The 57,671-nt window shown below is 44.7% G+C and carries 54 protein-coding genes and 2 other annotated features (1 of these 56 running past the window's edge); of the genes, 5 read left to right on the top strand and 49 right to left on the bottom strand.

All coding sequences use genetic code 11. The features are described 5' to 3' along the window. The 37 genes from FD47_RS01820 to ezrA all read right to left on the bottom strand — a co-directional run. On the bottom strand, positions 1–137 hold the beginning of the coding sequence (locus FD47_RS01820; protein WP_054732542.1) for a cell division protein ZapA. The gene continues 145 nt to the left of window position 1, outside the view; the window shows 137 of its 282 coding nt (coding positions 1–137); the start codon lies at positions 135–137; the stop codon falls past the left edge of the window. Between the two features lie 100 nt (positions 138–237). Beyond that, positions 238–573 carry a DUF1292 domain-containing protein gene (locus FD47_RS01815; protein ID WP_056979980.1) on the bottom strand — a complete coding sequence of 112 codons (336 nt, stop codon included), beginning with the start codon at positions 571–573 and terminating at the stop codon, positions 238–240. A gap of 3 nt (positions 574–576) precedes the next feature. Beyond that, complete coding sequence (gene ruvX / locus FD47_RS01810; RefSeq protein ID WP_054732539.1) at positions 577–1,011, bottom strand: Holliday junction resolvase RuvX; 435 nt, start codon at positions 1,009–1,011, stop codon at positions 577–579. Next, positions 1,008–1,289 (bottom strand): IreB family regulatory phosphoprotein, encoded by a 282-nt coding sequence (locus tag FD47_RS01805; protein WP_008214881.1) that lies wholly within the window; start codon positions 1,287–1,289, stop codon positions 1,008–1,010. The genes ruvX and FD47_RS01805 overlap by 4 nt, the downstream gene beginning before the upstream one ends. Positions 1,290–1,397: 108 nt before the next feature. Beyond that, on the bottom strand, positions 1,398–4,040 hold the full coding sequence (gene alaS / locus FD47_RS01800) for an alanine--tRNA ligase (RefSeq protein WP_056979979.1): 2,643 nt from the start codon (positions 4,038–4,040) through the stop codon (positions 1,398–1,400). 267 nt (positions 4,041–4,307) lie between these two features. Then, positions 4,308–5,669, bottom strand: coding sequence for a DEAD/DEAH box helicase (locus FD47_RS01795; RefSeq protein WP_054732535.1), 1,362 nt, complete (start codon positions 5,667–5,669; stop codon positions 4,308–4,310). 8 nt (positions 5,670–5,677) lie between these two features. Beyond that, on the bottom strand, positions 5,678–6,625 hold the full coding sequence (locus FD47_RS01790; RefSeq protein ID WP_054732531.1) for a DHH family phosphoesterase: 948 nt from the start codon (positions 6,623–6,625) through the stop codon (positions 5,678–5,680). A gap of 78 nt (positions 6,626–6,703) precedes the next feature. Then, entirely contained in the window at positions 6,704–7,804 is a 1,101-nt protein-coding gene (gene dinB, locus FD47_RS01785) for a DNA polymerase IV (protein WP_054732528.1), read from the bottom strand. 97 nt (positions 7,805–7,901) lie between these two features. Next, a complete protein-coding gene (gene yajC / locus FD47_RS01780) occupies positions 7,902–8,294 on the bottom strand; it encodes a preprotein translocase subunit YajC (protein ID WP_008214898.1) in 393 nt (130 codons plus the stop codon). Between the two features lie 88 nt (positions 8,295–8,382). Beyond that, positions 8,383–9,525, bottom strand: a complete 1,143-nt coding sequence (gene tgt / locus FD47_RS01775) for a tRNA guanosine(34) transglycosylase Tgt (protein ID WP_008214900.1) — start codon at positions 9,523–9,525, stop codon at positions 8,383–8,385. 17 nt (positions 9,526–9,542) lie between these two features. Then, on the bottom strand, positions 9,543–10,601 hold the full coding sequence (gene queA / locus FD47_RS01770; RefSeq protein WP_056979978.1) for a tRNA preQ1(34) S-adenosylmethionine ribosyltransferase-isomerase QueA: 1,059 nt from the start codon (positions 10,599–10,601) through the stop codon (positions 9,543–9,545). Then, the gene (gene ruvB, locus FD47_RS01765) at positions 10,598–11,617 is read right to left on the bottom strand and encodes a Holliday junction branch migration DNA helicase RuvB (RefSeq protein ID WP_054732525.1); all 1,020 of its coding nucleotides are present in this window, start codon (positions 11,615–11,617) and stop codon (positions 10,598–10,600) included. The genes queA and ruvB overlap by 4 nt, the downstream gene beginning before the upstream one ends. Before the next feature lie 11 nt (positions 11,618–11,628). Beyond that, entirely contained in the window at positions 11,629–12,228 is a 600-nt protein-coding gene (gene ruvA, locus FD47_RS01760; RefSeq protein WP_054732522.1) for a Holliday junction branch migration protein RuvA, read from the bottom strand. An 81-nt stretch (positions 12,229–12,309) separates the two neighbouring features. Continuing rightward, positions 12,310–14,262: a DNA mismatch repair endonuclease MutL gene (gene mutL / locus FD47_RS01755; protein ID WP_054732520.1), complete on the bottom strand. Its 1,953-nt coding sequence runs from the start codon at positions 14,260–14,262 to the stop codon at positions 12,310–12,312. Further along, positions 14,263–16,884: a DNA mismatch repair protein MutS gene (gene mutS, locus FD47_RS01750; RefSeq protein ID WP_056979977.1), complete on the bottom strand. Its 2,622-nt coding sequence runs from the start codon at positions 16,882–16,884 to the stop codon at positions 14,263–14,265. It lies immediately after the preceding gene. A gap of 63 nt (positions 16,885–16,947) precedes the next feature. After that, positions 16,948–17,748 (bottom strand): TIGR00282 family metallophosphoesterase, encoded by an 801-nt coding sequence (locus FD47_RS01745; protein ID WP_056979976.1) that lies wholly within the window; start codon positions 17,746–17,748, stop codon positions 16,948–16,950. An 87-nt stretch (positions 17,749–17,835) separates the two neighbouring features. Next, on the bottom strand, positions 17,836–19,419 hold the full coding sequence (gene rny / locus FD47_RS01740) for a ribonuclease Y (RefSeq protein ID WP_008214914.1): 1,584 nt from the start codon (positions 19,417–19,419) through the stop codon (positions 17,836–17,838). 295 nt (positions 19,420–19,714) lie between these two features. Then, positions 19,715–20,842, bottom strand: a complete 1,128-nt coding sequence (gene recA, locus FD47_RS01735; RefSeq protein WP_008214916.1) for a recombinase RecA — start codon at positions 20,840–20,842, stop codon at positions 19,715–19,717. 95 nt (positions 20,843–20,937) lie between these two features. Continuing rightward, positions 20,938–21,417, bottom strand: a complete 480-nt coding sequence (locus FD47_RS01730) for a nicotinamide-nucleotide amidohydrolase family protein (protein ID WP_054732517.1) — start codon at positions 21,415–21,417, stop codon at positions 20,938–20,940. A gap of 191 nt (positions 21,418–21,608) precedes the next feature. After that, positions 21,609–22,190 carry a CDP-diacylglycerol--glycerol-3-phosphate 3-phosphatidyltransferase gene (gene pgsA, locus FD47_RS01725; protein ID WP_008214918.1) on the bottom strand — a complete coding sequence of 194 codons (582 nt, stop codon included), beginning with the start codon at positions 22,188–22,190 and terminating at the stop codon, positions 21,609–21,611. Positions 22,191–22,211: 21 nt separating this feature from the next. After that, the gene (locus FD47_RS01720) at positions 22,212–23,276 is read right to left on the bottom strand and encodes a helix-turn-helix domain-containing protein (protein ID WP_054732514.1); all 1,065 of its coding nucleotides are present in this window, start codon (positions 23,274–23,276) and stop codon (positions 22,212–22,214) included. An 83-nt stretch (positions 23,277–23,359) separates the two neighbouring features. Further along, positions 23,360–24,640 carry an EF-P 5-aminopentanol modification-associated protein YfmH gene (yfmH, locus tag FD47_RS01715; RefSeq protein ID WP_056979975.1) on the bottom strand — a complete coding sequence of 427 codons (1,281 nt, stop codon included), beginning with the start codon at positions 24,638–24,640 and terminating at the stop codon, positions 23,360–23,362. Then, positions 24,627–25,907, bottom strand: coding sequence for an EF-P 5-aminopentanol modification-associated protein YfmF (gene yfmF / locus FD47_RS01710; RefSeq protein ID WP_054732510.1), 1,281 nt, complete (start codon positions 25,905–25,907; stop codon positions 24,627–24,629). Before yfmF ends, yfmH begins: the two co-directional genes overlap by 14 nt. A 152-nt stretch (positions 25,908–26,059) precedes the next feature. Beyond that, positions 26,060–26,911 carry an amino acid ABC transporter substrate-binding protein gene (locus tag FD47_RS01705; RefSeq protein ID WP_054732508.1) on the bottom strand — a complete coding sequence of 284 codons (852 nt, stop codon included), beginning with the start codon at positions 26,909–26,911 and terminating at the stop codon, positions 26,060–26,062. Between the two features lie 14 nt (positions 26,912–26,925). Further along, positions 26,926–27,561: an amino acid ABC transporter ATP-binding protein gene (locus tag FD47_RS01700; RefSeq protein ID WP_008214923.1), complete on the bottom strand. Its 636-nt coding sequence runs from the start codon at positions 27,559–27,561 to the stop codon at positions 26,926–26,928. A gap of 12 nt (positions 27,562–27,573) precedes the next feature. Beyond that, positions 27,574–28,218: an amino acid ABC transporter permease gene (locus FD47_RS01695; RefSeq protein ID WP_040538041.1), complete on the bottom strand. Its 645-nt coding sequence runs from the start codon at positions 28,216–28,218 to the stop codon at positions 27,574–27,576. A gap of 170 nt (positions 28,219–28,388) precedes the next feature. Continuing rightward, positions 28,389–28,619 (bottom strand) — a binding site (T-box leader). A gap of 57 nt (positions 28,620–28,676) precedes the next feature. Beyond that, a complete protein-coding gene (gene minD, locus FD47_RS01690; protein WP_054732505.1) occupies positions 28,677–29,483 on the bottom strand; it encodes a septum site-determining protein MinD in 807 nt (268 codons plus the stop codon). After that, positions 29,476–30,159: a septum site-determining protein MinC gene (locus FD47_RS01685; RefSeq protein WP_054732502.1), complete on the bottom strand. Its 684-nt coding sequence runs from the start codon at positions 30,157–30,159 to the stop codon at positions 29,476–29,478. The genes minD and FD47_RS01685 overlap by 8 nt, the downstream gene beginning before the upstream one ends. Before the next feature lie 16 nt (positions 30,160–30,175). Then, positions 30,176–30,700, bottom strand: coding sequence for a rod shape-determining protein MreD (gene mreD, locus FD47_RS01680; RefSeq protein ID WP_056979974.1), 525 nt, complete (start codon positions 30,698–30,700; stop codon positions 30,176–30,178). A 15-nt stretch (positions 30,701–30,715) separates the two neighbouring features. Continuing rightward, entirely contained in the window at positions 30,716–31,585 is an 870-nt protein-coding gene (mreC, locus tag FD47_RS01675; RefSeq protein ID WP_008214932.1) for a rod shape-determining protein MreC, read from the bottom strand. A gap of 72 nt (positions 31,586–31,657) precedes the next feature. Continuing rightward, a complete protein-coding gene (locus FD47_RS01670; RefSeq protein WP_275453004.1) occupies positions 31,658–32,665 on the bottom strand; it encodes a rod shape-determining protein in 1,008 nt (335 codons plus the stop codon). Between the two features lie 145 nt (positions 32,666–32,810). Next, positions 32,811–34,151, bottom strand: coding sequence for a bifunctional folylpolyglutamate synthase/dihydrofolate synthase (locus FD47_RS01665; RefSeq protein WP_056979973.1), 1,341 nt, complete (start codon positions 34,149–34,151; stop codon positions 32,811–32,813). A gap of 77 nt (positions 34,152–34,228) precedes the next feature. Further along, positions 34,229–36,913, bottom strand: a complete 2,685-nt coding sequence (locus FD47_RS01660; protein ID WP_056979972.1) for a valine--tRNA ligase — start codon at positions 36,911–36,913, stop codon at positions 34,229–34,231. A gap of 55 nt (positions 36,914–36,968) precedes the next feature. Next, positions 36,969–37,180, bottom strand: a binding site (T-box leader). Between the two features lie 27 nt (positions 37,181–37,207). Further along, on the bottom strand, positions 37,208–37,717 hold the full coding sequence (gene tpx, locus FD47_RS01655) for a thiol peroxidase (protein ID WP_008214937.1): 510 nt from the start codon (positions 37,715–37,717) through the stop codon (positions 37,208–37,210). Between the two features lie 84 nt (positions 37,718–37,801). Continuing rightward, positions 37,802–39,019, bottom strand: a complete 1,218-nt coding sequence (gene thiI / locus FD47_RS01650) for a tRNA uracil 4-sulfurtransferase ThiI (protein ID WP_054732499.1) — start codon at positions 39,017–39,019, stop codon at positions 37,802–37,804. 8 nt (positions 39,020–39,027) lie between these two features. Then, entirely contained in the window at positions 39,028–40,173 is a 1,146-nt protein-coding gene (locus FD47_RS01645; protein ID WP_054732496.1) for a cysteine desulfurase family protein, read from the bottom strand. Positions 40,174–40,368: 195 nt separating this feature from the next. Further along, positions 40,369–42,108 (bottom strand): septation ring formation regulator EzrA, encoded by a 1,740-nt coding sequence (gene ezrA, locus FD47_RS01640; protein ID WP_056979971.1) that lies wholly within the window; start codon positions 42,106–42,108, stop codon positions 40,369–40,371. Between the two features lie 177 nt (positions 42,109–42,285). Here ezrA and FD47_RS01635 point away from each other — a divergent pair, with 177 nt between their 5' ends. From FD47_RS01635 to FD47_RS01615, 5 genes are all read left to right on the top strand, one after another. Beyond that, a complete protein-coding gene (locus FD47_RS01635; RefSeq protein WP_054732493.1) occupies positions 42,286–42,744 on the top strand; it encodes a GAF domain-containing protein in 459 nt (152 codons plus the stop codon). A gap of 199 nt (positions 42,745–42,943) precedes the next feature. Continuing rightward, positions 42,944–43,555, top strand: coding sequence for a 30S ribosomal protein S4 (gene rpsD / locus FD47_RS01630; protein WP_008214942.1), 612 nt, complete (start codon positions 42,944–42,946; stop codon positions 43,553–43,555). 201 nt (positions 43,556–43,756) lie between these two features. After that, complete coding sequence (locus tag FD47_RS01625; RefSeq protein ID WP_056979970.1) at positions 43,757–45,031, top strand: replication-associated recombination protein A; 1,275 nt, start codon at positions 43,757–43,759, stop codon at positions 45,029–45,031. Positions 45,032–45,039: 8 nt separating this feature from the next. After that, a complete protein-coding gene (locus tag FD47_RS01620; RefSeq protein ID WP_008214944.1) occupies positions 45,040–45,345 on the top strand; it encodes a hypothetical protein in 306 nt (101 codons plus the stop codon). A 71-nt stretch (positions 45,346–45,416) separates the two neighbouring features. Beyond that, positions 45,417–45,899 (top strand): universal stress protein, encoded by a 483-nt coding sequence (locus FD47_RS01615; protein ID WP_008214945.1) that lies wholly within the window; start codon positions 45,417–45,419, stop codon positions 45,897–45,899. 118 nt (positions 45,900–46,017) lie between these two features. Here FD47_RS01615 and FD47_RS01610 read toward each other — a convergent pair whose 3' ends face one another. From FD47_RS01610 to FD47_RS01555, 12 genes are all read right to left on the bottom strand, one after another. Further along, a complete protein-coding gene (locus FD47_RS01610; protein ID WP_056979969.1) occupies positions 46,018–46,926 on the bottom strand; it encodes a helix-turn-helix transcriptional regulator in 909 nt (302 codons plus the stop codon). A gap of 113 nt (positions 46,927–47,039) precedes the next feature. Continuing rightward, a complete protein-coding gene (locus FD47_RS01605) occupies positions 47,040–47,582 on the bottom strand; it encodes a DNA-3-methyladenine glycosylase I (RefSeq protein WP_082402577.1) in 543 nt (180 codons plus the stop codon). Positions 47,583–47,613: 31 nt separating this feature from the next. Continuing rightward, on the bottom strand, positions 47,614–49,044 hold the full coding sequence (locus tag FD47_RS01600) for a glycerophosphodiester phosphodiesterase family protein (protein ID WP_162260754.1): 1,431 nt from the start codon (positions 49,042–49,044) through the stop codon (positions 47,614–47,616). Between the two features lie 151 nt (positions 49,045–49,195). After that, the gene (locus FD47_RS01595; RefSeq protein WP_056979967.1) at positions 49,196–50,326 is read right to left on the bottom strand and encodes a D-alanine--D-alanine ligase family protein; all 1,131 of its coding nucleotides are present in this window, start codon (positions 50,324–50,326) and stop codon (positions 49,196–49,198) included. Between the two features lie 169 nt (positions 50,327–50,495). Then, positions 50,496–51,269 (bottom strand): hypothetical protein, encoded by a 774-nt coding sequence (locus tag FD47_RS01590; RefSeq protein WP_054732480.1) that lies wholly within the window; start codon positions 51,267–51,269, stop codon positions 50,496–50,498. Next, positions 51,259–52,137, bottom strand: a complete 879-nt coding sequence (locus FD47_RS01585) for an ATP-binding cassette domain-containing protein (RefSeq protein ID WP_056979966.1) — start codon at positions 52,135–52,137, stop codon at positions 51,259–51,261. The genes FD47_RS01590 and FD47_RS01585 overlap by 11 nt, the downstream gene beginning before the upstream one ends. Continuing rightward, positions 52,134–52,502, bottom strand: coding sequence for a GntR family transcriptional regulator (locus tag FD47_RS01580; RefSeq protein WP_008214963.1), 369 nt, complete (start codon positions 52,500–52,502; stop codon positions 52,134–52,136). Before FD47_RS01580 ends, FD47_RS01585 begins: the two co-directional genes overlap by 4 nt. A gap of 26 nt (positions 52,503–52,528) precedes the next feature. Next, entirely contained in the window at positions 52,529–54,349 is a 1,821-nt protein-coding gene (locus FD47_RS01575) for an FtsX-like permease family protein (RefSeq protein WP_235806043.1), read from the bottom strand. A 25-nt stretch (positions 54,350–54,374) separates the two neighbouring features. Continuing rightward, a complete protein-coding gene (locus FD47_RS01570) occupies positions 54,375–55,127 on the bottom strand; it encodes an ABC transporter ATP-binding protein (protein ID WP_008214966.1) in 753 nt (250 codons plus the stop codon). 206 nt (positions 55,128–55,333) lie between these two features. Beyond that, complete coding sequence (locus FD47_RS01565) at positions 55,334–56,203, bottom strand: SPFH domain-containing protein (protein WP_008214967.1); 870 nt, start codon at positions 56,201–56,203, stop codon at positions 55,334–55,336. 77 nt (positions 56,204–56,280) lie between these two features. Then, entirely contained in the window at positions 56,281–57,111 is an 831-nt protein-coding gene (locus tag FD47_RS01560) for a MetQ/NlpA family ABC transporter substrate-binding protein (RefSeq protein WP_054732477.1), read from the bottom strand. A 19-nt stretch (positions 57,112–57,130) separates the two neighbouring features. Continuing rightward, positions 57,131–57,671 (bottom strand): methionine ABC transporter permease (locus FD47_RS01555; RefSeq protein ID WP_056979965.1); only part of this gene is annotated, 541 nt, incomplete at its 5' end.

Raw genomic sequence — 57,671 nt, 5'->3', positions numbered from 1 at the left:
GCCTTCTTTAATTGGGCCAATTGCGTATTTAAAAGGTCTGAAACGGCCTGCAGACGCTCATCAGTCCCCTTTCCGATTAAAACGTATGTCTTACCGGCAATTGTCGTCTTAAATCTTCTCTTATCATCGTTTGTCATTAAATCACATCCCAAAAATCATTCAATCAAAAAGGACTGAGTCAAAACCTGAAGCTTTGCACTCAATCCCTTCATAAATTATCCATTAGCCAAAACGAGATTATTTCTGATCATCGTCTTGAGCCTGATCGTTTTGATCGCCATCTTTACCCAAGAACGTATTCAAAACGGACTCGATCATATCCCATTCCTTATCAGTTTGAATTGGTTGCAATTCGCCGCCTTGAGGATCACTAGGATCATCACCTGCCGGAAGGGCATAGGCTTGGATTTCAACCTCATCATCATCTTTTTTACCAGCTGGATAAATTAAAATATATGACCGATCAAAGTCCTCGGACTTAAATGTAAAAAAAACGTCATACAAAGTTTCGTCGCCGTTTTCGTCGACTAATGTAATTGTTTGTTGTGTTGGATCTTCTGCCATATTTTGCATACCTCATATTCTAGTTAGTTTTCCCTTGCGGTCTAAATAATTCTGCAATATTAGACCTGCAGCTAATTTATCAATGACTTTCTTACGCTTGCGTCTCGAAATATCGGCTTCCTCAGTCAACATTCGCTGAGCTTCAACGGTGGTTAGTCGTTCATCTTCAAAATCCACAGGAAGATCAAATTGCTTTTCAAGCCGCTGCCCATATTGCTGGGATGCTTCTGCCCGCGGGCCAAGAGAATTGTTCATATTCTTTGGCAGCCCGACAACAAAGCCGTCAACCTGGTACTTATCCACCAGTTCGGCAACCCGATCAAGACCAAACTCCTGATCATCTTCATTGATTCGAATAATCTCGACTCCTTGTGAAGTCCAGCCAATCGCATCACTGACCGCAACCCCCACAGTTTTAGAGCCGACATCTAATCCCATTAATCTCATTTTTCACCTTTTTTTGAGTCATTCGGATGATTATCAAGATAGAACCGAACCAGTTCTTCAATAATTTCATCACGCTCATGTCTTCTAATCAAATTGCGGGCATCTAGATTACGTGGAATGTAAGCCGGATCACCGGATATTAAATAGCCAACAATTTGATTATATGGATTATAACCCTTTTCTTCCAATGCTTTGTACACCGTCAATAAAGTATCCCGCACATCTTTAGGCTGGTCTTCATTGAAATTGAAAAACATGGTTTTATCTAACGAACTCATACAATTCACCTCTATGACTTCAGGTCATTTGTACTAATTTTAACTGATTATCGTTGAAACTACAATCAACACAGCCAATGTAACCGACATGTAATGGCGATGTAATAATTACTTATTTCCTAACCACGCAACCGCGGCCTTCATAGCGGAATCTAAACCAGCTGGATCTTTACCGCCAGCTTGGGCCATGTTTGGTCGGCCGCCACCGCCACCTTTGATATTACCGGCAATTGATTTGATCAAATCGCCAGCTTTGATGCCATTCTTCACCTGATCATCAGTGACTGCCACGATCAGGTTTGCCTTCTGACCGCTACCGGTACCGAGAACCAAAACATCTGACAATTTTTTGGCCCGCCACGTGTCAGCAAGCTGACGAAGCTGTTGCATTCCGGCTTCCTTGATAATACCCGTAATGATCGTGTATTGTCCAACAGTCTGCTTGGCATTAAAGACATCTTCGGCTTGCTTACCGGCAAGTTTGGCTTCCAGAGACGACTGCTTGGTCTCAAGAGTCTTAATGTCATCTTGAAGCTGGCTGACCCGGGTTGGAACATCCTTAAGCTGGGTCACTTTCAGGCTCCGCGAGATTTGCTTTAATTCATTAGATTGATTATTTAAGAGTCTAAATGCTTCTTTTGAGGTTACGGCCTCAATTCGCCGAACCCCGGCACCAACCCCAGATTCAGAAACAATCTTAAACAGACCAATATCCCGAGTGTTGGCAACATGGGTCCCACCACAAAATTCAACGGAGAAGTCCCCAATGGAAACCACCCGAACTTTGTCGCCGTATTTCTCACTAAACAGGGCAATGGCCCCCATTTTCTTACCAGTCTTTGGATCAGTCACAACCGTTTTAACATCAATTTCATTAAAGATTTGTTTGTTTACTAAATCTTCAACCTTTTGTAAATCTTCGTCAGTCACTTGACCAAAATGATTGAAATCAAATCGCAAATAGTTTGGCTCAACTAATGAACCTGCTTGTTGGGTATGACCGCCCAAAATATTTCTCAAGGACTGGTCAAGCAAATGAGTGGCCGTATGATTTTTTTCAACCCGACTGTGAAATAAGCGATCCACAATTAAATGATACTGTTGGCCCTTAATCAAAGGTTCTTGGGTTTTAACGGTGTGAAGGTTTTGACCATTTGGAGCATGCTGCACGTCGATGACGTCAGCAACCTTCTCATCGTTATCGTCCAAAATGACGCCCCGATCGGCAACCTGGCCACCCATTTCAGCATAGAACGGTGTTTTATCAAAGATGAGTTCAACGGTGTCTGATTTTGATTCATCAACCAATTTTTCATCGTCAACAATGTCAATCAGTTTGGCATCTTTTACGTCCAACGTATCATAACCCACGTAGTCGCTGGCATCCTTAACCTTCACAAGTAAGTCCCGTTGCACACCCATTGATTTGGCACTGCTGCGGGCGTTTCGAGCCCGGTCTTTTTGCTTCTGCATTTCAACTTCAAAGCCTTGCTTGTCGACGGTTAATCCAGCTTCGGCAGCTTCTTCCCCCGTTAACTCGAATGGAAACCCATAGGTATCATAAAGCTTGAAAGCGGTCGGCCCATCAATTTGGTTGCTGTGATTCGTTTTTGCATCAGCGATCACGTTATTTAGCAATTTCAATCCATCGGTTAATGTTTCGTTGAACCGATCCTCTTCTGAGTGGATCACCTTTTCAATGTAATCCCGCTGGGCCAAAACTTCGGGATAATGCGATTTCAATGTCTCCCCAACTACGGGCGCCAATTTGTAAAGGAATGCTGATTTAATTCCAAGTCGTTGACCATTAACGATAGCCCGACGAATCAAACGACGAATAACATAGCCCCGGCCAACATTTGACGGCAAAGCGCCATCACCAATTGCCACGGTAATTGCCCGGGCGTGGTCAGCGATAATTCTGAACGCCACATCGGTTTGTTTATCGACGCCGTATTTTTTGTTGTCCGAAAATTCTTCGGTCTTGCGAATCATGGGTAAAAACAGGTCGGTTTCAAAGTTCGTTCGGGCGTGTTGAAAAATTGAAACGACCCGTTCCAGTCCCATCCCCGTATCAATGTTCTTCCGAGGGAGGGGTTCATAAGTATCTTCAGGGGTATGGTTGAATTGAGAAAAAACAATGTTCCAAACTTCAAGCCAGCGATCATTTTCACCACCAGGATAGTTTTCGGGATCGTCAGGTGCTAATTCGTCAAAGTCTGCCCCACGATCGTAAAAGATTTCAGAATCCGGACCTGAAGGCCCCTGACCAATATCCCAGAAATTATCCTCAATCTCAATGATATGATCAGGTGCCACGCCAACTTTTTCCCAATATTTTTTCGCATCGGTGTCCTTAGGGTAAACCGTCATATAAAGCTTATCCTTATCCCAACCAAACCATTTTGGGGATGTTAATAATTCAAAGGCCCAGGTAATGGCCTCTTTTTTGAAGTAATCGCCAACCGAAAAGTTTCCCAGCATTTCAAATAAGGTATGGTGCCGCGGGGTTTTACCGACATTTTCAATATCATTTGTGCGAATACTCTTCTGCGAGCTGGTCATTCTTGGATTCTTGGGCACAACGGAGCCATCGAAATACTTCTTCATCGTGGCAACCCCAGAGTTGATCCACAGCAACGTGGGATCATCCACTGGAATCAATGATGCGCTTGGTTCAATTGTGTGGCCCTTTTCATGGAAAAAGTCCAAAAACATCTGTCTGATTTGACCACTACTTAAATTCTTCATATCGTAATCTTCTCCTTCGACCAAAATAAAGCACCGTTGCTAACAGAGACGCCGATTGGCGCGGTACCACTCTGATTGCAACGATGCTAAATCGTAACCACTTTATCCTGATTCATCAGGTTTGTGTTTAATTGTGTGTTAAGAGAGCATCAGGTAAACTAAATCGTTTTTCACATCAACCAAAACGTTTCTGAAAAGTAGCAGGACCTGACATATTCTTAAACCATTCAAAGTATACTTTTTTGTGAAAATGATGTCAATCGAATTTTACTTGTAACGATTCGAGCTTTGCTTCCGCTGTTTGCGTTTGGCCCGTGATTGCTCCCGTTGTGAAACACGACGATCCATTTCTTCCTTGCGGGCAATTGACATCTTAATTTGCCGTTTATAGCCGGGCTTAACGTGCTTCTTTTTCTTCTTAATCAACCCGATCATGGTTGGGTCAAGCTTTTCACGTTTTTTATGATGGGTCGCCCGCCGATTACGATCATACGTATCAATAATTTCATGATTTTTGTAAGCTTTGGGTTTAAAATGAATCCCCATCTTTTCGAGTTCTTCAACCTCTTGTTCTTCGTCCGGCGAGTACAGCGTAATCGAAGTCCCCGGCATCCCGTTCCGGCCGGTTCGCCCCACCCGGTGAATGAAGAATTCCAAATCCTCTGTCGGAATATCGTCATTAATCACGTGGGAAACACCCTCGATATCAATTCCTCGTGCAGCCAAATCGGTCGCAACCACAAACTGAAAGTCGAGATTCTTAATTCGCTTCATAATTTGTTTCCGCTCACGAGGCTTGATGCCACCATGAACCATGGCAACCTTCAGTCCCTGTCCGCGTAAATAGTCGGTCAGTTCTTCGACTCGCTTTCGCGTGTTGGCGAAAATCAACACAAGGTAAGGTTCACCAACCGTTAAAAGCCGGTAGATCAATTGATTTTTGTCCTGACCCTTGGTTGAAATCAGCCAGTTATCAATCGTTGGGCTGATAATTGAAGACACCGGAATTTCTTCGATTACCGGATTATCCATATACTTTTTTAAGAACACCGTGATTTTCTGTGGAATAGTGGCTGAAAAGACCATCATCTGAACGTCTTTTCCAAAACTGGCAGCGATGTGATCAACGACGTCCAAAAAGCCCATGTCCAGGGTCATATCCGCTTCATCAATCACTAATTGTGAAGCAGTATGCACATCTAGACCGCCATTTTTAATTAGATCCCAAATCCGCCCAGGAGTGCCGACAATGAGTTGGGGCTGCTCCTTTTTCAAACGGTCCTCTTGGCGTTTCTTATCAGTTCCGCCAACGTAACTGCCAATTGTTATTTGATCTGGGCTAAATTTGGCAATTTGTTTTGCGGCATCCAGAATTTGATAGGCCAGTTCTCGACTGGGAGTTGTGATGACCGCTTGAACTGATTCGTTGCTGGGGTCCAATTGATTAAAAATCGGTAACAGAAAGGCATGGGTCTTTCCGCTGCCGGTTGCTGACTGCCCAACAACATCCCGATGCCGCATGATCACTGGAATCAGTTTTTCCTGGACAGCAGTCGGTTCCGTAAACTTCAACGCGTCAAGCGCTTGTAAAATAAAGGGTTTTAACCCAAAATCTGAAAATTGTGTCATAAAATCTCCTATTTGCTATTCTTCACCAGGTTATCCAAATCATGGATAAACGTTTTAATTTGATCCTCATTATCCACGACGGCGCCACTGGCCAGTGGATGACCGCCACCACCATATTGTTTGGCCAATTCGTTAATTGCCGGCCCCTTGGAGCGCAACCGAATCCGATAGTCGCCTTCCTTTTGCTCAACAAAGATTGCCCAGGAAACGACTTCCTTGATGCGTCCGGGAAGCGGCACAATCGACGCTGTGCTTTCATCGCCGAGTTTAAATGGTTCAAGAACCTTATTAGACAATACCAAATACGCTGCGCCGCTGTCCAGAATTTGAAGATTCTCATACGCGTAAGCGGATAACCTCGCCAAAGGCAGGTCAATTTCGTCCTCTTTTTGGTTCACATCACTGGGTGAAAAGTTGAAGTCTGCAAGTTTTGCCGCAACTTCAAAGGTGTGCGCGGACGTGGATGGATACATAAATCGGCCCGTATCACCAACAATCCCGGCATAGAGTACGCGGGCCCCATCGTCAGGAAGCGTCAATTCACAACGAAACATATCAAAGAAATCAAAAATCAGCTCCGAAGTGCTTGATGCTTCAGGCATGACCCACATCAAGTCGCCAAACTGATCATCGTTTGGGTGGTGGTCAATTTTAATGAGCGCCTTGCCCTTCGTGTAACGATCATCATCGACTCGTGGTTGATTGGCCGTGTCGACAACAATCACTAACGCGTCTTTATACTGATCGTCACTAATATCGTCAGCAGTCCCTAGCCACTTGAAACTGTCAAAATTCTTTCCAGCGCATAAAATTGTCTTTCCAGGAAAGGACGCCTTCAAAATCGATGCCAGGCCCATCTGCGAGCCAATGGCATCGGGATCCGGCCGCTTGTGGCGATGGATGATGATGGTGTTATATTGCTTGATTTTCGTTAATATTTCGGTTTGAATCGACATGTCTTATTACCCCACTATTCTTTGTTGAACACTTCAGTATACACTAACTACTTAAAGTAATAAACAACAGCTTTTAAATCACCGCTTGGGATCGGCAAATAAATTGAGAACGATATTTTCATAATTCAAATCTGCCAAATTAGTTAATGTGATCCCAAGTAACCGGACCCCAGCGCCAATATCCGGCATTTCCGTTAGTAGTTCACTTGCGAGTTCATAGTAGTCAGAAGGGTTGTTGTGGATGTAATTATCCAAACTAATCCGTTTGGTGAAAGTCGAAAAATCGCGATAACGAATCTTTAGGACCAGCGTTTTGCCATGCTTTTTCTTTTGCTGCATTTCCGCAGCCACCATTTCGGCAATATGCTTTAACTGGTCATCAACCTGGGACTGATTCTCCAGCTCCGGGCCAAAAGTTCTTTCTTTACCAACGGATTTTCGAACCCGAGCATATTCAACCGGTCGCTTATCAATTCCCCGCGCTCGTTCATATAGGACATATCCAAATTTGCCAAAATGCTTAATAAGATCCATCTGGGACCATTGAATTAAATCTGCCCCGTCATTAATTCCGAGGTCATGCATCTTTGGGACGGTTTTTTTACCAACGCCCCGAAATTTCTCAATGGGCAGCCGTTTTAAAAACTCAATCGCATCCTTAGGTTCAATCACGGTTAACCCAAACGGCTTGGCGTAATCGGAAGCTTCCTTGGCAAGAAATTTGTTATACGAAACGCCGACAGAACACGTTAATTTAGTTTGCTTTAAGATCTCCGCTTGGATCATTCGCCCCACCTGAATTGAATCGGAAATATGCCGCTTATTGTCGGTGATGTCAAGGTAGGCCTCATCTAAAGCAACCGATTCCACTTTATCGGTATACTCATGAAAGATGTCGTGGATTTTTTGGGAAACTGCCCGATAAAGTTCAAACCCAGAAAACCGAAAAACCGCCTTGGGACAGAGTTCAAGCGCCTTTGAAGAACTCATTGCTGAGTGGACCCCATATTTTCTGGCAACATAGTTAGCCGTTGATACCACCCCACGACCACCAGTCTTGCGGGGATCCTTCGCAACAATGAGGGGCTTCGTTTTCAGTGAGGGATCTTCTCGTTCTTCAATGGAGGCATAAAAAGCATCCATATCAATATGAATAATATGTCGATCATCTTTTGCCATCTATCTCATCTCACTTATGGGCCTTCAAACGTATGTTCTTTTTTACTCGAAAAAAATGGTTGGCGCAAAACATTGTTCTGTCCCCAACCCATTTTTGTTACTTGTCTTCGGACTTTGAATCACTATCTGAATTATCAGACTTTTGAGTCGTCTGATCTGAATCAGCATCGGCCGGCTTATCGGTTTTTGCATCATCAGCTGGTTGTTCATTAGTCGCATTGTTGTTGGTAGCTGTTGCTGCAGCGGTAACTGCAGGTTGCTTTACCTGAGCAATGGCACTCAAATCAAAGACCAAGTAAATCCCATCACAATCAAGCGTAACGGTTTTATCGGCTTCGTTAATTTCGTCAACAACGCCGTGCAGCCGACCGATCGTAACGACCTGATCGCCTTGCTTAACTTTTGAAAGTTGTTCCTGCCGCTTTTGCTGTTGCTTTCTTTGAGGACGAATCATCAAGAAATACATCAACGCAAACAAAACAACAATCATTAAGATCGAGTAAACAGAACTGTTCAATATTTTTCACCCACACTTTCCATAGGAATACTTTACCAAATAACTTGTAAACCGTCCATAGTTAAAAGTTTTTCGGATTTGGTTTGTTGTACCCATACTGTTCAAATACCTCTTGCCGAAGATCTAAAAGATTATCGTCAAGGATGGCCTGCTGAACGCGTTTCATCAGATGAATCAGGTAGTACAGATTATGATAACTTGCCAACCTCATTCCAAAGGTTTCGTCCGCGCGAATTAAGTGGTGAATATATGCCCGTGAATAATTTCGACAAGCATAGCAGTCGCACTGGTCGTCCAGCGGGCCAAAATCCCTCGCGTAGGCCGCGTTTTTAACGACAAGTCTTCCATGGGATGTCATCACCGTCCCATTGCGGGCAATTCGAGTCGGCAGCACACAATCAAACATATCAATGCCGCGAATCACCCCATCAATTAGAGAATCGGTCACCCCGACCCCCATTAAATACCGGGGTTTATTCTCGGGCAATAGTGGCGCTGTGGTCTCCAAGATCCGATTCATTTCGGCCTTGGATTCTCCCACTGAGAGACCCCCAATTGAATAGCCGGGAAAATCCAAACTCACTAGATCCTTGGCCGATTGCTTTCTTAAATCCTCAAAGCCAGCCCCCTGAACAATCCCGAACAATCCTTGAGAATCCGGATTACGATGCGCTTTAAGACCGCGTTCTGCCCAGCGGCTGGTCCGCTCAACAGATTTTTTAACATAATCATAGGATTCAAAAAATGGTGGGCATTCATCAAGACTCATCATAATATCCGGACCAAGGTCGTTTTCAATCTGCATCGCCTTTTCGGGTGATAAAAACATCCGATCACCGTTAATTTCGTTTTTAAAGGTGACCCCTTGTTCGGTAATGTCACGATTTTTAGCCAGTGAAAATACTTGAAAGCCACCGGAATCCGTTAAAATTGGATGGTCCCAATTCATGAATTTATGAAGGCCACCGGCTTGCTTGATAATATCCTCACCCGGTCGAAGCCAAAGGTGGTAGGTGTTGGCTAAAATGATGCCGGCACCCATATCTTCGAGCTCCTCGGGTGCGAGCGTCTTAACGGTTGCCTGAGTCCCAACCGGCATAAATACGGGCGTCCGAAACGTTCCGTGGGGCGTGGTGATTTCACCAAGCCTGGCGCCGGTGTGCTTTTCTTTTTTAATCAAGCGATAAGTGATCGCTGGTTGCATAAATATCCTCCTAGAAACTAGTGAATGTACATGGCATCCCCGAAACTAAAGAATCGGTATTTTTCATCAATTGCGTGCTGATAAGCATTCAAGATGTTATCCCGACCGGTGAACGACGCAACCAACATGACCAAAGTTGACTTGGGAAGGTGAAAGTTCGTAATAAATGAATCAACCACTTTCCATTGGTATCCGGGTTTAATAAAGATGTCGGTCCACCCAGAATCCGGATGAATCTCGCCATTAAACTTCGATCCAACCGTCTCCAAAGTGCGAATGGACGTCGTTCCGGTTGCCACAATTTTGCCACCATTTTTTCGAACGGCATTCAGAGTGGCAGCAGCGTCATCAGATAACCGGTAAAATTCACTATGCATTTTGTGATCATCAATATTGTCTTCTTCAACCGGTCTAAAGGTGCCCAGGCCAACGTGAAGGGTTAAGTATACCAGATGAACACCCTTATCAGCTACTTTTTGCAAGAGTTCCTTTGTCCAATGAAGTCCGGCAGTCGGTGCAGCTGCCGATCCCATTTCTTTGGCATAAACGGTTTGGTAACGGTTAGGATCATCTAACTTTTCCTTGATGTATGGCGGTAACGGGGTTTCGCCCAGCTTCTCAAGGATTTCGATGAAGATTCCCTCGTATTGAAATTCAATTTCCCGGCCGCCATGATCCAACTCCTTGGTAACAACGGCCTTTAACTGACCATCGCCAAAATCGATTCTGGTGCCTACTTTGGCGTGCTTAGCCGGCTTCATGAGCGTCTCCCACCGATCACCCTCAATGTTATGCAATAACAGGACTTCCAAGTGACCGCCAGTGTCTTCTTTTACCCCGTAAATTCGGGCAGGCATGACCTTGGAATCGTTCATTACAAGTGCATCGCCAGGATTCAGATAATCAATGATGTTATAGAAGTGGCGGTCCTGCATCTCGCCGGTCTCTTTATCGAGCACCAAAAGGCGGGACTCATCCCGATCTTTAATCGGGGTTTGTGCAATCAGTTCATGAGGCAGATCATAGTCAAAATCTTCAAGTGTGTAATTTGTTTTCAACGTTAAGTTTCCTTTCATACGAGGTTGCTGGGGCTGCTAGGGTAATGCAGATGCGCATAGCCCTTGGGGGTTACTTTACGGCCCCGGGCAGTCCGCTTGATGAGCCCGATTTGAAGGAGGTACGGCTCATACATTTCGGCAATTGTGTCAGTTTCCTCACCAATATTAGCTGCTAAAGTTTTTAATCCCACCGGACCTCCGTCATAGTATTCGATCATTGTCCGTAATAGTTTAATATCGGTCGCGTCAAGCCCCAAATCGTCAACCTTGAGCTTTTCAAGGGCGTAACGGACAATGTCCAAATCAATGCTGGATTTATCGGCTACCTGGGCAAAATCACGAATTCGCTTCAAAAGCCGGTTGGCGACCCGAGGAGTCCCCCGGGAACGCAAAGCAATTTCATGAGCTCCGGACTTCAAAATCGGAATTTGAAAGATTCCGGCAGTTCGCTGAACAATCTGTTCCAAATCAATCACTTGGTAGTAATTCATATGCTCAACGATGCCAAATCGATCACGCAACGGTGCCGAAAGCATCCCCGCCTGCGTTGTGGCACCAATTAGGGTAAATGGCGGAAGGGGAAAGTGAACCGGATGGGAGTCCGATCCCTGACCGACGATGATATCAACAAAGAAGTCTTCCATCGCGGAATATAACATTTCCTCAACAACTTTGGGGAGCCGGTGAATTTCATCAATAAACAGAACGTCTCCAGGATTCAATTCGTTTAACAGTGACAAGAGATCGCCCGGTTTATCAATTGCCGGTCCGCTGGTCGTTCGAATATTAACCCCCATTTCATTGGCAACGACCATCGCAAGCGTCGTTTTCCCAAGGCCTGGTGGGCCATACAACAGAACGTGATCCAGGGATTCCTCACGCTGTTTAGCGGCTTGGATGTAAACTTTCAGTTCGTTCTTAACGTCACTTTGCCCGATGTAATCGGCCAACGTTTGCGGCCGAAGGGACTTTTCAATTTTATCTTCATCGTCATTCTCGTTCTCAGGGGAAACAATCCGATCGTCTTTTTCCAATTTTTCACCCCCTAATGCATTAATAGCTTAAGGCCAAGACTCAGGTATTCATCGGTCGTTAAACCGGTCTTCGCTTCTAAATCAGCCTGAATGCTGGTAATCTGCTTGGTGGAATAACCGAGCGCTTCCAGTGCGGACATGGCGTCCGCCAATTCATTTGAGGTCGTGCCAACCGCGACATCAGGCGCTTTCTTGGATGGATCAGTCGTGAAATCCCCCACCTTGCCCTGAAGATCCAAAATAATTTGTTGGGCGGTCTTTTTACCAACACCGGGGAACTTCGTCAAGAATTTGACGTCTCGATTATTGATGGCATTGATCAACCCACTCCGATCATTACCCGCCAAAATTGCCAGGGCGCTTTTCGGACCGATGCCGGATACTGCCAGAAGTTTCTGAAAAATCTTTTTATCATCAGCATCGTAAAATCCGTACAGCAAAATTGCCGAATCGCTAACGGCTTGGTACACATAAACGCGAACGGTTTTTTTAGTGTCCACCTTGAATCGATAAGGATCGGCAGTGTAAATCAAGTAGCCAACCCCATTTACCAGTAAAACAATCGACGCGGGCGTTATATCAACAATTTGACCTTCAAAAAATTCGTACATTCAATTTCCTCTTCACTAAAACGTATGTTTGCTAATAACTTATAAATTGTATCATAAGTTTCCGTGACGCTCGAGGATATTTTAAATAATTTCTTCATCCGTACGGTGAGGATCCTGGATGCGTTTGAACATCTTTTCAATATCTTCATTTGTAAACTTCACCAGCACGGGCCGGCCATGGGGACAATTATAGGGATTCTCACATTCGGGCAGTCGAGCCAGCAAAGCACTTGCCTGTCGACTATCAAGATGATGATTGGCCTTAATTGCGCGCTTACAGCTCATCATGATGGCCGTTTTTTCACGAAAGGCGGCAACCGAAATCTTATGGTCGTTAAGAATCCAGTCAATCATTTCTTTGATGGTCGCCTCTTCTTGCCCGGCCTTAAACCACATTGGGTGTTCCCGAACAATGAAGCTATTTTGGCCAAACTGTTCAAGGTGAATCCCAAGCTTTTGAAGCAGGGGCAGTTTTTCCATAATAAGTAAAAAATCACTGGTGGTGTAATCTAAAACGATTGGCACCAACAGTTTTTGCTGATCGTCACTAACTTCACCAATCGCTTTTCGATAGTGCTCATAGTTAATCCGTTCCTGAGCGGCATGTTGATCCACCAGATACATATTTTCAGGGGTTTCGGCAACTAAATAGGTCCCGTGAATCTGACCAATATAGCGAAGATTTGGAAAACCGGATTCCCCAACCAGATCTTGCTGCTCTGGCTGAGATTGAATTTCGGCAGCTTTTGCCGGATTGGAATCATCGGCCAGCCGGAATCCCGTCTCACCAAAAATAGGAACTGAAGTCGGCTCCTCTGCTAACAGACGATCCCATTTAGCGACTCGGGGACCGTTCAGATCGTCTCTTTGCTTGATAACGATTGGATCATCATCCGCCAGATTCGAACCCTCAGTCTCAGAAGGCACCTCAAATAAAGGCTGCCCTTGCGGCTGGGCACTAATCGCGGGTGATTCTGAAGGATAATCATTGGAACGGCTGGAAACTGGTTTCTTAAAGTCACGGGTGGCGTCTGGAATCAACTGCTTAGTCGCCAGCATTTGGCGAATCGCGTTGGAAATCATATGCCCAAGTTTAGGCTCTTCGCTGATTCGAACCTCCTGCTTGGTCGGATGAACGTTGACGTCAACAAGCGCCGGATCCAGCTTAATGTTAATGACGGCAATTGGGAAACGCCCAATCATGAGTTTGGACCCGTACCCATCAATAACCGCCCTGGTCAGCGGATAATTTCTAACAAACCGGCCGTTCAAAATCAACGAAATGTAGTTTCTGCTTGCCCGCGTCAGCTCGGGAAGACTGACAAATCCATTAATTGCCAAATCAGGCTCTTCAGACTGAATCGGGACCATTTTTGAGACCGTTTTGACGCCGTAAATTGCCCCTAAAACCTGCAGTAAGTCGCCCCGGCCGGAGGTTCTTAACAGCTCCCGGCCGTTGCTGGTAAATGAAAACGCGACCTCTGGATGACTCAGTGCCAGCCGATTGACAATGTCGGAAATTTTGGCTAATTCCGTATTTGGTGAACTCAGATATTTTAACCGCGCTGGGGTATTGTAAAATAACGAACGGACTTCGACCGTGGTTCCCTTACGCGATTCAGACGCACTCTGGGACACAAATTTGCCGCCCTTATAAGTGACTTCCGTCCCCATCGCGCCGGTTGACGTTTTCAATACCACGTCGGCCACCGAACTAATACTTGGCAGTGCCTCACCACGAAATCCCAGCGTTCGCACCCGGAAAAGATCCCGCTGCTCTGTAATTTTGCTAGTCGCGTGACGTAAAAATGCGGTTTGAACCTGATCCGCATCAATGCCGTCGCCGTCATCAACCACTTTGATCAACTTAAGGCCGGCATTCTCAACGGTCACATCGACCTGGGTACTATGCGCATCGATGGCGTTTTCAACGAGTTCCTTTACAACGGAAGCTGGTCGCTCAACGACCTCACCAGCCGATATTTGGTTGGCGAGGATTGGCGGCAATTCATGAATTTGTTTCAAATTAACCACCTACTCCCTGTTCATCTTCTGCTGCCACTTATATACCTGATTCATAATCTGCATGGGGGTCTTTGACATTAAATCCAAATTTTTTAACTGACTCACAACTTCAGCCTGATTATCATCAACCTTTTCAAGCGGAAATAGTGAAATTTGCTCTTCAGTGTTGGCCGCGGACTCATGGCCAGATTTCGATGACTCACGCGCCTCGGCTGGTTGAGTCGCCGGATTCCCCGGCTTGCCATGAGCTTCCTTCTTCTCAAGACCAGTTAATATTTGATTCGCGCGGTTAAGCAACCCATTCGGTAAGCCGGCAAGCTTGGCAACGTGAATGCCATATGATTTATCAGCGGGGCCCGGTTGAATTTTATGAAGAAACACCAATTCACCATTAGATTCGGTGGCCCCGACGTGAACGTTTTGTAGCCGATTCAACGTCTCATCCAAACTCGTCAACTCATGATAGTGGGTCGAAAACAGCGTCTTGGCACCAATATTGTTATGCACATACTCAATAATTGCCTGGGCCAGTGCCATCCCATCGTAAGTTGCGGTCCCCCGACCAATTTCGTCAAATAAAATCAAACTATTTGGCGTGGCATTTTCAATCGCATCATTAGCCTCTTTCATTTCTACCATGAAAGTACTTTGGCCGGAAATCAGGTCATCGGCAGCACCAATTCGGGTAAAAATCTTGTCAAATACTGGTAAGGTTGCGGATTTTGCCGGCACGAAGCATCCCATTTGGTTCATGATAACGCCTAACGCCACTTGCCGCATGTAAGTGCTCTTTCCAGACATATTCGGACCCGTGATCAATAACACACTGGTATCGCTTCCCATGTCAACATCGTTGGGAACATATTGCTGATGGCCCAATACCTTTTCAACAACCGGATGACGGCCGTCTTTAATGGCAATTTTATGCTGGGTTGTTAACTTAGGTTTGACAAACCGGTACTCTTCACTGACGCTTGCAAAACTCTGCAGGACATCAACGGAAGCGACTGCGTCAGCCAAGGCCTGAATTTGCTTAATTGAAGCTTTGATCTGATCGCGAACCTTCACAAACAGTTGGTATTCCAGTACCTTGCTCTGTTCCTGAGCTTCAAGAATCAACGCCTCTTTTTCTTTCAGTTCGGGAGTCGAAAATCGTTCGGCATTCGCCAACGTCTGTTTACGCTGATAACGGTCAGCTGGAATTTTGTCCAAATTTGTTTTGGTTACCTCGATGTAGTATCCAAAAACGTGGTTAAACCCAACTTTCAGGTTATTAACCCCGGTCACTTTACGTTCCTTTGCTTCCAAATCAGCCAGCCACTTCTGACCATTCTTTGTTGCATCCCGATACTTATCCAACCGATCGTCAAAGCCATCCTTGATGACCCCACCGTCAGTCACTGAAATGGGCGGCTGCTCAACAATCGCATTTTCAATGGTCGCCACAACGTCGTCCAAGGGCACCAAATTATCCAACATGTCCTTAAAACTCTTGTCAGCAATTTGCTCAAGGATGTATTTGATCTTTGGGACCTGCTTTAAAGACGTCTTGAGTTGAATCAGATCCCGGCCGTTGACACTGCCAAAAGCAATTCGTCCGGCCAATCTTTCCAAATCATAAACCTTGATTAATTCATCTTGTAGCTGATTTCGTTCATAATAGTGATCTAACAGGACCCCGACGGCATTATGGCGCTCTTCGATCCTCGTTCGGTTAACCAACGGCCGTTCAATCCACTGTTTAAGCTTACGACCGCCCATAGCCGTCTTGGTCTGGTCAAGCAGCCAAAGAAGCGTTCCGGCCTTTTTGCCGGTGCGAATATTTCGGGTTAGCTCGAGATTATACTGTGAATTATGATCCAGTTCCAAGAAGTCGGACGGTTCATAGACGACAGCCCGCTTCAAATGCTGCAGGCTGCGTTTTTGGGTCGATTGGATATAATCCAGCATTAATTTAACAACCTGCTTTAAAAGCGGGCTGGTGACGTCCTGGGATAGATAGCTTTCTGAAGAATTAACGGGCAGCGAGGGCTGATGAGAAATCAGAATCCCCAGTTTTTCGACGGTTTCGCGAACAGAATTTGGTAAATCCCCGGAAACAACCGCCTCCTTGGTCTGCAGTGAAACCAACTCATTAATTAACTCGGCAGACGTACTTAATTCAGCAACCTTCAGTTCTCCCGTCGACAGATCGGCATACGAAAAGCCAAAAGCTGCTTGGTTTGAATCATAATTAATGGCCGTCAGATAATTATTGCTCTTTGCATTTTGGGTCCCAACATCAATCTGCGTGCCCGGCGTTACCAGCTGAATAACCTCACGCTTAACCATCCCTTTGGTAAGCCGCGGATCCTCCATCTGTTCACAAATGGCAACCTTGTATCCCTGATCCACCAAGATATCAATGTAATTCTGAACCGCCTTGTGGGGAACCCCACACATGGGCACCGGGTTTTCCGGGTTCCGGGAACGATTGGTGAGCGTCAGTTCCAATAACTGAGACCCCTTAATCGCGTCGTCATTAAACATCTCGTAAAAATCACCGAGCCGATAGAATAAAAAGGCATCCGGATATTGATCTTTAATTTTTTGATATTGAACCATCATTGGGGTTGCTTCTTTTTTTGCCAAAACCTAACGCTCCTTAAAGATCATGAACTTGTTTCAATTTCTGGATCACCGTGCTTAACGAGTTTAACCGCGAGCCTGATCATCCAGGTATTTGATCGTTTTAATCGCAGTGGCGTGACCCGTCTTGTCATCGATATCGATGACGCACCCGGATAGCACGCCGCGTCCAGTTTCTAGGACTTCAAACCTGGCGGGCCGCTGATTGATAAACCGGGAAATGACACTCTCGGGTTTCATCCCCAACATGCCATCAGCCGGACCAGTCATCCCAACATCGGTCAGGAAGGCCGTTTTTTGCGGAAGGATTCTGGGGTCGTTGGTCTGGACGTGGGTGTGCGTGCCAACGACCGCCGAAACCTTTCCATCCAAGAATCTTGCCATTGCCAATTTTTCACTGGTTGCCTCGGCATGAAAATCCATGAAAATGCAGTTGGTCTTCTGCCGCAATTCGGTAACTAAGGATTCGGCCAAGGAAAACGGATCATCTAGATTATCCATAAATACCCGCCCCTGAAAATTAAGGACGGCTAGTTGCTTACCATTCACATTAACCAACGTATAACCCTTACCGGGAGTGACGTTCTTAGGAAAGTTATAGGGCCGAATCAACCGATTGGCATCATCAATGAAATCCAGAATTTCCCGATTACTCCAAGCGTGATTACCAAGCGTCACAACGTCGACACCGTCACCCATAAGTTTCTTATAAATTGATTGCGTAATGCCCCGTCCCATTGCCGTCGCATTTTCGCCATTAACAATGGTGACCTGAGGCCGAACCTCCTGCTTAATCACCGGTAAATAATGTTGAATCATCGAAACGCCTTTATCGCCAACAACGTCACCAATAAAAAGAATTCGCATCAAACTGCCCTACACTTTCTAATTTTCTATTCAAATAATGTTAACACGATCTATTATAAAAGAAAAAAGACCAGAACGTCTGATCTTTTACTTTGCATATTCAACTGAACGAACTTCTCTGATCACTGTCACTTTAATATGACCAGGGTACTTCATCTCAGTTTCAATCTTTTGCTTAATCCTTCTAGCAAGCACTATCGCCTGCGTGTCAGTAATGTCATCGGGTTTTGCAATCACACGGATTTCCCGTCCAGCTTGAATTGCGTAACTCTTTTGAACTTCGTCAAAACTGTCAGTAATTTTTTCCAGGCTATCAAGCCGATGCACGAAACTCTCGAGCGACTCACTGTGAGCCCCGGGACGAGATTCGGCGATCTTTTCAGCAACAACAACCAACTCGGCAATAATATACTCGGGTTGATGGCCATCTTCATAACCTTGAATTGTGTCAATTACCACTGGACTCTCATGATATTTCTTAGCAAGGTCAACCCCCACTTGAACATGAGAACCCTGGACAACGCCATTGTTAACAGCTTTTCCGATATCGTGTAATAATCCTGCGCGCTTAGCTAATGTAACATCCTCACCTAATTCCGAAGCAAATGCTCCGGCAAGTTTTGCAACTTCAGTTGAATGGGCAAGCAAATTCTGCCCCTGATAAATCTTAAAGTTCATTCGCCCAACGAGTTTAATCATCTCAGGACTCATTGAGTGAATGCCCAGATCAAATAACGTTTCTTCGCCAATCTCCTGGATCCGTTCGTCAAGTTCCTTACGACTTTTATCAACCATCTCTTCAATCCGAGCTGGATGAATCCGACCGTCCTTAATTAACTTTTCCAATGTCATCTTGGCAACTTCCCGGCGAATAGGATCAAATCCGCTTAAAACAACCGCTTCCGGCGTATCATCAATGATTAAATCAATCCCGGTCAGGGTTTCAAACGTTCTGATATTTCGACCTTCACGACCAATGATCCGGCCCTTCATGTCGTCATTAGGAAGACTGACAACTGATACTGTCGTTTCAGATACAATATCCGCTGAACTTTGTTGAATTGCTTCAACAATTAAGTTTTTCGCGTTCTTGTCAGCTTCTGCCTGAGCTTGGTAATAACTTTCTTTGACCATTCGAGCCTTTTCTTCAGCTAGCTGGTCACCAGTTTCCTTTAAAATTTGATCCCGGGCTTCATCCTGAGTGAAACCCGCAACCCGTTCAACTTCGGCTTGCCGTTTGGCAATAAGTGAGTTTGCTTTTTCTTGTTGCGACTCTAAATTCTGTTGTTCGCGATTAATCTTTTGCTCCTTGCGGTTCAAACTATTTTCGCGTCGCTCAAAGGTACTATCCTTGCGATCAAGAGCTTCTTCTCGCTGTAACAGTCGATCTTCCTGCTTTTGAATCTCCACTCGCCGTTGTTTTAATTCTTTTTCAATTTTTGAACGGTAGCGGTGATTCTTTTCTTGAGCAGCTAAAGTTGATTCCTTAACGAGTGTCTCGGCTTTCTTTTTTGCCTCGGCCAAAATGGACGTTGCGGAACCCTTTGCAGTTTCAAGTTTAGCGGTCTGGATTTTCTTCTGTGTAGATTTCCCGATTAAATAACTAAAAAAACCAACAAAACCAACAACAATAATAGCGATGATTGCGAGGATTACCCCAGCCATACTCATGGCTTCACCTCCAAATCATCATAAATAATGATTATTTTGTAACACAAATTAAATAAGATGTTATTTGATTATTGACACAACCTTAATTTTAATGTTTGTTAGCCAAAGTGTCAATCATCTTATTTAGGGTCCAGCAACCATTTGCATATAGCAATTAATTGTCGACATCCTAACTTGAATTTTTTCCATGCTCCTAACGCCAGTCTAATGGTTATTTGCTTGTTTAATCAACAAAAAAACGAATGATTCGACCGTTACACCCGCCGTTTCATTCGCTCATTGGTGACTCATGAACCTATTTACCAATATTTAAATCAATATTATCGATGGCCTTTGATTTAGCCTTGTCGTTATCCTTTTCGGCGGCCTTTTTGTCGGTAGAATCAGCCTTTTTATCTTTGCTGCTTTCTTCCTCGTTAGTTGCCGCCCCATCTTCAGGAATTCCATAGGCATCGCGAACCTTTTTAGCCACTTCTTGATAAACATCTGCATGTTCTTCCAAGTAAGCCTTCGCGTTTTCACGGCCCTGACCAATTCGTTCTTCGCCATAGGAATACCATGATCCGGATTTGTTGATAATATCTTTTTCAACAGCCATATCAACTAATTCCCCGGACTGGGAAATCCCTTTCCCGTACATGATATCAACTTCAGCCCGCTTAAATGGTGGCGCAACCTTATTCTTAACAACCTTAATGCGAACCCGATTACCAATGATGTTGGTGCCATCCTTAATCTGTTCGGCCCGCCGAACCTCCAACCGGATAGTCGCGTAAAACTTCAATGCCCGACCACCAGGCGTCACTTCAGGGTTCCCAAACATCACGCCAACCTTTTCACGAATCTGGTTAATAAAAATTGCAATGGTCTTAGTCTTATTGATGGTCCCGGACAATTTCCGAAGGGCCTGAGACATTAACCGGGCTTGCAGCCCAACGTGGGTATCGCCCATTTCTCCTTCAATTTCGGCACGGGGAACCAATGCGGCAACGGAATCAATGACCACCATATCAATGGCGCCACTGGTAACCAATGCATCCGCAATTTGAAGCCCCTGTTCACCGGTATCCGGTTGTGACAACAGCAAATCGTCAATGTTAACCCCTAAATGCGTGGCATAAACGGGATCCAATGCGTTTTCGGCATCGATATAGGCAGCCGTGCCCCCGCGCTTTTGAACTTCAGCGACCGCATGGAGGGCAACCGTCGTTTTCCCAGAACTTTCTGGTCCGTAGACTTCCACGATTCTTCCACGTGGATAGCCCCCAACTCCTAAAGCCTCGTCTAAGGCAAGCGAGCCTGAAGGAATTGTTGAAATTTGCGTATCGGCCTTGTCGCCCATGCGCATAATCGAACCCTTTCCGAATTCCTTTTCAATACTTTTTAATGCCTTGTCCAAGGCAACTTTTCTTTGGTCAGCCATGAAATTCCTCCCACTTTTCTAAACTGAAAAGATTACTAATTCACTATACAAACAAATCTGGTAAAAAGCAACAAAAAAGCGAACAAAAGTTCGAATTATTTTCTGACCTTCGTCACAGCATCAAGTGCCATTTTTAATCCTGCTTGAACGGCCGCTTCACGGATGTCGTTGCGTGCGCCAGGGAACTGGAACTTGTTTGCGTAGGTCACTTGGGAACCATAAGCCAAACCAATCCAAACCGTCCCAACTGGATTGCCTTCAAGCGCGTCAGGGCCGGCAACTCCCGTAAAGGAAACCGCCAGATCCTTTTTCATGATTCTGCGGGCTTGATCAGCCATCCAGATTGCAACCGGCTCACTCACAACCGTGTTGACTTCAATCACATCATGGGGAATCGCAAGCAGCTGTTCCTTAACCGCGTCTGAATAGGTTACAAAGCCGCCTTCGAAGACAGCTGAAACCCCGGAAACATTACCAAGGGTACTTTGAAACATCCCTGCAGTCAGACTCTCGGCGGCAGTAACGGTGATGTGCTTAGCCAGCAATTGATCAACTAACTCTTGTTCTAATGACATCTTATTTGCTCCCTTCAGTACTAATATACGAACTTAACGCGTCAAATCTTTTATCACAAACAATCTTATCATGTGAACGACAAGAGGCTGAGCAAAAGATAATCTCTGCCCAACCTCTTTAAAATATTGTGGGGGGTTGCATACGCGGCCCCGCTTAAATTGTTAAAAATCCCCTAGCCTTCACTAATCTTCTAGAATGAATCCGCAAAAACTGATCGGTTCTGGACGAAGTAATCAATTCCCGAATAAATTGTAAAGAACAGACAAATATACAACATCAACTGGGCAAATGGGAAATTAATCGCGGCAAATAACACATTGTTGAGCAACAAGAAAATAATCGCCAACATCTGGGTGGTCGTCTTGATTTTTCCCGGCCACGCTGCCGCAACCACTTTGCCATCGTTCTCAACGACAATTAATCGAAGGCCGGTGACGGCAAGTTCGCGGCAAACAATAATTACAATGACCCATGCCGGGGCGTCATTGAGACTCACCAGGAAAATAAAAGCCGTCATGACCAGCATCTTATCGGCCATTGGGTCGGCAAATTTGCCAAAATTGGTGACTAAATGCCGTCTGCGAGCAATTTGACCATCAAGAAAATCGGTGAGCGAAGCCACAATAAAAATTAAGGTTGCCACCCAGCGTGTGTTACTAATCACCGTTCCAGCAATTGTCACGCTTCCCGATAAAATCGGGGCAGCCACAATCAAAATAAAGAACGGAATTAAGATAATTCGAAATAGGGTCAGTTTATTAGGTAAGTTCATCTGTATCCTCCAACATGTTTACTAGTACGAGCCGTTCGTTGTCCCAGTGGTATTACCATTAGTCGTAGAAGTTGCCGCCCCAGTGTTCCCAGTGGCCGAACCGGTCGAACCGGTTGACCCAGTTGTTCCGGTGGTCCCGGTCGTTCCGGAAGTTGAAGTTGTGGTGCTTGAACTAGTGCTTGAAGCACTTGAAGCGCCAGATTTACCAAACTGAAGGGTAATGACCCGTACCTGATTAGAACTGCCGTCAGTCGGATCGGATAATTTCAATCGCTTACCAGCAACGTAAATAGCAGTTTGCGGCGCATTCCCAGTATTAATTGTCGCCGTTGTCACCCCACTTGGCAATGCCACCGTGTGCGACTTGCCACCGGCTAATGCTGCCTGCCAAAGCGTTGATCCATTAGCAGCAACTGACGACCAGGCGCTGCCCGAACCAGTTGTAACAATCTTAATACTTGGCTTCTTGGAGGCCCCCGTTACTTGATAGGTCACGTTACTGCCTGATTCGGTTAACTTCTTAAAAGCCAGTTTTTTAGATTTTGCGGGCGTCTTTTTGGCCTTCTTGGCAGATGAGCTGGCCGCACTCGGACTGGATTTCGTGTTATTAGAAACCGACACCTTGCTGGTTTCAATTTGGGTTTTGGCAGTATCACGCGAACTGTGGGCTGCCGCAACCCAAATGGCAATCAAGATGATCAAAACAACGACTGAAACCGACGCAATTGAGATGTAACGGCGAATTTTTTCATTTCGCTGGTCAACTTGGCGCTGGGCAGAACGTGTCTTGGGATTATCGCTGTTCACCCGATTAACGTATTCGGGGTCCTCAGTATCCGGTAACTTCGTTTCAAATTGGGCTAACAGTTCACTGCCATTAAGGCCAACCGAATCCGCGTACTGTTTAACAAACGCGCGGACATAGAACTCACCAGGAAGTGAATCAAAGTCATTATCTTCAATCGCAATCAGGTAACGTTTCTGAATCTTTGTGTTTTTTTGAAGATCGTCAAGGGTATATCCCTTGGCAACCCGGGCATCATGTAATTTTTTACCAATTGTTAAGTTATCTTTTTCGTCGTTCATTCTCATTTCTCCATTAAAGTTAATTAATCATCGTTTTAAGTATATCATATGAACTCACAACGTTAATTTAAGTAATCCATAAGTTACGCTTTTGCACGAATTATTTCTGACTGAATCGTGCTTGATTTCAAAAAAGTTTCGGTTATCCGCAATACGTCTTCTAAGCTAAGGCGATTTAGAATGTCGACTTCGTCATAGATTGTCACCGGTTCACCAAGAAACCCGTTAAATTGGCCACTAATTGCCTCTTGAGAATCCATCATTTCAATATAGTTTCCATAGAGTTCCCGTTTCTGTAACTCAAAAGCGGCGGTCAATTTTGGAAGCTTTTCAGGAATTTGATCAATCACCTGATGAATTTTAGTGATAAACTCATCAGGATTGTCAGAATCGGCGCTTAGTAACGCAAAGTGAAATGCCCGCTCATTTTCAAATTCCCAAGAGAACGAATCGTCGATCACGCCGTCCTGGTATAAATCATCATAGGTAGCCGCCGTTTCACTAAAGAACAGGTCGAGCATCATTGAAATCGCCATTTCATATTTAACCCCAGCTCTTCCCGTTGGCACCACGTCATCACCCCGAATACCAACGGCAACTTTGGGCCGGGTAATCTGCATGGAATGTTGATGGATTGCTTCGCGAGCCGCTGCAGGAATCGGCACATGGCGGGTAACGTCAATTGGTGAAGCTGCCGGCTTTTGTTTCTGGTTTTCCTTAATCCAGTCTAGCGTTTCGATGGGATCAAGGTTTCCAGTAATAAAAAGTGCCATGTTCTCAGGTCGATAAAACGTCTGGTAGGCGGTTTGAACATCCGCAAGCGTGATTTGAGAAACCGAGTCAACGGATCCAGCAATATCCAGTGCCAGCGGTGAATTGGGGTAAAGGTCGGCAACCGTCTGGAAATAAATTCGGTTACCAGCATCATTCCGATACATATTAATCTCTTGATCGATAATGCCCTTCTCCCGGGTCACCTTTTCTTCCGTGAAATAAGGAATTTGGACGAAGTCTAATAGAATCATCAAATTCTTTTTGAGATTACCAGCGGTTGAAAATAAGTAATTTGTATTGGTAAAGCTTGTATAAGCATTCGCCGAAGCCCCGGTTTGATTAAACAGCTCGAAAACATCGTAATCTTTCTTATCGAACATTTTGTGTTCAAGAAAATGAGCGATCCCAGCCGGTTGAGAAATTAACTTGCCAGCGAGATTAAATTGACTGTCCACCGAACCATAGTTAACCCCAAGCGTCGCAATTGTTTTATGAAATCCGCGTTTGGGTTGCAAATAAACCGTCAGCCCGTTTGCCAACTTTTCCACAAATAATTGTTCACCAAATTGGTGATACTCAATCGTCTTCATCAGCGGCCTCCTGACTTTCCAGTACGTATTCAGCTTGGATGTCCACCTGGTCAGCAACCTTGGAAATATCGGCTTTACTAATCTGATTAACCGAATCTTCCCACTGCTCATCGCTGATGTCAATCCCAGAAATTTCCGCAAAATAACGGCGTTCAACAACCGTTGCCAAGTAATCGGATTGAGACCGATGCTGGTCAATCATTGATCGTTTAACCCCTGCTAATAAGTCATCAGAATAGTGCCCGCCAACCGCCTGGTGCAATTGCTCAGCGATCGTCTTTGAAACCTTTTCCAAATTTTGCGGATCAATTCCAGCCTGAACCGTCAGCATCCCTGCCAGGGAATTATAGCTACTATGAATATCGTAGGCAAGCGATGCTTTTTCCCGAACATTTGTAAATAACAACGATCTCGTTGATACCCCAAATAGTTGGTCAAACACCATCGCGGCAAAGTACTGATCACTCCCAAAATAAATCGGGAGCCGATAGCCCAACTCTAATATCGACTGGGAACCGGCAAACTGGTCGCGACCGGTCACAACCATGTCAGATTCGCGGGCTTTAACAAATAAGCCTAATTCAGTTTGCCGGGGCTGATTTGAAAACGAAAACTGCCGAGCAAGCGTCAGGACTGATTGGGAATCAATTTTGCCGGCGACCAAAATCACGATTCTTGCCTGGGCCATAAATGTTTGATAGAACGAAAACAACCCCTTGGGATCCAATGCATTAATGTTCTCAGCGTCCCCTAGCAAATAACTGCCATGATCCCGATCCTTCCCGTAGTATAACGCCTGAAGCTTCAGGGTTGCATAAAACTCCTTGTTATCAGGAATGGATGCTAAGTAATGACTTAAATTAGTTTGATGAATCCGAAAATAATCCGCATCAAAAGCGCCGTCGCGTTGAAACGGATTCTCAATCATTTCTTTTAAAAACGCAAACCCCTGGGCCATGAGATCAGGATTACCGGATACATATTGATCATCAGGAAGCGTAAGCCGAACCCGTAAGGTATGCTGATCACCGTATCGCAAAACCGTTACACCATAACTAGCCCCGTATAATTCTGACAATTTTCGGGATACAAGTAATTCGCCCGGATACTTATTTGAAGCGTTTTCCAACAAATCCGCCAGCAATGCCAGTTTGGGAAAATTGGCATAATGGCTGGGAATGCTAAAGTTGATGATAATCGTATTATTTTTAAATTGATCGGTTTGAATGGTTTTAACTTGAACACCACGTACAATTTGACTATTCACTCATGTTCCTCCTCAATTTGTCACAATTTTCATCTTAAAGTAATTTGGATAAAATCTCAATATTAAACCAAAAAGAGTTTGAACAAATTTTATCAGATTTGTTCAAACTCCTTAAGCATTTCGGCGAACGGCCTTGCAGTTAGCAATCAAAATCATTTAGTCATCAGTGGACTATACGCGTTTGTCCCAAACCATTTCTGATTGATTTTAGCTAATTGACCATTCTTAGCCAGCCGGTTCAACCCGGCATCAACCTTGTGCTTCAATTCGGTATCACCCTTTCGCATCCCCACGCCATACTGTTCCTTAGGAAATTGGCTGGGAACGCTTCGATACGTTGCCCGATTCTTCTGGTGGCCAATGTAATACCCAGCGTAAATACTATCAATGAGCAGGCCCTGAATCCGGTTCGAATTCAAATCAATAAAGGCTTCGGTGAAGGAATCATAAAGAATTGGGCTGTGATCTTTAATCCGATCTTTGAGCAGTTTAGGCTTCGAATCAATGTCCATTGCCCCCGCAGATCCGGCCTGGACACCGGCAACCTTACCGGTCATATCAGCAAAATTATAAATGTGGTTTTTCTTTTTGGTAACGAGTACCTGCTTGTTTGTGAGATACGGTTCACTGAAGGTAACCTTCTTGGCCCGCTCAGGATTCATTGAAAAGCCATTCCAAATTAGATCAATGGTGCCATTTCGCAATTCAGTCACGTTCATTGACCAGTCAATCGGCTGAAAGTCAACTTTGATGCCATATTGTTTGAAAACGGCCTTGGCCAAATCAACGTCGTATCCCACAATTTTTCCGCTCTTCGTTTCGAATCCCATTGGCACAAAACTATCATCCAAACCAATGACAACCTTTTTTTGTTTCGAAATGATTGACCAAGTGTCCGGATTGGTTTCCAATTTATGCCGTGATTCAAACCGACAGCCTGAAAGAACGATCACCAGCAAAAAGATTGCAACTATGAATGGTGCCTTTTTTAATGCTTTTTGCATGCTAGCCCTTCTTTCTACTGAATTTGTTCAACTTGTTGAATTTCATCGGCGACGTTCTTAGCAAAATCCATATCATGAGTCACAACAATCTGGGTCATTTTCTGCTTCTTTAGATCCAGGATAATTTGGGCAACCTCGTCGCGCAGAGCCGGATCCAAAGCCGATGTTGGTTCGTCATAACACAAAATTTTCGGATTCATTGCCAGCGCACGCACAATTGCCACCCGCTGCTTCTGACCACCAGAAAGTTGGTAGGGATAGAGATTTTCTTTGCCGCCCAACCCCAGTCGCTCCAGTAACGCGGTCGCGGTCTTTTCCACCTCATCAGCCCCCAGCTTTTTAACTAACGTTGGTGCCAGTGTAATGTTACCCATCACGGTTAAGTTCGGAAAAAGTTGGTAATCCTGGAAAACAACGCCGATAATGGTGTCGTTTTTATCCGGATTCACCGGGTCGAATTGTTTCCCGTTCCAATAGAAAGCTCCGGCGTTTACCCGTTCAAGGCCGGTGATACAACGCAAAAGCGTGGTCTTTCCGGCACCAGACGGGCCAACAATTGCCATAATTTCATTATCGGCGACGGTCATCGAAAAATCGTTGATGACGGTTTTACTGCCAAATTTTTTAGTAAGTCCCTTTATCTCTAACATTTCAATTCCCTCCTATCGCCAAACATTCGAACGTTTCTCAATCATCTTCAAGACAATCGTGCAGACAGCGGTTAGTGCCAAGTAGATAATCCCAACAAGGACAAGCGGCACTAACGAAACATCCCGAGCAGTTGCGACGTTACCGGCTCGTAGCAGATCGCCAAGGCCGATGACATAAACCAATGAAGAATCCTTCACCAGATTAATCACTTCGTTTCCAATTGATGGCAAAACAATCTTGAAAACTTGGGGAATCACAATCTTTCGAATGGTTTGGCCATAGGTTAACCGCAGTACCCGCGCACTTTCAAACTGGCCACGTGGTACGGATTGAAAACCACCGCGAAAAATTTCAGCAAAGTAAGCCGTATAATTTAGAATAAATGCAACCATGGCAGCATCGTAACGCTGAAAAATGATTCCGATAACTGGCAGCCCATAGAAGACGAAAATGAGCTGCAGTAGTAACGGCGTCCCCCGCATCAACCAGTCGTAAACGTTCAGGACCCACACGAGGGGTTTAAAGTTACTAACCAACCCCAGTGCCAGAATGGCTCCCAACGGAATCGAACATATCAACGTCCAAAAGAAAATTGATAAGGTCATTTTGGTTCCCGCTAAAAGCGCTGGTAAAATTTGCATAATATATTGAATCATTTGACATCCCTCCATAAAAAAATCCCCTTGAGTTTAAACACTCAAGAGGACGATAGTTTTCGCGGTTCCACCTCACTTCGCAACAAGCTCACGCCCGCTGCCTCACGAAGTTTAGCTTTCTCACCATCGTCGGTAGAAAATAAAAAGCCTCCTAGATCATCAAAATGATCTAAGAGGACGATTTTATTCGCGGTTCCACCTCAGCTTTACCCTCTGCTCATACAGAGAGTCTCAACGAGTTTAGAAAACTAAACTTCAGCAATAACGTGCTCACCGCTTCTCCCTACTCAGTTCAAGAGAATGACTCCCAGACGTGACGCATTAACAACCATTGTTCACTTCACACCATCGTGAACTCTCTGTAAATTGAATGAAAACGCGGTTCTGATCAAAGTCTTTTAATCTGTTTTTAATTATAAAATCATCTTAATCGGAATTTATCAATCCGTCAAGCAGTTTTATCCCTTTTTAAACCAGTTCGTTACTTTTTGCCAAAATGACGGATGAACCTCATCCTTCATCTCCATGAGGGGAACAGATTCTCCTTCGAGTCTTCTGGCAATATCGCGATAGCCCTGACCAGCAGGATTTTCAGCTTGCAGGACAATCGGTTCACCCTTGTTTGAAGTCGTGATGACCGCATCATCATCAAAAACGATTCCCAGCAATTCAACTCCCAAATGGTGCGTAATTTCATCCACATCCATCACGGAACCGTCCTTCATCATATGGGTGCGAATTCGATTAATAATCAGGTGAGGCTCTTCGGTTAACGGATGTTGTTCCAAAAGGCCGACAACCCGATCAGCATCCCGAACAGCTGAAATTTCGGGCGTCGTTACAATAATGGCACTATCAGCGCCAGCAATCGCATTCATAAATCCCTGTTCAATCCCGGCAGGACAGTCAATCAACACATAGTCAAAATCCGGCTTGAGTTCATTCACAATTTGAACAACTTGTTCCTCATTCAGAGCCGTTTTATCGGTATTCTGAGCGGCTGGTAACAAGTATAACAGATCATCGAACCGCTTGTCCTTCACAAGCGCCTGGGCAAGCTTGGCCCGGCCAGTAGCAACGTCAACAATGTCATACATAATTCGGTTATCTAATCCCAAAACAACGTCCAAATTACGCAGACCAATATCGAGATCCATTAAACAAACTTTTTTACCAAGCATGGCAAGTGCCGTCCCGATATTTGCAGAGGAGGTTGTTTTTCCAACCCCGCCCTTTCCTGACGTGATAACGTATGCCTTACCCATTGATGACTCCTCCTATCCGATTGAAGAATTTCGGGTTGATTTGTTTGAGACTTTCGACCTTACCATAATCAAGTACGTGGAGGTCATTGACATAAACAACGGTGTTTTCAGAAATTTTGGTATTTGTATCGTCCAAAATTTCATACTGTTCACCAATTCTGACCTGCTGCGCATTATGTACATCCCCGATAATCATCTTATCCTCAAGATCGGGATACCCCGCTTGAATGATACCATGAACGTCACCGAGAACATAAATATTGCCCCCAACAAAGAGTTTTCCACCCTCATGAATTTTGCCTAAAAACAATACGTCACCCTGAATGTGAATTTCTTGCCCATTACGAATAATTTGATCAATCACATGGACGCTTTCTTGTTCAAGGATTCGATTAGATTCTTCTTTCGTAATAACATCTGAAGTAACCTTATGAACGGAAAATGAACTGAAATCTGAGAAGATGGTTTCAATTTTCGAACGATCCTCGGCCGCTAATAGGCGTCGACCGGTTTGAATATCAAACGAGATAGCTTGTGATATTCCGGAGGCCGCCTGGTCCCTTAAGTTTTCAAGCAATCGTCGTAACCCAGCGAGTGCCTCACCTAAATCCGACTGATCATCCAAGATGATTTCATACCCATCATTTGTGCCCTTCAACACAGCTGCATCATGCATGTTTTACGCCCCTTCTTTACTGCCTATGACTTCGATACAATGGTTCAATTGGAAAGTATGCCAATGCCATAAAAACCAGGTTAATGGCTAATGTAGGCGCCAACGTATTGACCATAAACTGCGCAACTGAATCAGAAGTTTGGCCAATAAAGCTGTTTGCCACAAATCCAAGGCTGACCCACACCGTGATGCCCAAGAAGTAAACCAAAAAACCGCTCATAAAATTTGGCGGCAGCATTTGGTAGACTGTCTGGCAGAGGTAGATCACTAATGGGAAGATAAAGACATAGACGCCGAGTAACCCGGTGTAGTACATGTCAAAGATAAACCCAATGATTGCCGACCACATTGTGATGTGAAGCTTCTTGCTGTCCCCGAAAAAAACCGCCAAAATTAACCACATCAGGGTTAATGACGGTACCAACGAATTGGGATAGCGATAGAGAGTCCCAGAAAGAATTTGGCTAAGTGAGCCATCCAGAAAAAAGGCAATGAACTCACCGATGACAAATATAAAGGCGATAGGAATTCTTCGTTTCAACTGAACAACCCCCAATCAATTCCGAACAGCAACTGAAACGACCTCAATATCGTTTAAGTTAGCTGCGGGTTTAATGTATACTTTCTTCGCTAAACCATAGTCATCTTCGGCAATCTTTGAAACAGTTCCGACATAGATCCCCTTAGGAATCACGCCGCCTAAACCGCTGGTGGTGACCCGATCACCTTTGGAAAGCTTAGCCTTGGACGTAATATTGCCCATCACGATACGATTACTTTGGGAATCATAAGACGTGATCACGCCGTTAACAACCTTAGAACCCGCCCCGATAATTTGAATGGCAAATCGATTGGAATTTTCAGCAGTATTTGAAATTAAGACAACTTTACTGTTAGTTTTGTTGACTTCGGCAACTGTCCCAATGAGGCCCGGACCAGCAATCACCGGCATATTCTTTTTGACCCCGGCAGCCTGGCCCTTATTAATAACAACCTGACTCGCCCAAGAAGACGGTGTCCGAGTAATCACGGCTGCGTTGATCTTTTCGTACCCAGTCAAGGTACTGCCAACGTTAAGCTGGCGTTTCAGTTGTTTGTTTTCTCGTTCCAAAACTTGATCTTTAACCTGTGTTTGTGCAAGCTGATCAACCTTTGACTTTAGTTTCTGATTCTCCTGATAAGTATTCAATAGATTATGAATCGAAGCAAATCCATGTTGAACACCATTCATTGGAATCGCAACAATTCGATCACCAAATCCCACGATGTCGTTGCCAAATTGTTGAACCAGTGGCGGTGTGTTCCGATTATTTCGAAACGCAACCGAGACGGACATTAAGCCAAAACTAATGATCAAGCAGACAATCACAATAACAAGCTTTCGACTGGAGAAAAATTTTTGCATAATTGCCTCCATCCGTTTCATAAATACCTAAAAAACAGCGCATGCAACGCCAATTTTAGATATGGTGATTCTAATTTATTTATTGATGATAAATTATTGCTTCTTTTTCATGACACTAATGCTCTTCAATGATTCACCAGTCCCGATAGCGACACAGTCCAGCGGATCGGCCGCAATTGAAACCGGCACTTGAGTAGCTTCAGCAATCACATCAGTGATGTTACGCAGGAGCGCACCGCCACCGGTGAGGACAATTCCATGGTCAATAACGTCAGCAGCAATTTCCGGTGACGTCTCTTCCAAGGTTTCTTTGATTGTTGAGATGATTTCCATCACTGACTCGTTAATCGCATTATTGACATCGGTCCCAGTCGCCTGAATGGTTGTGGGTAAACCGGTTACCAAATCGCGGCCACGGACGGGAACGGCTTCAATATCCTTGGCCGCCTTTGCAGAAGCGGAACCAATTTGAATCTTGAGTTCTTCAGCCGTTCGCTCGCCAATCAACAGATTGTATTTTTGGCGAATGTACTGGGCAATCGCCTCGTTAAGCTTATCACCAGCCATTCGAACCGAACGGCTAGACACGATGCCGCCCAATGAAATGGTTGCGACATCGGTGGTACCACCACCAATATCAACAACCATACTACCGGTCGGATCCATAACGGGCAGGCCGGCACCAATTGCCGCAGCAAAGGGCTCCTCAATGACATAAGCGTCACGGGCACCCGCAACACGCGTCGCGTCAATCACCGCGCGCTTCTCAACGGCGGTGATACCAGTTGGAACGCAAACCATAACATATGGTTTGCCGGATGAATGACCCAGTGCCTTCTGGATAAAATATTTCATCATTGCGACAGTGGTGTCGTAGTCCGCGATAACGCCATCTTTCATCGGCCGAACGGCATTAATGCTTGCCGGTGTGCGGCCAATCATTGCCCGGGCTTCTTCACCAACAGCAATCACCTCGCCGCTTTTTGTACTCTTGGCAACAACCGATGGCTCACGAAGCACAATCCCCTTTCCTTCAACATAAACGATTGTGTTTGCTGTACCAAGGTCAATACCTATGTTTTTATCCCCAAGTCCGAACACGTTATCCATCCTTTCATTGTCATAGTCTTTGTTAATTTTACTTATTGGTGTTATTGATAGATTAATTATTGTTTAACGAAATAAGTATATCATAACGCACGCAAAAATGAACCAAATCCAAAGAATGAAACCAGGATTTAAGAGATTATTTGCAATTGGCAGATTTCGATAATAAATACTTTCGAACATCAGATATGAAATATAATGATCCGGTAATTAGCAGGATTCCGTCACTGCTAAGCTGCCCATAAACCGTATCGGTTGCGCGCTGCCAATCGGAGAACACCGCCGTAACGGTCCCGTTACCAGTCTTAGAATCAACAATTTTTTCCAATTTCTTCGGATCTGCGGCAGCCCGCTTCCCAGGACCGGAAAATCGGGTCAAAACGATCGAGACGTTGGGAACGGTGGCCATTTTTTCAACCATTTTGTCAGCCTGTTTGTCCGCCAAAATCCCCATCAAAATGGTAATCTTCTTGTCATGAAAATCCGAATCAAGGAGCTTCACAACCTCATCAACGGCAGAAATATTGTGGGCCCCATCAATCACCACCGTGGGATGCTCACTAATTTTTTCAAATCGTCCGGCCCACTTGGTTTGCGAAATTCCCCGCTGGATACTCTCTTGGTTAACCGGGAGATCCTGATTTTGACAATAGACCCGGTAGGCCTGAATTGCAACGGCCGCGTTATCTGTTTGGTAGTCGCCGATTAAGCTGGTCTGCAAACTAATTTTTGGAAACTTGGCCGCCGAAAACGTGAACCCCTGATGCCAACCCGTCACACCTGTATCGGTCACGTGAAAATCAGTTCCTAAAATATCAATCGGACTGTGCTTAACTTCCGCCACGTGTTTGATAACGGCAAGCGGTTCAGTCGGAATTTTCCCAACCACGACCGGCACCCGATCCTTGATGATTCCGGCCTTTTGGTAAGCAATTTTGGGCAGGGTATCGCCCAAAATATGCATGTGATCCCAACCGATCGTCGTAATCACTGATACCTTGGGAATGATCACATTCGTGGAGTCCAGAAGGCCGCCCAGACCAACCTCAATCAGCACAATATCAGCATGACCTTCAGAAAAATATGAAAACATCATCGCGGTGATGATTTCAAATTCTGTCGGTCCGCCCTCCGCCAACTCATCATCAAGCTTAACGACGATCGGGTAGACCTGCTGAGCGAGCCGGGTAATGTCAGCGTCAGAAATCGGTACCCCGTTCACACTAATCCGTTCATTGAACCGAATGAGAAACGGGGAAGTAAAACTGCCAACGGTCAAGCCATCTTGTTGGAGAATATTCCGTAAAAACGCAAGTGTCGACCCCTTACCGTTGGTTCCAGCAATGTGGATTGCCCTGACCCGCTTATCCGGCGCACCCAACTCATCGAGAAACCGGCGCATGCGCTTTAGCGTTGGAATTTTTTTAAATTTTGTTCGCCCATGAATAAAATCAAGTGCTTGAGTATACGTATCAATCATGAATTTTCTCCTCACAAAACAAGGGCGCCGCTCGCAGTCGTTTCACTGCTTGGGCCCCCCTCGCTTATTCGTATCGTTTATGACAGTTCATTGATGATCTGGGTTAAACGATCCTTAGCAGCGTCAAGCTTTGATTGATAATCAGCCTGTTTCTGCTTTTCTTCGTTAACGACAGCATCCGGTGCATTTTCAACAAACCTTGTATTAGCCAATTTCTTAGTGGAACGCGCAACTTCAGCGGTAAACTTATCAACGTCCTTTTGAACACGGGCTTTTTCCTCATTCAAATCAACCAGTTCTGCTAACGGAACGTAGATTGTTGCATCAGTAATCACAGCCGACATTGATAATTTAGGTGCGGTCACTTTACGGTCAATCGTTAATTCCTGCGTGTGGCAGAAGCGATCGATGTAGTCACGATTCGTTTCGAAAATTGATTTCAAAGTATCGTTATCCGTCTGTACCAACATGTCAATTGGAGACGACAGCGGCGCGTTTGCCTCGTTTCGAATGTTTCTGACGGCCTTAATCAAGTCAATCAGGGACTGCATTTCGTGTTCCGAAGTTGGATCTGAGAAACGCTTATCAGCCGTTGGATACTCCGCGGTTACAAGGGATTGGCCTTCGTGGGGCATCTTTTGCCAGATGTATTCCGTTACGAACGGCATGATTGGCTGTAACAGACGCAATGTCTTATCCAAAACATAGGCCAGGATATTTTTGGTGTTTTGCTTGAGCTTTTCATCGTCACCCGTCAAGGCTTCCTTGCTCATTTCAATATACCAGTCACAGAAGTCATTCCAGATGAAGTCGTATAAGGTTCGGTCAGCCTCACCAAAGTTGTATTTGTCAAATAATTCGGAAACATGGGCAATGGTTGCGTTTAACCGGCTAAGAATCCATTTATCGGATAACTGCCATTCTGACGAATCCGGCAATTCCGGTTTACTAATTCCGTCAAGGTTCATAATAACGTAACGACTGGCGTTCCAAATCTTATTAATAAAATTCCAGGCAGAGTCCATTTTGTCATAACTGAACTTCAAATCTTGTCCAGGAGTCCCCCCAACGGACAAGAACCACCGTAAAGCATCGGCGCCATATTTATCAATAACGTCCATTGGATCAATCCCGTTACCCAAAGACTTCGACATCTTTCGGCCTTGCGAATCCCGAATTAATCCATGGAGCAACACATCCTTGAATGGTCGTCGATGGGTAAACTCAAGACTTTGAAAAATCATCCGGGAAACCCAGAAGAAGATAATATCATATCCCGTAACCAGCGTATCAGTTGGGAAGTAACGCTTCATATCATCGGTATCATCAGGCCAACCCATCGTTGAGAATGGCCACAGGGCAGATGAGAACCAGGTATCCAAGACGTCAGGATCCTGTTCCCAATTTTCGGCATCCTTAGGAGCGTCCATCCCAACGTAGGTTTCGCCGGTTTTTTTGTTGTACCAAGCAGGAATTTGATGACCCCACCAAAGTTGACGGGAAATCACCCAATCGTGAACGTTTTCCATCCACTGCGTAAAGGTTTCTTCGAACCGCGGCGGGAAGAAATTAACTTTATCGTCAGTCGACTGGTTTTTAATCGCCTGTTCAGCCAGGGGCTTCATTTTCACAAACCACTGCGTTGATAGCCGCGCTTCAACCTGAACCCCGGTTCTTTCCGAATGGCCAACCGAATGGACGATCGGATCAATACTCAACATCAAACCTTCATCTTCAAGATCCTTCACCATTGCTTTTCGGGCTTCGAAACGGTCCATTCCCTGGTACTTGCCAGCCTTTTCGTTCATGGTGGCGTCCTCGTTCATGGTGTTAATCCGTTCCAGATTATGGCGATTACCCACTTTAAAGTCATTTGGATCATGGGCGGGAGTGATCTTCACCATCCCCGTTCCAAAATCGGGATCAACGTACTGGTCGGCAATAATTGGGACCTCACGATTTACCAATGGGACGCGAATCTTCTTACCAACAATCGATTTATAACGTTCATCGCTAGGATTAACGGCAACCGCGGTATCACCCATCATCGTTTCGGGACGGGTCGTTGCGATCTCAATGTAATCTTTCCCGTTAAAAGTAGTCCCGTCGGTAAATGGGTACTTAACGTGATAGAATGCCCCCTTGTCATCCTTATGAATCACTTCAATATCAGACAGCGCCGTCCGGGCTTGGGGATCCCAGTTGATAATGTATTCGTCCCGGTAAATTAAGCCTTTGTTATAAAGGTCAACGAAAACCCGACGAACGGCCTTCGACAACCCTTTATCAAGGGTAAATCGTTCACGTTCATAGTCCAGGGAAAGCCCAAGTTTTGCCCATTGCTCCTTAATTGTTGCGGCAAAGTCATCTTTCCATTCCCAAACTTTTTCAATGAACTTTTCGCGACCTAAATCGTAGCGGGAAATCCCTTGTTTTCGTAACTTGGCTTCGACTTTCGCCTGGGTGGCAATTCCTGCGTGGTCCATCCCTGGCAGCCAAAGCGTATCATAGCCTTCCATTCGCTTCTTTCGAATAATCATATCCTGTAGGGTGGTATCCCAAGCATGACCTAAATGAAGTTTCCCGGTAACGTTGGGCGGTGGCAAAACAATCGAAAACGGCTTTGCTTTCTTATCGCCGCTTGGGCGAAATACCCCCTCATCCAGCCATTCATTATACCGACCGTTTTCAACGGCCGTTGGGTCATACTTTGTTGACATGTCAGCATCAGTTGTTGATGCGTTGGTCTCTTTTTCTGACATTGCAATTCTCCTTCCCATCTCTTTATGTAAATAAAAACACTCCGTCCTAAAAAAATATTAGGACGAAGTGTTCGCGGTACCACCTAAATTGGGCAATGAGCCCCACTCAGTATCCTGATAACGGTCAGATAGTACCGGCTCATTCTCTTCGTAAATCGAATGAACAGCTCTCAAGTTACTTTCGAACAACCATCTGTGAGAATTTTCCATTTACCATTCTCTTTCTGAAACAGATCAGCAGCCTACTCTCTTGATCAATGCTTTAACGTAATTCTAATCTTACTCAAGAATTGACTAATCGTCAACACGCTTTGCCAACTTTTCCAATGCAGCCAGCGCATCCGCATAATCGGGTTCATCAGTTATCTCGGGAACAATTTGGCGATAAACAATTTTCCCGGTTGCGTCAACAATAAAAATTGTTCGCGCCAAGGCACCAAAGTTTGGCATATACAATTTCATGGCATACCCAAACGAGAGGCTTTCGTCCGACAACAATTTCAAATTCGAAACACCTTGAGCGGCACACCAATCTTTCTGCTGTTCAAGGGTATTGTTGGAAATTGTGAGAAAGTTAGCATCCGGGTACTTATCTGCCTGCTGGTTAAACTTACGGGTTTCTACTGAACACACTGGTGTATCAATGTCCGGAACCGTGGAAATTAATGTAATGTGGCCAACAATGTCAGCCGTTTTAACCTTGGAACCATCGGCATCTTCCAGCTTAAACTTCGGTAGCTGTTCACCGACTTCCGGAGGATTTCCGAATAATTTTTCATCTTTACCATTGATAGTGACTTGCATACAAACACTCCCTTGGTGATTGAGTCAGTTAGGCTTATAAATAATGTAGCCTAATCCGCAACTTTAAGCAAGTAATCAACTAAATTAAAGTAACTCGGCAAAGGCATCAACGTCTTGATTCAAGAAATCCTCGCCTGGCTTAATATCGGTGATTTGAATGTGATCAATCGCCTTTTTCATCAATCCCTCAACATCAATATAGCCTTCAAACTGGCGTGATCGTTCGAGGTTTGGCCGTGTCTTTGGTGCTGGCGGCGTAAAAATCGTACAGCAATCTTCGTAAGGCAAAATCGATAAATCGTAGGTTGCAATATCCTTTGAAATTTTAATAATTTCGGTTTTATCCATTGAAACCAACGGCCGCAGTACAGGCATCGTTGTTACATCATTGATCGCCCGCATACTCTCGAGGGTCTGGGAAGCAACTTGCCCCAACGCTTCACCGGTAAAGACACCGCCACAGTGGCGACTCTCGGTAATCTGAGCGGCGATTCGTAACATCATCCGCCGTTGAATGGTCATCAAATACCCTTCAGGAACCTTTTCTTTAATGGTTTCCTGAATTTCTGTAAACGGCACTTGAATAAACTGAATATTACCGGAATACTGTGCCAAAACTGACGTCAACTGCTTGGCTTTGTTAAGGGCCTGTTCACTGGTGTAAGGCGGACTATAGAAATGAATCATGTCAATTTTAACGCCACGCTTCATGGCCAGGTAGGTGGCAACCGGCGAATCAATTCCCCCGGAAAGCATCATTGTGGCCCGACCACCAGTACCGACGGGCAGGCCGCCAGCACCATGAATGGTTTCAGAAGATAAGAATGCGCCGTTCATCCGAATTTCTACTCGGATTGCGATGTCTGGGTGTTTGACGTCCACGGTAATGCCCGGGACGCCTTCCAACACGTAGTCGCCCAGCATATTATTAATCTGGTTAGTGTGATATTCGAAATGTTTATCCTGACGTCGCGTATTAATCTTGAATGTATCACCGTCATGATATTGTTCCGTTGCCATTTCCAGCGCGGTCTTTTTGATAGTCGCCATATCCTTTTCAACTCGAATCGATGGATAGAGCGTTTCAATCCCAAAGACCCCCTGGAGGGCCTTAATGACGCGTTTGTCATCCTCACCGTTCAGTGAGACATGCAGTCGATCCCGCTGTGCATGGACTTTGACCGCCGGAAACTGGTGGAGAACCGCACGAACATTACGGCCAAGCTGGCGAATAAAGTCCTGCCGGTTCTTTCCCTTTGTTGAAAGTTCGCCATAGCGAACCATAATTTCGGTATAGTGCATAATTACTCCTAACTTAATTTGTCAAATTCTTCATACAATTGATCAAATACTTTAATGAATTCTTTGGCTTCATCAAGCGTATTCTGGTCGCCCAATGAAATTCGTACTGCGCTGGTCGCAATGTTTTCTGGAACCTTCATTGCATTGAGCGTCCCCGCTTCATCGTGATCCTTGGAGGAACAAGCACTGGTGGTTGAAATGTAGATGTGATACTTTTCAAAAGCATGAACAATCGTTTCCCCACGAACCCCTTTAATGGCGAAGCAGAGAATATGGGGGGCAAATGTCGCATCGTTTTTTGAAAAAATCACGACTTTATCAAACTGGGCGATGTGGTCAATAATCAGCTGTTTAATCTGGCATTCTTCACTAATGGCAGCCGGCTCTTTGTCCAATACAAGCCGAATCGCCTTAGCCATCGCAGCAATTCCAGGAAGGTTTTCGGTTCCGGAACGTTGATTTTTTTCCTGACCACCGCCATTCATCAATGGGGCAATTCGCCGCCCTCGCCGACCATAAATAAAACCGGTCCCGCGAGGAGCGTGAAATTTATGGCCAGAAAAGGCCACAAAATCGACCCGATCGTTAAAGATCAGGTCTTGAATACCCTTGCCTAATCCTTGAACGGCATCAATATGGAAGTGAATCTTCGGATAACCTTTTAGGAGCTCAGCAGCCTCTTTAATCGGCTGAATCGTTCCAATTTCATTATTGACCGCCATAATTGAAACCAACGTTGTATCCGGGCGAATTGCGGCTTTTAAATCGGCCACTGAGATGCGGCCCTGGTCATCGACAGGCAAATAGGTAATCTCATAGCCAAGGCGTTTCAACTGTTCCATTGAATTGCGGACAGCTGCATGTTCGACGGAAGTTGTAATTAAATGCTTACCATATTCCCGTTTCTCAATTGCGGTTCCCTTAATCACCCAATTGTCGCCTTCAGTTCCCCCGCTCGTAAAGTAAATTTCATCAGCGTGCACGTGTAACAAATCAGCAATCTGCTTACGTGATTGTTCCAGCAAATTGAATGCCTGCTCGCCAAAGTTATGAAGACTTGACGGGTTACCCCAAATTTGCTGACTGACTTTATTGTACGTGTCGAGAACTCCAGGTAATATTTGGGTTGTCGCACTGTTATCAAAATAAATCATTTGAAACCTTCTTCTCTTATTTATTGGTTCGACTCCAACAAATATAACTTCCACGATGATACACCCAAACGCCCTGCATCACAAGTCATGCGGCGCTTTAAAAATTGGTCATTAAACGGGACGTTACAAGCGATCAGCTCATAACGTCCCGTGAAAGGTCCCCTATTCAATTAAACGTTAAACAGGCTTGAAGTTCTATGACTGCCCTTCGTCTTGCTTGGGTTTGGCAGTCACCCGTTTCTTGGCTTTAAAGTAGTCATCCTTAATTTTGTCAAAAATTCCGGAGGACTGGTTTTCCAACGCGCTTGAGATAATCTCAAGACTTTGTGCATAATCAAACTGCTTTTCAAAGCAGGTCTGAGCCTTCGAACTGGCAGAGGCAATTTCTGGGTTGGAGCTAATAAACCGGTTGGCATACTGAATGGTTTGTTCCGCAAGGTTAGCGTTGTCCAAAAGCTGATCCGTCTGATCATTCAACGTATCCATGTCCGACTGAATAATAATGACCTGTTTACTAATGTCATCAATATTAATTTTTTCCTTGCCCAGGTCATCTTCAAGATGCGTGATTTCCCGCATAACCGCGGTAAAACTATCCTGATAAGAATCCGGAAGCCCCGGAAGATTTTGATTGTCGATACGGCGCCGTTTGTTTCGCATGTCCAAATCAAATTTGGTGAGGGCATTGCGGGCATTCTTTTCCTTTTCTGGTAAATCAATGATCGCTTCAAATAAATCTTTCTGCCCGTTTTCAATTTCCGCCAAAGCCGTCAGCATTTTCTGCTGAGTCGCATTAATCTGGGAATAGACCGCGGTTGCATCTTCCATAGCCGCCTTTTGGGAAGCAAACTGTTTTTCAAGGGTTTTAATCTGACGATCAAACTGATGATTATTCTCAATTTCCTGATGGTTCAGAATGTAAGCTTTGTTCAGCCGCTTTAACCGCTGCGTCAAGTCATCGTTTTGGCGGCGAACATGAGCCACATACTTTCCTATCACGTCGGTATTTTTCTCAACGTGGGTCCGGGCTTGAAGTTCGGTGTCCATGGCCGCGTACAACTTGTCAATGGCATCCTCAATCTTTTGATTATTGGTTTCAACAGTTTGCACTTTGAGATTCTTCAACTCAACCCGGTTAGCTGCGATTTGATCGTGAATTTTCTTCAAATCGGTCGCAAAGTGGTCGTCAGGAAAGTTATACCCCTTTTTCTTCAGTTCGTCATAGCCGGTTTGAATCTCGTCGAGTTGCGCATCAAATTCCTTGTTAAGCGAAGCAAACAGCTTCGGAATTCGCTTCATGTAATCTTCAAGTTTGCTGGTTGACGCATTCAAATCGTTCAAGACTTCGTCGGCAGCGCTGGGATCCCCACTATTCGTAAGTTTGGTAAACTCATCGAACGTTCCTTCAATATCGGCAAGCATTTTCTCCAGGCCATCAATACTGGGCCCAAATGAGGCATTTTCATTCAAAATATCTTCTCGCAGCCGTTTATACTTTTTCTCAAGCTCGGAAACTGCAAGGTGATGCTGCTTATTTAAATCATACATTTGTGCCAAGCCGGCCTGAATTTCTTTCAGGGTTGCATCGGCATCCTTAATGGTTTGATTCGCTGTCTGCCAGTCTTTGCGGGTCTTAATAAAGTTAATTCCCTTGCCGTCTTCCTTAACGGTCTTGATTTGACTATCAATATCCGGTAACATCTGATTTTGATAGTGCTGGTACTTATTGTATAGTTGGCCGTACTTTTTCTTCGATTCGCCGCTCAAATTCATCTTCTTGGCTAATGCAAATTCGTCATCCAAAGGGATTTGAGTGAGTTTCTTTTTATTCTCATAGACGTCGGTTGCCATCTTAATCGTTCGCCGTTGATAAAATACAAACCCCAGGTAGCAGGCCCCAACTACCACTACAATAATGATTAGCAAAGTAAACATTCGATCCCATCCTTCAGAAATAAAGATATTAACATGTGCATCAAAAACACATGACGCTAGCAAAAATGCCCCAAACACTTTATTATGTATTCATGATTATCATTAAGGTGCTCTAAACTGAATTATATCATAGTAGCAACGTTTCACCAGACTATTTTTAAGTGAGGAAATAAATTTATGCAAAATGTAACCGATTTGGTCAATCAACAACTGGATGCTTTACTGCAGGATGAAACTGACATGGTTGCCAACATGGCTAACGCTGCGGCTTTACTGAATGTCAGTCTTGACCAAATAAATTGGGTGGGCTTTTATCGCTACAACTCCAAAAATAACGAATTAATTCTTGGTCCGTTCCAAGGAAACGTTGCTTGTATGCACATTAAACCCGGAAACGGTGTTTGTGGGACCGCGTTTTCTGAAAAACGGGCAGTGCGGGTTGCCGACGTTCACAAGTTTGCCGGCCACATTGCTTGTGACGCTGCTTCTAAATCTGAATTGGTCATCCCCATCTATAAGGATAATCAACCAATCGGGGTTTTGGACATTGATTCCCCCGTTTTAGACCGTTTCTCAGAAAAGGACGAAGCCAAATTAAGCCAGTTTGTGGATATCTTTATCAAACACATTGACTAATGGCGAAATTCTTTGTACACTGTAGTTTGTGTAAAATAACGCAGCAGTAGGCGGTAAGCTCGTCAACATGTTGTTGCCTGATCCTGGGTTCTGCAAGTAACTCAATTCGGCTGCTTGAGCGAAAGAGCAAAGCAACATGCACGAATACTAAACCTGCAATGGCTTTATTTTACTCCAAAAAATAATTGGAGGATTTTTTATGTCTAGATATACAGGTCCAAGTTGGAGAATTTCACGTCGTTTAGGTATCTCACTTTCAGGTACCGGTAAGGAATTATCACGTCGCCCTTACGCTCCTGGTGATCATGGCCAGGGTCGTCGGCAAAAGCTTTCTGAATATGGATTGCAATTAAAGGAAAAGCAAAAGCTTCGTTACATGTACGGATTGACCGAACGTCAATTTTCAAACTTGTTCGTTCGTGCCGGTAAAATCCGTGAAGGTAAGCATGGTGTTAACTTCATGATCTTACTCGAACGTCGTCTTGATAACATGGTTTACCGTTTGGGATTAGCGACTACTCGTCGTCAAGCTCGTCAGCTGGTTAACCATGGTCACATCACCGTTGATGGCAAGCGCGTGGATATTCCTTCATACGAAGTTGAACCAGGCCAAGTTATCTCAGTTCGTGAGAAGTCAAAGGACATTCAAGTTATCAAGGATGCCGTTGAAGCCGTTGTGGGTCGTCCCCAATACGTTAGCTTTGATGCCGATAAACTTGAAGGGTCATTAGTTCGTCTTCCACAACGTGAAGAACTCGATGCCGATATCGACGAATCACTAATTGTTGAATACTACAACAAGTTGGGTTAATTCATTTTCCCAATCAAGGACGTTTTGCGAAAGCGAGACGTTCTTTTTTTCATGCGTGAATGCCCCCAAATCAGAGGGATCTAACACCCTTGGGGGTTCGGCAGCCATCTGAATTTCGTTATCCGAAATGATATAATATTCAAGATGGTTTCGCTGATTTATCAGCCGATCCAAACCGCCTAAACGAAAGGAGCTTTAAGCATGCAGCAGCCATTGGCTTATCGAATGCGGCCCACCAAAATTGAAGAAGTTGTTGGTCAGCAAGACTTGGTGGGCCCCGGAAAAATTATCAACCGGATGGTTCAGGCAAAAATGTTATCCTCAATGATTCTATATGGGCCACCCGGCACCGGCAAAACAAGTATTGCCAGCGCAATTGCCGGTTCAACAAAGTATGCATTTCGCGTTTTGAACGCGGCGACCGACACTAAAAAGGATCTTCAAATTGTTGCTGAGGAAGCAAAAATGAGTGGCACGGTTGTCCTCTTACTAGATGAGATTCACCGTCTTGATAAGACCAAGCAGGATTTCTTATTGCCACTACTGGAAAAGGGAACCATTATTTTGATCGGCGCAACGACTGAGAATCCGTATATCAATATTAATCCCGCGATTCGCAGCCGAACCCAGATTTTTGAGGTTCATCCCCTTTCAGGAAGCGACATTAAGGCAGCCGTAAAGCGCGCATTGGCGGATGACAAACGCGGCTTGGGAACCTATCCAGTCGATCTAAAAGCCGATGCCATGGATTTTCTGGCAACCGCGACCAATGGTGACTTAAGAAGTGCCCTCAACGGTCTTGAACTTGCGGTAAAATCGACTCCCAAGAATGCCAAGGACAAAATTGAAGTCACCCTTCCCGTTATCGAGGAGTGTCTCCAGCGAAAGTCATTGAGCGCGGATAAAGATGGTGATGCCCACTACGACGTCATTTCAGCCTTTCAAAAATCAATTCGCGGATCAGATGCCGATGCCGCGCTCCATTATGCCAGTCGCATCATCGAGTCAGGCGATCTGGTGTCGCTGATTCGCCGTCTGTTGGTCATTGCCTATGAAGACGTTGGCCTGGCCAATCCAGCTGCCTGTGAGCGCACCGTGATGGCTGTGAACGCGGCCAAACAATTAGGATTACCGGAGGGGCGCATTCCCTTGGCCAACGCCATTATTGAACTGTGTCTGAGCCCAAAGTCGAACTCGGCAATGACCGCGATTGATGCGGCGCTTAGTGACGTTAAGGCGGGAAACTACGGTGACATTCCTCAATACCTCAAGGATGCCCATTACAAAGGTGCCAGCAAGCTGGGACACGGTGTGGACTATCAGTACCCCCACGACTTTAAAAATGACTGGGTGAAGCAACAATACCTGCCAGATAAAATCAAAAATGTGCAATATTACCATCCTAAGGACAACGGCAAAATCGAAACGGCCCTTAAAGAACAATATTTACGTCTAAGACATTCTGCCGGACACTAAAAATTGGAGTGAAAACCTTGTTAATTAATTTACTGGTGGCAATTGCGGTCATCATTGCTTTCTTCATTGCATACTACCTTCTATCCCACCTGCATAAAACCATGTTTGAAATTGAGGTCGCCAAAAATGCCCGCCTATCAGGTGCGGCGAAAAGTGGCGGCATTATGTTCATCATTCTGGGACTGATTGGGGTCCTGGCAATGATTCTTGGAAATATGATTCTCGTTCTGGTATTTCTAGTCGGCGCGACGTTTGGCGGCCTAATTTTAGAATTCGTAATTTTAAACATTATCACGCATCGTCACGATTCTTAATATTTAATATTTTGTTTTTATCGTGAAATAACGTACAATTGAGTTATAAAGATGAATAAGAGGTGGGCACAATGATACAACAATATAATCAGATTCTGGTTCCTGTTGATGGCTCTTACGAAGCTGAACTAGCCTTTAAAAAGGGCGTGGCAGTTGCAATTCGAAATCACGCATCTCTTCACTTGCTTCACGTTGTCGATACACGGGCTTTCCAGAACATTTCCAGTTTTGACACATCGATGGTCGAACAGGTTACCGATACTGCAAAAGAGACCCTGGATAAATACATTGAGGAAGCTAAAAAAGCAGGATTATCCGACGTTGACTATTCGATTGAATACGGGGCTCCAAAAACGGTCATCGCTCGAGATGTTCCCAGAAATCTGAACGTTGATTTGATTATGATTGGGGCAACTGGTTTAAACGCCGTCGAGCGCCTTCTAATTGGGTCAGTAACTGAATATGTTACCCGAACTGCGATCTGTGATGTCTTGGTTGTCAGAACTGATTTGGATAACAAACCAGCCAAGAATCCAAGCAAACGGGTCGGCTAGTTATAAAATTTGATCACTATTCCATAACAAAAAGAAGTTTTCGACAATTTTGTTGTCAGAAACTTCTTTTTTGTGTCGCCGATTAACTTTTAAAACCAAGGATCACCAATCCTGAGGGCTAAATACTGAGGGTTTGCCGGCCATCAATTTTGTTCAGCTCTTGTTTAACCAATTGAATGATGTGGGCCTGACTCTTATCCTTAATTTTGTTGCAGAGGGTTTGATTTCCTCGCAGTTCAGCAACAAACATTGCCGTGAACTGTTTCATAGTTGCTTCAACAATTTTGCCCTGAGCGTACAGGCAGCGGGATTCGAGTTCTTCTAAAACGTCAACCTTATACAGGCAGTCGTCAGCCGTCAACCGGTTCAGAATTGCCGTACAAAGCTGTCGGGCCCGATCAAAATGGTTAAGTTCCAAAAACGTGGCAATGATATCAATATACAAGTCCGTAACGGCGCAAATATCATGATTATCATGTTTGATCTGATCTAAAATTTGAATGCTCTGTTCAATGTACCTCAAGGCCCGTTTAGGTTTTTCGAACTTCTGATAGGCTAATCCGAGTCCCAAATTTGACCAAGCGTGATAAAAGCGGAGACTCTCACATTTATATTGGGTTAGCATCCAATTAAAATGATAGATCGCCTCATCAAGATCGTCATCAATGTATAATTTGACAAACCCTTTATAACAGTAATACTTCCCCTCAGCAAATCGGTTATCCAGTTTATCAAAATTAACCTTACCAATTCGTTGCTGCGCCTGAATATAGAGATGCCGGCGCATGTCTTCTTCGATGTATGAAAATAGTTTATCCCCATATCGTGGGTTATGGGAGACGTCAGTCAGCTTAATTTCCAAGCGCTGACAAATTTGGTTGAGAATCTCAAAGCTTGGACAATTATCGCGATTTTCAATCATGCTAATGGTTGCCTGGGTACAAATTCCGTCTGCCAACTGAATTTGAGATAACCCCTTTTGTTTGCGGGCAGCTCGAATCGCTGATCCCGTTATCTTAGTAGCCATTTAAATAATTCCCTTCTACTCTCATTTCACGCATGGAATTGACAATGTGATGGATCATTTTGTTGTTAATGTGCGTCACGCCCTGGCCACACCATTCAATTTTTGATCAATAATTATCTAAATTCACAATCTAGCAGATGGTCGTTAATGACCCCGACGGCCTGAAGGTAGCTGTATGTGGTAATTGGGCCCATTCGTTTCAAGCCCATGGACTTAAACGATTTTACAAATGGACTGATGAACGTTTGGTAATTTTCCGGCTGGGCTGGTTGGGTCAACATGTGATCCAAAGTAACGTAGTGGACCGGCGCCCAGGTTTGATCAACGAATCGGGCCGGTTGATTGGCAACTACCTTCGCATTGGTGATGATCGCCGCAATTTTGGCCCGGTTTCTAATCACGCGCTTGTCCTGACAAAACTTGTCAAGTGACTGGTCGTCTAATTCCGCCAGATACTTGATCGAAAAATGATGAAACACTTGGTTCATGCCATCTTCAAACTTCAAAACGGTCTGAAACGTTAAGCCAGCCTGCATAATTTCGAGACACATCGCGGTAAATAGCTCTTGAACCTCTCGGGTGGGTTTTCCCCACCGCGTATCATGATAAGTCATTAATTCGGGGCTTTTAGTCGCCCACCCACATCTTATTGTCATTTTGACACCTCCAAAGGAGATATACGTAAAGTTATAAATAAGTGATCAAAAAATTGAAAACCAAAAGAAAATAGTCATGAGGACCAGCTCGCCTTAACAGGTGAAGTTTCGTTGCCTGATCGGTTACTTGGCCATCAATGCCCATTAACTGCAACCGTTTCATCGTTACAACCCGATTGTCCGTCCATGCGTACACGGGTCGGGATTGCGGAATTGACCGTAACAGAAACGGCGTGAGCGTAATGTGTTGTAAGGTGTAAAAGTCAACCTTGTATCGGGCAATATCGGCAAAATTCAGCATCGTTACCAGACCAACTTTGATTGCCGGTACCCGGTCCTTAATTTGCCGAAGCTCTTTATAGCCCACGGAATGCACCATGTTTGGCTGTTTGACCATATCCCTACCAAACTGTGAAGCAAACCGGGAACCCATTAGTGGATCTGAGTGATTCGTAATTTTGAGTTCAACGATAATTGGCTGCTTGATTCTATTTGCTATATACAAATATTCTTTAAAAAGCTCAACGTGATGGTACCGCCGAATCGTTTTCAGTGACAATCGGTCAATTTCAACCCTGCCCCTGCCGGGAATCGAGACGGTATCGTCATGCGCACAGATGAACTGGTGATCAGCCGTTTCCTGAATGTCCATTTCAACGTAGGCAAAGTGGCGGTTCGCATTCTTTTTCAGAGCGGCAATCGTATTCGGCTGATCGTCTCCATTAATAACCCCTCTGTGAACAATAATGATTTGTGGTCTGGACGCCGGCCGATATTGGGGCGTCAAAGCACCAACTGCCATGACCAATACAAGCAAACCAAGCAATGGCCCAAACTGAGCCTTTGTTATTCGCAAGCCATTTGGAAAATCTCCAAACAGCCGAATAACCACCAGAATCTCCAGCAACGGTACCAGGGTATTGATTACCCCAGCAACAATCGCCAAAGTTAATTGACTTGGCCATACGTAAGATACCAGTGCCCCAATTGCGACGATCCCGATGATACAGACCGCAGCCAAAACAACCTGAACAATTGAGAACCCGAGGTCACGAATGGTAAATTCATGAAGAACGGCTTTAAAGGCGGTTAACGGATGATCCGTCGTCAAGGCGAATAGGTGGCCGTTCACCCGCCGAAAGACCAGTGCCCCAACCACATAGATCAGAAAAACGAGTCCGCCCCAGCCGATCAACCAAAATCGATTGATTGTCAACCACGTAAACTGGTTCCCGGTTAATGGAATGGCTGTTTTGATGTAGCTGCTGAGGCCAAAGAAGCCAAATGGCAACAGGGCAATTCCTAACCCCGCCATATTCACGAAGAAGACGATCCGAGCTCGGGGTTTACCCCTAAGCCCTCTTCCGGGTCCTTTAGAAAGTGTGGTTTGAATCATCAATCCCATTAATCCCCACACAAGTAATGATGAAATTGCCACCGCCACGGGTCTTAGCGACGCCATCATCCACCACTTTAAAATTGCTAAACTCGCAGTAAAACATAGTAATTGAAATTCAAAATTTTGATAGACGCGTCGATGCACTGAACTCACCTCACAAAAAAACCGAAGCAAACTTAGCAAAAAGTTGGCTGCGGTCATTATTTAACGGTACTTAATTGTTAACATTTTGGTCCTTTGGTGGCAACGGTTTGAAGTCATACAAAATCTTTGACTGGCGCTCATGCTCTTCGTTGGCCAGCAAAATCAAGCGGTCAATCAGATCGCTGTATGAAATACCGGACGCTGCGAAAAGCTGCGGGTATAAACTAATATTGGTAAACCCAGGCAGCGTATTGACCTCACTCACATAAGGCGTTTCCGCTTGTGACACCAAGAAGTCAATTCTCGCCATTCCCTTTAACCCAAGGGCGCGATACGAATCCAGGGCCATCTTAGTTAATTTCTGAGCGAGATCCTCAGAAATGTCAACGGGAACATCAAATTTAACTTGGCTGGCGTCTACAAATTTATTGTCGTAAGTGTAAAAAGCATCCGTTGCCGGGACTTTGATTGCCCCAACCTTAGAGGCAATTGGATGGTTATTGCCCAAAACCGAAATTTCCAATTCTTCCGGCCCCTCAATCGCTTCTTCTACCAACACCTTACTGTCATACCGGAACGCGTCCCGAATGGCTTCGCTGTATTCCTCGGCATTTTCAACCTTGTGAATACCGACCGAGGAGCCCTGATTTGCAGGCTTCACGAATAATGTGCTGCCAAGTTCTTCGCTTAGTGATTGATAGCTATACCGTTCAACCGTTAACGGCGTCAGAAGTTCATAGCGGGTTGTGGCAACCCCAGCCAGCTTCAAAATCTTCTTGGTAATGTCCTTGTCAAACGACATTGCGGATCCGAGTACCCCGCTGCCAACGTATGGTTTACCGAGCAGTCGCAGAAGCCCTTGAATCGTGCCGTCTTCGCCTAAATTCCCGTGAATGATTGGGAAAAAGACGTCAATATTCGCATCCTCCCCTAAATTGAGAACGGGTGCGAGTGGATTAGCCTTATCAAGCTTGGCAATTTCCTGGCGCGCAACATCATCTTCGGGTTCGCCGTCAAAAACCCGAGTTGATGCTTTTGTGCCTAAGAAATAGCCGTCTTTTGTCACTAAAAATAAGCTAACGTCATACTTATCCTTATCCATTGCATCAAAAATATTGTGAGCAGAACGCTTCGACACGTCGTGTTCCGAAGAATTCCCACCAAATATTAGGCCAACATGAACTTTTTTATGATTTTCCATGATTTCCCATCCTATTCGTATATATTTCAGAAACTTAAGTATAACATCAAAGCGTCAGATAATAAATATTTTTAGCAACCAAATTGATATTTGCCATCATAATATCATCCAAATTGACATGAAAAGTCCGAAACCGGGACAAACCAGCTTCGGGCTTTTGTTGACGAACCTACTCGCGTTTAAGTTGCTTTTTGGAAAACAGATATTTTACAATGAATAGCATCACGGCGCTCAAAATAAACATGGTCACCATCACTGGGAATGGATTATAGACCCCTGATTGACTGGTGTATCCTAAAATGAACTTGGTAAAATTCTCTATCCAGGTGTAGCGAAAGGCAGCGTTACTAATCGCGCCCACCACATACATCAGGGTAACGCCGCCCACAATGGGGACCGCCACCAAAAGAACGCGCTGCATTGTTTTTGAAAATAAGGACAGAAAGCTGCCAATTGTCATGCCCATTAAAGTAAACATCGCCAATATCAGCGCACTGAAAATAAAGTTCATCAAAACGGTTACCCCGCCGTTTGAGAAGAAGTACCGATAACCACTCATAAATAAGTTAAAACTCATTCGGTGGGTCATTGGCACATAGATCGCGTAGTTATACAGCAGGTTAACTGAATTGCCGATCAAGACAAATATGCCATAAACTGAAATTTGAGCTTCAAAAAATGTCGTGCGCGAAATGCCGTTTTGGATGAGAAATTTAAAGTTTTCGTACGATAACGCTGCCAGCACAAACATAAAGAACCCAAAGAACCCACTAATTGGCGAATTCTTAAGAATATTGGTAAACGAGTAGCTGCCCAACGTTCCGGTTATTAGCGATAAGAGAAATGGTAATAGGTAAATGGTCACAAAGGTGACTAAATACATTTCGCCGAGAATAATAATCTGTCTTCTGAAAAGATACTTCGTGACCTGCTTAGTTTTCATAATGCCGACTCCCTTCAAACTGATTCGTCAGAAAAATGAAGAGCTTTTGCAAATCAAAATTCGACAGTTGGACCGTATCTGGCAGTCGCCGATCATCTAATTCTCCGTAAACGTAATTTACCCGAATGTTGCCCATATCATCGTGGCCAATGACATTCAGCCCCTTTGTATAAGCGTCAACATCCCGTTGGGGGCCGACCACCGAATGGGTTTTGGCCAGCACTTCTTCGACGGGTTGGTCCAGCATAATTCGACCTTCGTCCAAGACAATCACGTCGCTAATGAGGTTGGCAACTTCTTCAATGAGATGCGTTGAAATGATAAATGTCCGCGGATTGTTTGTAAACGAATCGATGAGTTCGGAGTAAAACATTTCTCGATGATTAGCGTCCAGCCCAAGAACCGGTTCATCCAGTAAAACAAACTTCACCGGCACGCAGAGGGCCAATATGAGTTTAAAAATTGAGTTATAACCGGTCGATAATTTACCGAACTTAGTTGCCATATCAAGTTCAAACTTGGTTGCCAACCGCTTTGCCAATTGATGGTCAAAACTACCATACATCATCTCGGTATCCGCAATAATTTGGTCAAGGGTGCTGCCGTTTGAATACAGATTGACTTCACTCATTAAAAACATGAGCCCTAATTTGGCATCATTATCATTGATGTTTTCAGAGTCAATCTTGACTTCGCCACTATCGGCAAACGTGCGGTTCGTCATAATGTTCAGTAAGGTACTTTTCCCCGCCCCGTTACGACCCAGGAGACCGTAGATTTTACCTTCGTCAAACGTGATCGTGACATCTTGAAGGACATTTTTTGACCCAAATGATTTTGATACATGACTGACCTCCAACATACTCATCGCTCGTAACCTCGCTTTATCAATTCCAGTAATTCTGCTTCAGAAATATTTAAATTGCGGGCTTCTTTAACCAAGCCAACAACAAATTGTTCAAAAAAGTGATCCCGTTTTTCATTCAGAATCCGTTCACGCGCTCCCGGCGCCACAAACATTCCTAATCCCCGCCGCTTTTCAATCAAATTCTTGGCAGAAACGATATTCATGCCCTTTAGGACGGTTGCCGGATTAATGTGAAATTCTTTGGAAATTTCGTTGGTTGACGGAATCTGGGTGCCCTCTTCGAACCCGTTTGAAGCAATTGCATCTTCAATTTGCTCGGCGATTTGGCGGTAAATTGGCTCAGAACTGTTAAATTGAAATTGCATAAATCACCACGCCACCATTCTCGTCATTATTTCTCGGTACTTGTTTCGGGAATAACAATTTTTTGATAAATCAAAACCGTAATCCCAAAGTAAATCAAATATAACACGACAAATCCAATTGCGGAATAGGCAAATGTGCCATAGGCATGGTACAGCAACCCCGAACGGATGAACATTTGCAGGCCAAAAGCAACGTCAATCAGGCCTAAGATGGCTGGTAATCCGAATAATCCCAAGATTTGAAGGCGGATGGATTTTCGCAGAGTCTGTTTTCTTGTGCCAATTTTATTAAGCATTTCAAAACGAATCTTGTCGCTGTCAGCACCACTAAGGATCTTAAACATCAAGCAGCTGGCAAGCATGGCCAGAAAGGCAATTCCTAAAAAGATACCCATGAATTCCATGCTGGCAAACATGCTCTTCATTGTCGTATATGTGATGAAAGATTCGCCAAGGGCTTCTGCTTGGGCGCCCATTTCAGCCTTCTGTTGGGCATGAACAGCTTTAAGGGCGTGGTACTGACCGTTCAAATCGTGTACCCGAACTAATTGTAATTGATTGGTTGACTGGCCAAGCTGATTAAATGTGGCATCACTCACAAATCGAACTCTAAGTCCTTGAATCGTCGGGTTCTGAAGCATCTTAAACTGCCGGTTAGCTTCGGAATTAGGGTTGGCCAGCTGGGTGGTTGAACTCTTTTCAACCTTAGCAGTTCCGGCATCCTTTCCCTTCATGACAAAGGATGAGTAAAAAATGGGCTTTTCTTTAAACTGATCAATTCGATAATAAACCGTTTTGCCAGCAATCTTTTGTTGATAATTTGAAACGGTTTTGCCGTCAACTTGATCAATCAATTTAGTCATTTTAGATGACGGATTCGTGTTCACAATGGCGTAAGCGTTTGACCCGTTGGCCAGTTCAGGGATATCGTTTTGAAAACCAACACCAACCGTAATTGCGCCTAGAGCCAGTGCGAACAGCAAGGACACAACCGATAAAATTTTTGTGTAATCTGAAATTCGAAACTTCAGCTGAGCAATCGTAAAGCTATTGATTCCCTTCTGGTTGAATGACGATCTTTGCAGCCACTGGAGCAGCATGACAAAGAACGAATTGAAAACAAAATAGGTTCCAAATACAATGGTAATAAGTCCAATTGGGATCGCCGTAACTAATAAATGCCGAATATCATACATGGCGTAGTAGCCAACAGCTAATAACACGATTCCCAGAATTGCTTGAATAACTAATCGGCTGGTCTTCGGTTGCTTCCAATCGCTCAGACTTTCAGAACGGAGAAGCTGAAGCGCAGGCGTCTTGATGAACGTGCGTGCGTTCATAAAGCCCGCGATCACGAATAATACCATGAATAGCAACAGCGTTGTCCACACGGCCGGCAGATAAAATGGCGTGAAGTACTTCAGCGGAATTGCCAAGGAATTGACCAGGACCCCACTCACAAGCTGTGTCAGGCCGACCCCCACAATCGTCCCGACAACCGTTGAAATGAGCCCGACAACCAGTGTTTCCAACGTTATTAGAGAACTAATCTTCTTTGATTTAGCACCCAGCATCATGAACAAGCCATAATCATGTTTTCGCATGCTCATCAAAAAATTATTGGCGTAGAACACGTACACAAGGGTAATCATGACTAATAAAATTGAGCCAAAGACAAACACCGCCTTGGCATTTTGGCCAACCGTCGTCGATAACACAAACTTGTTATTGAGGGCGATGGCTTCAAACATGTAAAAAATGGCTGAGGCCATGATCATCCCAGAAAATAAAACCAGGTAATCTTTCCAACGGGCTTTGACCCCCGACAATGAAATCTTGAATAACATAATCTCTCTCCTTTTAACGCTGTGATTACTGTTCAAAGGTTCCTAATTTTTCAAGGATTTCCTGATAGAACTCGTTTCGGCTTCGATTACCAGCTTGAATTTCATCACCGATTTTGCCATCCTTAATAAACATAATTCGTTTACAGAAGCTGGCTGAGAACGGGTCATGGGTTACCAGCAGCACCGAAACACCTTGCTCATTGATATGGGTAAGCGTCTCTAAGAGCTCCCGGGCGTTCGTTGAATCAAGCGCCCCGGTTGGTTCATCACCAAAAATAATCGAAGGATTGGAAACTAATGCCCGAGCAGCGGCAACCCGCTGCTTTTGGCCCCCTGATAATTGCGTTGGGTACTTACTTAATAAATCCGCGATTCCGAGGGTCGCCGCCGCCTGTTGAACTCGGGGCTCAATGGTACTCGATTGCGTATTTTGAAGAGACAATGGCAGGGCGATATTTTCAGAAGCGGTCAAGGTTTCTAGTAAATTAAAGTCTTGGAAAATAAAACCAAGTTTTTTAGAGCGAAAATCCGACATCTGGTTGGGCGTTAGGTCAGTCACATCATTGCCATCAATTTCAACGGTGCCACTGGTTGGCTTATCAAGCGTTGCCAGAATATTCAACAACGTGGTCTTCCCGGATCCGGAAGCACCCATGATCCCAACGAAATCGCCCTTGTCAACGGTAAAGCTGATACCCTTCAAGGCTTCGTACGGCTTCTCGGAATGTTGGTCATAGATTTTTCTCAAATTTTGTGTTTTAACGATTTCTTCAGTCATAGTGTCCTCCTGTATTGGTTCATTACTTATGTGACTAACTATATATGCAACCAACCAAATTGTCAATCAAAAACTGGCATAAATTGCAAGCCAAATTTAGGCCAAAGGCGCGCACAAAAAGACGCCAATCCCTTACTTGGAATTGGCGTTTGGTTTATTGACATCTGGATTAAGTTGGATGACCCATCGCTGAGCCCTTCATCAGGCTAGTTCAGCGTATCCGTATTAATCACGTTTTGCGTCCCCCGCTCGGTAATAATTGAAACGAGTACGTTATTAATCATTTGAATCTTCTTTTCATCGGGAATTTCAATGCTAATATCCTTTTGAAGCTGCTGAACAGCTTCTTTAGATATCTCAACGGCTCCCTGAACAATAATTTTTCTGGCTGACAGAATCGCCGTCGCTTGCTGACGTTGAAGCATTGCGCTGGCAATCTCAGTAGCATAAGCCAAATGGGTTAGGCGAGTTTCCATGATCGTCAGCCCAGCAACTTTTAACCGCTCCTGCAATTCAGCCTTTAACGCTTCAGAAACCTCGGTTGAATTCCCTCGAAGCGTCAACGTGTCAGTCTTCTCATCAAAGCTGTCATAGGGATACTGACTGGCAATGTGGCGAATTGCCGACTCACTTTGGATCTCAACAAATTGTTCGTAGTCCTCAACGTTGAAAATAGCCTTGGCCGAATCAATGACTTTGTACACGATGACCGCGGCAATTTCCACCGGGTTTCCCTTTGAGTCATTTACCTTGATAATCTGACTATTAAAGTTCCGCACCCGCAACGAAATCGTTTGCTTGCTAGTAAGGGGCACCGTCATAAATAGACCCGGCGTCCGAATGGTGCCAATATAGTTTCCGAAGAAGGTCATGACTTTGGCCTCGTTCGGCTGAATAATGGTCAATGAACTGGCAAATAGCAGGTCGAGGATAATAATAATTGCCCCAAAAATAATCCAACTCATTGCGCTTGTCTGACTGCCGATCCAGAGAAGATACCCCCCGCAAATCAAAAGTGCCAGGGCGATCACTAATCCGATGTAGCCATTAACATGAAATACATTTTTTTCTTCCAAAAAACTTCCCCCTTATACCAAGCGTCACGTTAACCGTTACCCTTAGTATAAAGCGGAAGTTCTTAATTTAATAGGATTTACTTAACATTCTTTTCGGGAAGAACGGCCCCTTTATAGTGATGATAAATCCACTTCTGAGTCTTTGTCGACTGCAAAACTTTCACAAGTTTCTTAATTGCCGGCTTGTTCTTATCCTGCTTACGAGTGGCAATGATGTTCACATATGGGGTATCCCGCTTTTCAACCGCAATCGCTTGGGTCCGCGGATCAAGGCCAGCCCCAACAGCGTAGTTGGCGTTAATCACAACGGCATCGCCTTCACCATTTTTATAGATGGTTGGCAGCAATTTCGGTTCGTAACTGTGCTTGAACTTTAGATGCCGTGGGTTTGACGCGATATCACTGAAGTTAGCTTGGGTAATCTTAACCCCCTTCTTAATAGTAATGAGGCCAGCGTCTCTAAACAGTGTCAAAATTCTCCCATAATCTGGGGTGTTGCTGCTGACAATGATGGTTGCCCCTTTTTTAAGATCCTGAAGTTTTTTAACCTTCTTCGAAAAGACAGCAATTGGTTCAATGTGCACGCCACCAGCATTTACAAGTGTGCCGTGATTTTGCCGATTCCACTGTTCCAAAAACGGAATGTGCTGGAAGTAGTTGGCATCCAATTCACCGTTAGCCAACGCCTTATTAGGCATGACATAATCTTGGAAAACCGTGATCTTTAAGTTAACGCCCTGCTTTTTGAGCTCCGGGGCGACGTGCCGTAAAATTTGAGCATGGGGGACTGCCGATGCCCCAATTTTAATCGTGGTCATCTTCTTCGAACTGTTAGATGATGACGAGCAGCCGACTAATAAAAATGCTGTGAATAAGACCGCAACGATGCTGAGTAATTTCTTCTTCATGCGAAACCCTCCAAATAAATTATCGTGTTCGTTTATCAGTTATTCTAACGAACCAATCCCCAATAAATTGAACAATAAACACAAACAAACAGATGATAACCGTTGCCACTAAGGTGACGGTGTTGTTACTTGCCTGAAAGCCATCCTGATAAGCTAAATTACCCAAACCACCGGCACCAATTGCCCCGGCCATAGCGGTATAGCCAATCAGCGAAATGGTCGTGACGGTTGCCCCAGCGATCAGAGCCGGTTTACTTTCCGGAAGCAGGACCTTCATGATGACTTCCCAGGTCGAAGCCCCCATTGACTCAGCGGCTTCGATCACACCAGCATCGACTTCTCTAAAGTACGACTCAACCATCCGGGCATAAAACGGCGATGCCGAAATAATTAGCGACGGTAATGCAGCTCCCGGACCAATAATCGTTCCGGCAAGCTTCATGGTGATCGGTAGTATCAAAACAATCAAAATAATAAACGGGATTGACCGAAAGATATCAACAAATAGCCCAACGATCCAATTAATAATTTGAAGTGAACCCTGCAAGTTGGACACTTTA

It is taken from the genome of Lentilactobacillus parafarraginis DSM 18390 = JCM 14109 (assembly GCF_001435895.1).
Taxonomy (GTDB): domain Bacteria; phylum Bacillota; class Bacilli; order Lactobacillales; family Lactobacillaceae; genus Lentilactobacillus; species Lentilactobacillus parafarraginis.
The sequence above is the reverse complement of the archived record's forward strand: the minus strand, read 5'-3'. Positions and strand labels throughout refer to the sequence as shown.

Coding starts and splice junctions, on each gene's coding strand:
- FD47_RS01815 (WP_056979980.1), bottom strand. CDS start 573: ATGCAAAATATGGCAGAAGATCCAACACAACAAACAATTACATTAGTC.
- ruvX (WP_054732539.1), bottom strand. CDS start 1,011: ATGAGATTAATGGGATTAGATGTCGGCTCTAAAACTGTGGGGGTTGCG.
- FD47_RS01805 (WP_008214881.1), bottom strand. CDS start 1,289: ATGAGTTCGTTAGATAAAACCATGTTTTTCAATTTCAATGAAGACCAG.
- alaS (WP_056979979.1), bottom strand. CDS start 4,040: ATGAAGAATTTAAGTAGTGGTCAAATCAGACAGATGTTTTTGGACTTT.
- FD47_RS01795 (WP_054732535.1), bottom strand. CDS start 5,669: ATGACACAATTTTCAGATTTTGGGTTAAAACCCTTTATTTTACAAGCG.
- FD47_RS01790 (WP_054732531.1), bottom strand. CDS start 6,625: ATGTCGATTCAAACCGAAATATTAACGAAAATCAAGCAATATAACACC.
- dinB (WP_054732528.1), bottom strand. CDS start 7,804: ATGGCAAAAGATGATCGACATATTATTCATATTGATATGGATGCTTTT.
- yajC (WP_008214898.1), bottom strand. CDS start 8,294: ATGATTGTTGTTTTGTTTGCGTTGATGTATTTCTTGATGATTCGTCCT.
- tgt (WP_008214900.1), bottom strand. CDS start 9,525: ATGCAACCAGCGATCACTTATCGCTTGATTAAAAAAGAAAAGCACACC.
- queA (WP_056979978.1), bottom strand. CDS start 10,601: ATGAAAGGAAACTTAACGTTGAAAACAAATTACACACTTGAAGATTTT.
- ruvA (WP_054732522.1), bottom strand. CDS start 12,228: ATGTACGAATTTTTTGAAGGTCAAATTGTTGATATAACGCCCGCGTCG.
- FD47_RS01745 (WP_056979976.1), bottom strand. CDS start 17,748: ATGCGAATTCTTTTTATTGGTGACGTTGTTGGCGATAAAGGCGTTTCG.
- rny (WP_008214914.1), bottom strand. CDS start 19,419: ATGAGTATGGCTGGGGTAATCCTCGCAATCATCGCTATTATTGTTGTT.
- recA (WP_008214916.1), bottom strand. CDS start 20,842: ATGGCTGACCAAAGAAAAGTTGCCTTGGACAAGGCATTAAAAAGTATT.
- FD47_RS01730 (WP_054732517.1), bottom strand. CDS start 21,417: ATGTCATTAGAACAAGAGTTAGTTGATCAATTGCTGGCTAAGCACATC.
- pgsA (WP_008214918.1), bottom strand. CDS start 22,190: ATGAACTTACCTAATAAACTGACCCTATTTCGAATTATCTTAATTCCG.
- FD47_RS01720 (WP_054732514.1), bottom strand. CDS start 23,276: ATGAACGACGAAAAAGATAACTTAACAATTGGTAAAAAATTACATGAT.
- yfmH (WP_056979975.1), bottom strand. CDS start 24,640: ATGAAGACGATTGAGTATCACCAATTTGGTGAACAATTATTTGTGGAA.
- FD47_RS01705 (WP_054732508.1), bottom strand. CDS start 26,911: ATGCAAAAAGCATTAAAAAAGGCACCATTCATAGTTGCAATCTTTTTG.
- FD47_RS01700 (WP_008214923.1), bottom strand. CDS start 27,561: ATGTTAGAGATAAAGGGACTTACTAAAAAATTTGGCAGTAAAACCGTC.
- FD47_RS01695 (WP_040538041.1), bottom strand. CDS start 28,218: ATGATTCAATATATTATGCAAATTTTACCAGCGCTTTTAGCGGGAACC.
- minD (WP_054732505.1), bottom strand. CDS start 29,483: ATGGGTAAGGCATACGTTATCACGTCAGGAAAGGGCGGGGTTGGAAAA.
- FD47_RS01685 (WP_054732502.1), bottom strand. CDS start 30,159: ATGCATGATGCAGCTGTGTTGAAGGGCACAAATGATGGGTATGAAATC.
- mreC (WP_008214932.1), bottom strand. CDS start 31,585: ATGAAACGGATGGAGGCAATTATGCAAAAATTTTTCTCCAGTCGAAAG.
- FD47_RS01665 (WP_056979973.1), bottom strand. CDS start 34,151: ATGATTGATACGTATACTCAAGCACTTGATTTTATTCATGGGCGAACA.
- FD47_RS01660 (WP_056979972.1), bottom strand. CDS start 36,913: ATGTCAGAAAAAGAGACCAACGCATCAACAACTGATGCTGACATGTCA.
- tpx (WP_008214937.1), bottom strand. CDS start 37,717: ATGCAAGTCACTATCAATGGTAAAGATGAAAAATTATTCGGAAATCCT.
- thiI (WP_054732499.1), bottom strand. CDS start 39,019: ATGCACTATACCGAAATTATGGTTCGCTATGGCGAACTTTCAACAAAG.
- FD47_RS01645 (WP_054732496.1), bottom strand. CDS start 40,173: ATGATTTATTTTGATAACAGTGCGACAACCCAAATATTACCTGGAGTT.
- ezrA (WP_056979971.1), bottom strand. CDS start 42,108: ATGTTTACTTTGCTAATCATTATTGTAGTGGTAGTTGGGGCCTGCTAC.
- FD47_RS01635 (WP_054732493.1), top strand. CDS start 42,286: ATGCAAAATGTAACCGATTTGGTCAATCAACAACTGGATGCTTTACTG.
- rpsD (WP_008214942.1), top strand. CDS start 42,944: ATGTCTAGATATACAGGTCCAAGTTGGAGAATTTCACGTCGTTTAGGT.
- FD47_RS01625 (WP_056979970.1), top strand. CDS start 43,757: ATGCAGCAGCCATTGGCTTATCGAATGCGGCCCACCAAAATTGAAGAA.
- FD47_RS01615 (WP_008214945.1), top strand. CDS start 45,417: ATGATACAACAATATAATCAGATTCTGGTTCCTGTTGATGGCTCTTAC.
- FD47_RS01610 (WP_056979969.1), bottom strand. CDS start 46,926: ATGGCTACTAAGATAACGGGATCAGCGATTCGAGCTGCCCGCAAACAA.
- FD47_RS01605 (WP_082402577.1), bottom strand. CDS start 47,582: ATGACAATAAGATGTGGGTGGGCGACTAAAAGCCCCGAATTAATGACT.
- FD47_RS01600 (WP_162260754.1), bottom strand. CDS start 49,044: ATGGCGTCGCTAAGACCCGTGGCGGTGGCAATTTCATCATTACTTGTG.
- FD47_RS01595 (WP_056979967.1), bottom strand. CDS start 50,326: ATGGAAAATCATAAAAAAGTTCATGTTGGCCTAATATTTGGTGGGAAT.
- FD47_RS01590 (WP_054732480.1), bottom strand. CDS start 51,269: ATGAAAACTAAGCAGGTCACGAAGTATCTTTTCAGAAGACAGATTATT.
- FD47_RS01585 (WP_056979966.1), bottom strand. CDS start 52,137: ATGAGTATGTTGGAGGTCAGTCATGTATCAAAATCATTTGGGTCAAAA.
- FD47_RS01580 (WP_008214963.1), bottom strand. CDS start 52,502: ATGCAATTTCAATTTAACAGTTCTGAGCCAATTTACCGCCAAATCGCC.
- FD47_RS01575 (WP_235806043.1), bottom strand. CDS start 54,349: ATGTTATTCAAGATTTCATTGTCGGGGGTCAAAGCCCGTTGGAAAGAT.
- FD47_RS01570 (WP_008214966.1), bottom strand. CDS start 55,127: ATGACTGAAGAAATCGTTAAAACACAAAATTTGAGAAAAATCTATGAC.
- FD47_RS01560 (WP_054732477.1), bottom strand. CDS start 57,111: ATGAAGAAGAAATTACTCAGCATCGTTGCGGTCTTATTCACAGCATTT.